The sequence below is a fragment of the Flagellimonas pacifica genome, assembly GCF_900215465.1.
Classification (GTDB): Bacteria; Bacteroidota; Bacteroidia; order Flavobacteriales; family Flavobacteriaceae; genus Flagellimonas; species Flagellimonas pacifica.
On the sequence record NZ_OBEH01000004.1, the window covers coordinates 173,015 to 230,685 of the forward strand.

Annotated in this window: 54 protein-coding genes and 1 riboswitch (2 of these 55 running past the window's edge); of the genes, 33 read left to right on the forward strand and 21 right to left on the reverse strand. The window is 39.2% G+C overall.

The window, feature by feature from the left end:
* The 4 genes from CRO15_RS13405 to metK form a co-directional block, all read right to left on the reverse strand.
* Positions 1-470, reverse strand: the start of a protein-coding gene (locus CRO15_RS13405) for an O-acetylhomoserine aminocarboxypropyltransferase/cysteine synthase family protein (RefSeq protein ID WP_097046357.1). The gene continues 808 nt to the left of window position 1, outside the view; 470 of the gene's 1,278 nt are visible here — the first part of the coding sequence; the start codon lies at positions 468-470; the stop codon falls past the left edge of the window.
* 120 nt (positions 471-590) lie between these two features.
* Positions 591-698, reverse strand: a riboswitch (SAM riboswitch).
* 218 nt (positions 699-916) lie between these two features.
* Positions 917-1,582, reverse strand: a complete 666-nt coding sequence (locus CRO15_RS13410) for a class I SAM-dependent methyltransferase (RefSeq protein ID WP_097046358.1) — start codon at positions 1,580-1,582, stop codon at positions 917-919.
* Between the two features lies 1 nt (position 1,583).
* Positions 1,584-3,515 (reverse strand): CocE/NonD family hydrolase, encoded by a 1,932-nt coding sequence (locus CRO15_RS13415; RefSeq protein WP_207763892.1) that lies wholly within the window; start codon positions 3,513-3,515, stop codon positions 1,584-1,586.
* Between the two features lie 73 nt (positions 3,516-3,588).
* Positions 3,589-4,842, reverse strand: a complete 1,254-nt coding sequence (gene metK, locus CRO15_RS13420) for a methionine adenosyltransferase (RefSeq protein ID WP_097046359.1) — start codon at positions 4,840-4,842, stop codon at positions 3,589-3,591.
* A gap of 221 nt (positions 4,843-5,063) precedes the next feature.
* On the opposite strand from metK, the gene CRO15_RS13425 reads away from it, so the two are divergent.
* The 3 genes from CRO15_RS13425 to CRO15_RS13435 all read left to right on the forward strand — a co-directional run bounded on the left by CRO15_RS13425 (position 5,064) and on the right by CRO15_RS13435 (position 10,228).
* The gene (locus CRO15_RS13425) at positions 5,064-8,354 is read left to right on the forward strand and encodes an amidohydrolase family protein (RefSeq protein ID WP_097046360.1); all 3,291 of its coding nucleotides are present in this window, start codon (positions 5,064-5,066) and stop codon (positions 8,352-8,354) included.
* A gap of 127 nt (positions 8,355-8,481) precedes the next feature.
* On the forward strand, positions 8,482-9,096 hold the full coding sequence (locus CRO15_RS13430; RefSeq protein ID WP_097046361.1) for a deoxynucleoside kinase: 615 nt from the start codon (positions 8,482-8,484) through the stop codon (positions 9,094-9,096).
* Positions 9,097-9,511: 415 nt separating this feature from the next.
* Positions 9,512-10,228 (forward strand): energy transducer TonB, encoded by a 717-nt coding sequence (locus CRO15_RS13435; RefSeq protein ID WP_097046362.1) that lies wholly within the window; start codon positions 9,512-9,514, stop codon positions 10,226-10,228.
* An 836-nt stretch (positions 10,229-11,064) separates the two neighbouring features.
* Here CRO15_RS13435 and CRO15_RS13445 read toward each other — a convergent pair.
* Positions 11,065-11,868 carry a collagen-like protein gene (locus CRO15_RS13445; protein ID WP_097046364.1) on the reverse strand — a complete coding sequence of 268 codons (804 nt, stop codon included), beginning with the start codon at positions 11,866-11,868 and terminating at the stop codon, positions 11,065-11,067.
* A 394-nt stretch (positions 11,869-12,262) separates the two neighbouring features.
* Between CRO15_RS13445 and CRO15_RS13450 the strand changes: the two genes are divergently transcribed.
* Positions 12,263-12,682 (forward strand): lipocalin-like domain-containing protein, encoded by a 420-nt coding sequence (locus CRO15_RS13450; RefSeq protein ID WP_097046365.1) that lies wholly within the window; start codon positions 12,263-12,265, stop codon positions 12,680-12,682.
* Positions 12,683-12,770: 88 nt separating this feature from the next.
* Here the strand turns inward: CRO15_RS13450 and CRO15_RS13455 are convergent, their stop codons facing one another.
* The 4 genes from CRO15_RS13455 to CRO15_RS13470 all read right to left on the reverse strand — a co-directional run bounded on the left by CRO15_RS13455 (position 12,771) and on the right by CRO15_RS13470 (position 19,515).
* Positions 12,771-15,167, reverse strand: coding sequence for a sodium-translocating pyrophosphatase (locus CRO15_RS13455; RefSeq protein WP_097046366.1), 2,397 nt, complete (start codon positions 15,165-15,167; stop codon positions 12,771-12,773).
* 112 nt (positions 15,168-15,279) lie between these two features.
* On the reverse strand, positions 15,280-15,804 hold the full coding sequence (locus CRO15_RS13460) for an inorganic diphosphatase (protein ID WP_097046367.1): 525 nt from the start codon (positions 15,802-15,804) through the stop codon (positions 15,280-15,282).
* 76 nt (positions 15,805-15,880) lie between these two features.
* Positions 15,881-18,376 carry a DUF5686 family protein gene (locus tag CRO15_RS13465; protein WP_097046368.1) on the reverse strand — a complete coding sequence of 832 codons (2,496 nt, stop codon included), beginning with the start codon at positions 18,374-18,376 and terminating at the stop codon, positions 15,881-15,883.
* A gap of 161 nt (positions 18,377-18,537) precedes the next feature.
* Positions 18,538-19,515, reverse strand: coding sequence for a pyruvate dehydrogenase complex E1 component subunit beta (locus tag CRO15_RS13470; protein ID WP_097046369.1), 978 nt, complete (start codon positions 19,513-19,515; stop codon positions 18,538-18,540).
* A gap of 173 nt (positions 19,516-19,688) precedes the next feature.
* Between CRO15_RS13470 and CRO15_RS13475 the strand changes: the two genes are divergently transcribed.
* The 8 genes from CRO15_RS13475 to CRO15_RS13510 all read left to right on the forward strand — a co-directional run bounded on the left by CRO15_RS13475 (position 19,689) and on the right by CRO15_RS13510 (position 26,998).
* Entirely contained in the window at positions 19,689-20,435 is a 747-nt protein-coding gene (locus tag CRO15_RS13475) for an electron transfer flavoprotein subunit beta/FixA family protein (RefSeq protein ID WP_097046370.1), read from the forward strand.
* Positions 20,436-20,506: 71 nt separating this feature from the next.
* Positions 20,507-21,475: an electron transfer flavoprotein subunit alpha/FixB family protein gene (locus tag CRO15_RS13480; RefSeq protein WP_097046371.1), complete on the forward strand. Its 969-nt coding sequence runs from the start codon at positions 20,507-20,509 to the stop codon at positions 21,473-21,475.
* Positions 21,476-21,566: 91 nt separating this feature from the next.
* A complete protein-coding gene (locus tag CRO15_RS13485) occupies positions 21,567-22,199 on the forward strand; it encodes a bifunctional nuclease family protein (protein ID WP_097046372.1) in 633 nt (210 codons plus the stop codon).
* Between the two features lie 9 nt (positions 22,200-22,208).
* A complete protein-coding gene (locus CRO15_RS13490) occupies positions 22,209-23,672 on the forward strand; it encodes a NupC/NupG family nucleoside CNT transporter (RefSeq protein WP_097046373.1) in 1,464 nt (487 codons plus the stop codon).
* Positions 23,673-23,755: 83 nt separating this feature from the next.
* Entirely contained in the window at positions 23,756-24,115 is a 360-nt protein-coding gene (locus CRO15_RS13495) for a four helix bundle protein (RefSeq protein ID WP_097046374.1), read from the forward strand.
* Between the two features lie 146 nt (positions 24,116-24,261).
* The gene (locus CRO15_RS13500; RefSeq protein WP_097046375.1) at positions 24,262-25,086 is read left to right on the forward strand and encodes a thymidylate synthase; all 825 of its coding nucleotides are present in this window, start codon (positions 24,262-24,264) and stop codon (positions 25,084-25,086) included.
* Positions 25,087-25,181: 95 nt separating this feature from the next.
* Positions 25,182-25,979, forward strand: a complete 798-nt coding sequence (locus CRO15_RS13505; RefSeq protein ID WP_097046376.1) for a helix-turn-helix domain-containing protein — start codon at positions 25,182-25,184, stop codon at positions 25,977-25,979.
* 71 nt (positions 25,980-26,050) lie between these two features.
* Positions 26,051-26,998: a nitrilase family protein gene (locus CRO15_RS13510; RefSeq protein ID WP_097046377.1), complete on the forward strand. Its 948-nt coding sequence runs from the start codon at positions 26,051-26,053 to the stop codon at positions 26,996-26,998.
* 57 nt (positions 26,999-27,055) lie between these two features.
* On the opposite strand, the gene CRO15_RS13515 is transcribed toward CRO15_RS13510, so the two are convergent.
* Positions 27,056-27,250 (reverse strand): hypothetical protein, encoded by a 195-nt coding sequence (locus tag CRO15_RS13515; protein WP_097046634.1) that lies wholly within the window; start codon positions 27,248-27,250, stop codon positions 27,056-27,058.
* Positions 27,251-27,394: 144 nt separating this feature from the next.
* Here CRO15_RS13515 and CRO15_RS13520 point away from each other — a divergent pair, with 144 nt between their 5' ends.
* The 7 genes from CRO15_RS13520 (at position 27,395) to CRO15_RS13550 (ending at position 33,069) form a co-directional block, all read left to right on the forward strand.
* On the forward strand, positions 27,395-27,958 hold the full coding sequence (locus tag CRO15_RS13520; protein ID WP_097046378.1) for a Crp/Fnr family transcriptional regulator: 564 nt from the start codon (positions 27,395-27,397) through the stop codon (positions 27,956-27,958).
* A gap of 65 nt (positions 27,959-28,023) precedes the next feature.
* The gene (locus CRO15_RS13525; RefSeq protein ID WP_097046379.1) at positions 28,024-28,557 is read left to right on the forward strand and encodes a hypothetical protein; all 534 of its coding nucleotides are present in this window, start codon (positions 28,024-28,026) and stop codon (positions 28,555-28,557) included.
* 2 nt (positions 28,558-28,559) lie between these two features.
* Positions 28,560-29,441, forward strand: a complete 882-nt coding sequence (locus CRO15_RS13530) for a sterol desaturase family protein (protein WP_097046380.1) — start codon at positions 28,560-28,562, stop codon at positions 29,439-29,441.
* A gap of 14 nt (positions 29,442-29,455) precedes the next feature.
* A complete protein-coding gene (locus CRO15_RS13535; RefSeq protein ID WP_097046381.1) occupies positions 29,456-30,178 on the forward strand; it encodes a VOC family protein in 723 nt (240 codons plus the stop codon).
* A gap of 126 nt (positions 30,179-30,304) precedes the next feature.
* Positions 30,305-31,168 carry a methyltransferase family protein gene (locus CRO15_RS13540; RefSeq protein WP_097046382.1) on the forward strand — a complete coding sequence of 288 codons (864 nt, stop codon included), beginning with the start codon at positions 30,305-30,307 and terminating at the stop codon, positions 31,166-31,168.
* On the forward strand, positions 31,165-31,653 hold the full coding sequence (locus CRO15_RS13545; RefSeq protein ID WP_097046383.1) for a DUF7000 family protein: 489 nt from the start codon (positions 31,165-31,167) through the stop codon (positions 31,651-31,653). The genes CRO15_RS13540 and CRO15_RS13545 overlap by 4 nt, the downstream gene beginning before the upstream one ends.
* A 78-nt stretch (positions 31,654-31,731) precedes the next feature.
* Positions 31,732-33,069, forward strand: coding sequence for an OmpA family protein (locus tag CRO15_RS13550; protein WP_097046384.1), 1,338 nt, complete (start codon positions 31,732-31,734; stop codon positions 33,067-33,069).
* 126 nt (positions 33,070-33,195) lie between these two features.
* Here the strand turns inward: CRO15_RS13550 and CRO15_RS13555 are convergent, their stop codons facing one another.
* Positions 33,196-35,433 (reverse strand): spondin domain-containing protein, encoded by a 2,238-nt coding sequence (locus CRO15_RS13555; RefSeq protein ID WP_097046385.1) that lies wholly within the window; start codon positions 35,431-35,433, stop codon positions 33,196-33,198.
* A 225-nt stretch (positions 35,434-35,658) separates the two neighbouring features.
* Here CRO15_RS13555 and CRO15_RS13560 point away from each other — a divergent pair, with 225 nt between their 5' ends.
* Genes CRO15_RS13560 through CRO15_RS13580 form a run of 5 tightly spaced genes read left to right on the forward strand, consistent with a single transcriptional unit; the run spans position 35,659 to position 40,349 of the window.
* The gene (locus CRO15_RS13560; protein WP_097046386.1) at positions 35,659-36,372 is read left to right on the forward strand and encodes a response regulator transcription factor; all 714 of its coding nucleotides are present in this window, start codon (positions 35,659-35,661) and stop codon (positions 36,370-36,372) included.
* Between the two features lie 14 nt (positions 36,373-36,386).
* Positions 36,387-37,880, forward strand: coding sequence for a sensor histidine kinase (locus tag CRO15_RS13565; protein ID WP_097046387.1), 1,494 nt, complete (start codon positions 36,387-36,389; stop codon positions 37,878-37,880).
* A gap of 38 nt (positions 37,881-37,918) precedes the next feature.
* Complete coding sequence (gene egtB, locus CRO15_RS13570; RefSeq protein WP_097046388.1) at positions 37,919-39,079, forward strand: ergothioneine biosynthesis protein EgtB; 1,161 nt, start codon at positions 37,919-37,921, stop codon at positions 39,077-39,079.
* 16 nt (positions 39,080-39,095) lie between these two features.
* Positions 39,096-40,064, forward strand: coding sequence for an L-histidine N(alpha)-methyltransferase (locus tag CRO15_RS13575; RefSeq protein WP_097046389.1), 969 nt, complete (start codon positions 39,096-39,098; stop codon positions 40,062-40,064).
* Between the two features lie 3 nt (positions 40,065-40,067).
* Positions 40,068-40,349: a DUF427 domain-containing protein gene (locus tag CRO15_RS13580; RefSeq protein WP_097046390.1), complete on the forward strand. Its 282-nt coding sequence runs from the start codon at positions 40,068-40,070 to the stop codon at positions 40,347-40,349.
* Between the two features lie 102 nt (positions 40,350-40,451).
* On the opposite strand, the gene CRO15_RS13585 is transcribed toward CRO15_RS13580, so the two are convergent.
* Together CRO15_RS13585 and CRO15_RS13590 are read right to left on the reverse strand one after the other, a co-directional pair.
* Complete coding sequence (locus CRO15_RS13585; RefSeq protein WP_097046391.1) at positions 40,452-40,748, reverse strand: isoamylase early set domain-containing protein; 297 nt, start codon at positions 40,746-40,748, stop codon at positions 40,452-40,454.
* A 163-nt stretch (positions 40,749-40,911) separates the two neighbouring features.
* Positions 40,912-41,991, reverse strand: a complete 1,080-nt coding sequence (locus tag CRO15_RS13590) for an aminotransferase class V-fold PLP-dependent enzyme (protein ID WP_097046392.1) — start codon at positions 41,989-41,991, stop codon at positions 40,912-40,914.
* A 54-nt stretch (positions 41,992-42,045) separates the two neighbouring features.
* On the opposite strand from CRO15_RS13590, the gene CRO15_RS13595 reads away from it, so the two are divergent.
* Both CRO15_RS13595 and CRO15_RS13600 read left to right on the forward strand, forming a co-directional pair.
* A complete protein-coding gene (locus tag CRO15_RS13595) occupies positions 42,046-42,435 on the forward strand; it encodes a 2TM domain-containing protein (RefSeq protein WP_097046393.1) in 390 nt (129 codons plus the stop codon).
* Positions 42,432-42,923: a dihydrofolate reductase gene (locus tag CRO15_RS13600; protein WP_097046394.1), complete on the forward strand. Its 492-nt coding sequence runs from the start codon at positions 42,432-42,434 to the stop codon at positions 42,921-42,923. The genes CRO15_RS13595 and CRO15_RS13600 overlap by 4 nt, the downstream gene beginning before the upstream one ends.
* A 3-nt stretch (positions 42,924-42,926) precedes the next feature.
* On the opposite strand, the gene murI is transcribed toward CRO15_RS13600, so the two are convergent.
* The 8 genes from murI to CRO15_RS13640 form a co-directional block, all read right to left on the reverse strand.
* Positions 42,927-43,706, reverse strand: coding sequence for a glutamate racemase (gene murI / locus CRO15_RS13605; protein ID WP_097046395.1), 780 nt, complete (start codon positions 43,704-43,706; stop codon positions 42,927-42,929).
* 89 nt (positions 43,707-43,795) lie between these two features.
* On the reverse strand, positions 43,796-44,305 hold the full coding sequence (locus tag CRO15_RS13610; RefSeq protein WP_097046396.1) for an OmpH/Skp family outer membrane protein: 510 nt from the start codon (positions 44,303-44,305) through the stop codon (positions 43,796-43,798).
* 45 nt (positions 44,306-44,350) lie between these two features.
* Positions 44,351-45,187 carry an OmpH/Skp family outer membrane protein gene (locus CRO15_RS13615; RefSeq protein WP_097046397.1) on the reverse strand — a complete coding sequence of 279 codons (837 nt, stop codon included), beginning with the start codon at positions 45,185-45,187 and terminating at the stop codon, positions 44,351-44,353.
* Positions 45,188-45,285: 98 nt separating this feature from the next.
* Positions 45,286-47,958, reverse strand: a complete 2,673-nt coding sequence (locus tag CRO15_RS13620; protein WP_097046398.1) for a BamA/OMP85 family outer membrane protein — start codon at positions 47,956-47,958, stop codon at positions 45,286-45,288.
* Entirely contained in the window at positions 47,930-48,670 is a 741-nt protein-coding gene (locus CRO15_RS13625) for an isoprenyl transferase (protein WP_097046399.1), read from the reverse strand. The genes CRO15_RS13620 and CRO15_RS13625 overlap by 29 nt, the downstream gene beginning before the upstream one ends.
* Positions 48,671-48,672: 2 nt before the next feature.
* On the reverse strand, positions 48,673-49,356 hold the full coding sequence (porG, locus tag CRO15_RS13630; RefSeq protein ID WP_097046400.1) for a type IX secretion system protein PorG: 684 nt from the start codon (positions 49,354-49,356) through the stop codon (positions 48,673-48,675).
* A gap of 110 nt (positions 49,357-49,466) precedes the next feature.
* Positions 49,467-50,348: an NAD kinase gene (locus CRO15_RS13635; protein ID WP_097046401.1), complete on the reverse strand. Its 882-nt coding sequence runs from the start codon at positions 50,346-50,348 to the stop codon at positions 49,467-49,469.
* 1 nt (position 50,349) lies between these two features.
* On the reverse strand, positions 50,350-51,006 hold the full coding sequence (locus CRO15_RS13640; protein ID WP_097046402.1) for a CBS domain-containing protein: 657 nt from the start codon (positions 51,004-51,006) through the stop codon (positions 50,350-50,352).
* A gap of 85 nt (positions 51,007-51,091) precedes the next feature.
* Here CRO15_RS13640 and CRO15_RS13645 point away from each other — a divergent pair, with 85 nt between their 5' ends.
* The 7 genes from CRO15_RS13645 to clpX all read left to right on the forward strand — a co-directional run.
* Positions 51,092-51,808 (forward strand): pyridoxine 5'-phosphate synthase, encoded by a 717-nt coding sequence (locus CRO15_RS13645; protein ID WP_097046403.1) that lies wholly within the window; start codon positions 51,092-51,094, stop codon positions 51,806-51,808.
* Positions 51,808-52,578 (forward strand): alpha/beta fold hydrolase, encoded by a 771-nt coding sequence (locus CRO15_RS13650; RefSeq protein WP_097046404.1) that lies wholly within the window; start codon positions 51,808-51,810, stop codon positions 52,576-52,578. The genes CRO15_RS13645 and CRO15_RS13650 overlap by 1 nt, the downstream gene beginning before the upstream one ends.
* Positions 52,579-52,710: 132 nt before the next feature.
* Positions 52,711-54,258 carry an SGNH/GDSL hydrolase family protein gene (locus tag CRO15_RS13655; protein ID WP_097046405.1) on the forward strand — a complete coding sequence of 516 codons (1,548 nt, stop codon included), beginning with the start codon at positions 52,711-52,713 and terminating at the stop codon, positions 54,256-54,258.
* Between the two features lie 84 nt (positions 54,259-54,342).
* The gene (locus tag CRO15_RS13660; RefSeq protein WP_097046406.1) at positions 54,343-54,693 is read left to right on the forward strand and encodes a phage holin family protein; all 351 of its coding nucleotides are present in this window, start codon (positions 54,343-54,345) and stop codon (positions 54,691-54,693) included.
* 95 nt (positions 54,694-54,788) lie between these two features.
* A complete protein-coding gene (tig, locus tag CRO15_RS13665; protein WP_097046407.1) occupies positions 54,789-56,111 on the forward strand; it encodes a trigger factor in 1,323 nt (440 codons plus the stop codon).
* 89 nt (positions 56,112-56,200) lie between these two features.
* The gene (gene clpP / locus CRO15_RS13670; RefSeq protein WP_097046408.1) at positions 56,201-56,881 is read left to right on the forward strand and encodes an ATP-dependent Clp endopeptidase proteolytic subunit ClpP; all 681 of its coding nucleotides are present in this window, start codon (positions 56,201-56,203) and stop codon (positions 56,879-56,881) included.
* A 93-nt stretch (positions 56,882-56,974) separates the two neighbouring features.
* Positions 56,975-57,671: the 5' portion of an ATP-dependent Clp protease ATP-binding subunit ClpX gene (gene clpX / locus CRO15_RS13675; RefSeq protein WP_097046409.1), read on the forward strand. 539 nt of this gene lie beyond the right edge of the window; only the first 697 of its 1,236 coding nucleotides appear in the window; it begins with the start codon at positions 56,975-56,977; the stop codon falls past the right edge of the window.

Consider the following 57,671-nt stretch of genomic DNA (forward strand, 5'->3'; position numbering starts at 1 on the left):
TTCCCTAAAGATTCCACAAAGAAAGCTCTTGTATTTTCCTGTACAGCATTGGCAAAATTTGATGGGTCAGAAGCATCAACAAAAGTTGTGGTAATACCTAATCTTGGTAAAGTAACATTCAACAAGTTATAGGTTCCACCGTACAAACTACTCGATGCCACTATGTGATCACCTGCTCTTAAAAGAGTCAATAATCCAGTTGAAATTGCCGCTGTTCCCGAAGCAAAAACAACTGCACCTACCCCACCCTCAATGGCTGCCAGTCTTTCTTGTAAAATTTGATTGGTAGGGTTGTTCAAGCGTGTGTAAATAAAGCCTAATTCGGCTAACGAAAATAGGTTTGCCGCATGGTCTGTATCATTAAACACATAGGAGGTTGACTGATAAATAGGCACGGCTCTGGTTCCACCTGTTTGTGTGGTATCGTGCCCAGCATGCAAAGCATTGGTTGAAAATTTTTGATCACTCATGATTTCTAGTTTTTTAAATTATTAATATCGATAAATTAAAAAGCCAAACCCTGCTCAACCAATGGGTCGATAGGAAAAATCAAAAAGTTATAAGAAAGTGAAACTGAAATAATTCAGTTGTTGTTATCTATTCCCAAATGGGATAGAATTTAGCACCTTCTTGACATTAGGAGTCAAGGGTTGCTAAGGCTTCATAGGGTCTACTCCCTCCACCTTTCTTGATAACTATTCAATACATGTTTGAACTTGTGGGGACAAATATAATAGTAGAATCTTTTAAAATCCTAATGTTTTTGGGAAATTTTGCGAATACCAGCTATTTTTCAAGGATAAGACGGATAGATTTCTCGCCTTGACTTCGACTGCGCTCAGTCTGACAGTTCGAAATGACAGATGATGTGAGATTGTTATTTCAAAATGAGTCCACCGTACCAGCTTTATCAAACTCAAAACATTTTAAACAAGGTAGTAACCAATTGCCCTCCATGATTCGGAGAGTTAATGGACAACAACCGCTTTGCTTCCTTTACTTTTAAGTGGAAGGGTGCTTCGCATAAATCCACCCCGCTTTGCTTTTTCAATCGAGTTCCCTGACCAGCAATGATATTGATATTGGAAACAAAATCACCTTGAGGTAAATGCTCGGTTAGCACTACATATTTAAAATCATAGAGTTTGTCCACGATATTTTTAATTTCCGAATTGGACAGGTGTTGCAATACTTGCCTTAAAATGGCACAATCCGCTATTGGCAAATCATCTTTTGCAATATCCAAACAATGGAATTCCAAATTAGGAATCCGGAATTTCTCTCGGTTGAAGTTTATCAGATCTTCAACAATATCTACTGCTATGTATTTTTTAGCATGAACAACCAGTTCTTTTCCAATATTGAAATCCCCACAACCTAAATCACAAACAGTCAATGGATTTTCAAAGGATTTTAAAAACGCCTGTAGAGCATCTACATAGGGCTCCACCAATTCGGGATGATGTGACCCATCACCCGAATAAAAATCGGAATCATTATCCCCCCATAGCTTGGCCTCATAAATTTGCTCCATTGCCGCTTTGGTAGCCCATGGTTTTTTAGTTTTCTTAGGTGAAGTCATTTCATTTTAAAACCGAAAACTCTATACTTGAGTCCGTAAAAACCGTATGGGTCTGGGTTTTAAAATCTTCTTCATCTGCCTTAAAGATGTTATCCACATAGGTCTGAGGATTCAAATCTATTAAAGGAAACCAAGTGCTTTGCACCTGAATCTGTAGCTTATGCCCTTTTTTGATTGTATGGAAAACGTCTTGCAATTTTATGGTCACATCCGTTTTTTTATTTGGTGTAAACGGCTCTGGGTCTGAAAAACTGTTCCTGAAACGTCCACGAAGTACTTCACTACGCACCATTAAATGATAATTGGACATTTTTAGATGATCCTGCATTTCTTCATTGGTTTCAGTATCCGCAGGGTGTACATCAATAACTTTCACAATCCAATCTGCTGCGGTACCCGTAGTCGCTACTTTTAGCTTTGCTAAAATATCCCCGGCAAGGGTAAGGTCCTCTTCCAACACATTGGTTTCAAAAACAAGTACATCTGATCTGCGTGCAGCGAAACGTTGATCATCTGTCATGTATTTTCTTGGCGTAAATACCGATTTAATGTCCTCAGAATACGGAACTGGTTTTTTGATATCGCTAATAAATTGAATACCTGAGACCTCTTTTTGTTCTGTGCTCAATTCTTGATCTTCTGATAGGAACATAGCCTGTTTTTCCACACCTTGCGGAGGCCATGCATCATATGTTTTCCATTCTTTTCTACCTGAATCAAAAACATAGGCTTCTGGAAGTCCACTTTTTTCACCCCCATCGCCTTTTAAAAAGTGATTGAAGAATTTTGTTTCAATGTTTTCTTGGAAAAACTCCGAAATGGAATCTCCAAAATAGTAATTCCCGACCAAGCTTCTTCCATTTCGTCTTGCCCAACGGCCATGGTCCCAAGGCCCAAATACCATTGTGTTATAACCTTCGGTATGTTTTTCAATATTTTTATAGGTTTCCAAAGGCCCATATAAGTCCTCTGCATCAAACCACCCACCAACAATCATAGTTGCAACATGCGATTTGGACTTGTCCAAGTGCTGAATCAATCCTCTACTTTGCCAAAGTTCATCATAATTGGGGTGCTCCTTTAATTCGTTCCAGAAAAAATCATCAGTTTTTCCATCTGGTCTCATTGTAGGCGTATCCACTGTTTCATATTCAAAAAAGGAATTCAGATTTTTCAAGGGTCCGGCATCCAAAAAGAACTGGTACTGATCATCAGTCTGAATATCTGGTAAGGTGTACCAGGCCGTATCTATAGGTTGATCATTGTTGGGTCTAGGTGTTCCAAAAAGTGAGGTTGCTCTAAAATAGCTCAATAAATAAGCTCCGTTATGATGAAAATCGTCAAAAAAGAAATCTCCAATACAGGCTTGCGGCGAAGATGCTTTTAATGCTGGATGAGCGTCAATTGTTGCGTAGGTGGCATAAAACCCGGGATATGAAATACCCCAAATACCTACGTTGCCATTGTTATTATCAACATTGTTTACCAACCACTCAATAGTATCATAAGTATCTGAACTTTCATCTACATCTTGATCAGAAGTCTTATTTGGGATGTAGGCTCGCATATTCTCATAATGCCCCTCGCTCAACCATCTACCTCGAACATCTTGATATACAACAATGTTTCCTTCCTTCATTAAATGAACGTTGGGCCCAATTTGTTTTCTAAAGTTTACCTCACCATAGGGTCTTGAGCTATAGGGCGTACGTTGCATTAAAATGGGATATTCCTTTGAGGTGTCTTTTGGGGAATAAATGGTGGTGTGCAGCTTAACACCATCTCTCATTTCAATATCCACTTCTTGCTTGTTGTAATTATCAGCTACATAGGTGTCCTCTTGCTGAACCTCTTTTTTGACAGTTTTTTTACAGGCTGAGATTGCCAATGTTAAAACAAACATTAGCATTATGGGACGAAGTATTCTTTTCATCTTAAGGAAATTTTGATTGACGCCTAAAACTACAAAGAAATCTTCTTAGTTAAGAAAGATGTAGGGATACGTTTTATAAATTGAACGCCTCTTTTACTGCATCGACGCTATCCAGTTTTTCCCAAGTGAAAAGTTCCACTTCCTTTTCAACCCTTCCATTGTAGGGAGATTCAAATACCTTGGTCAGTTTTTGAGGTTGTTTTCCCATATGACCGTACGCGGCAGTTTCTAGATAGATGGGGTTTCTCAACTTTAATCGTTCTTCAATGGCAAAAGGACGCATGTCGAACAATTCTGAAGTTTTCTCGGCTATTTCACCATCGGATAGGTTGACATTTGCTGTACCATAGGTATCCACAAAAATGGAAGTAGGTTCTACCACCCCAATGGCGTAACTCACCTGTACCAAAATTTCATCAGCCACTCCGGCTGCCACCAAGTTTTTAGCTACATGTCTGGCAGCATAGGCCGCGCTTCTATCCACCTTACTTGGGTCTTTTCCACTAAAGGCACCACCACCGTGAGCACCTTTTCCTCCGTAAGTATCCACAATAATTTTACGTCCGGTCAAACCAGTATCGCCATGTGGACCACCAATCACAAACTTTCCAGTTGGGTTGATATGGTATTTAATATCATCATTAAATAGTTCTTGTATGGATTTTGGTAACAATTTTTTGACTTCTGGAATCAAAATTGAAAGAATATCTTCCTTAATTTTTGCCAACATCTTTTCATCCGAATCAAACTCATCATGTTGGGTGGACACTACAATAGTATCTATTCGCTGTGGCACATTATCATCTGAATATTCGATGGTCACCTGTGCCTTGGCATCTGGTCTTAAATAGCTAATTTGGGTGCCATCATGTCTTAACTTCGCCAAGACCTGAAGGATTTTATGCGAAATATCCAATGCCAAAGGCATGTAATTCTCAGTTTCTTTGGTTGCATAGCCAAACATCATACCCTGATCACCAGCTCCCTGCTCTTCTTTGCTTCCCCTATCAACTCCTTGGTTAATATCTTGGGATTGCTCATGAATCAACGAAATTACACCACAAGAATCCCCACTAAACTGGTATTCACCTTTGGTGTACCCTATTTTATTGATCACATCACGGGCAATATTTTGCACATCCAGATACGTATCACTCTTAACTTCACCTGCCAAAACCACTTGACCGGTAGTTACTAAAGTTTCGCAAGCCACCTTACTTTCCTGGTCAAAGGCCAAAAAATTATCCAAAAGTGCATCACTGATTTGATCGGCTATTTTGTCTGGGTGTCCTTCACTTACAGATTCTGATGTAAACAGATATGGCATGTACTTATATTTTATACGAAGAGATTTGACGGTACAGCCCAAAAAAGTTTACACTCCTTTTTAGCATTTTTTAGCGAGGTTGCAATCAGTCAAATCTTTCCTCAATAATAGAGGGCAAAAATATGAAAATGTTTTGGTCTTAAAAACCAAATATTTTTAAAATACTAGTAACAAAAATATCTGGTTTATCCGTATTTTGCTGTCCGACTAATCCACAGATCATGAAAAACAAAGCTTTCCTTTCCATTTTTCTATTCTCATTTACGTTCTTAGCTGTAAGTCAAGACAAAAAAGACGAAAAAAAATGGGATGTATCCAATCCTTATATCGATTGGAAAATAAATGAAGTTGATTTATCCACCGATGAAGGCACATGGATGAACCTCGATGTTAGTCCTGATGGCAAACAACTGGCTTTTGACATGTTGGGAGATATTTATATTATGCCCATTTCTGGAGGGAAGGCTAAAGCGTTACGTTCTGGCCTTCCTTTTGAAGTTCAACCTCGTTTTAGCCCAGATGGACAACAAATATCATTTACTTCCGATGCCGGAGGTGGCGACAATATTTGGGTGATGGATACTAATGGCAGTAACGCGAAACAAATTACCAAAGAAAATTTCAGATTGTTGAACAATGCCGTTTGGACACCGGATGGCAATCATTTAATAGCAAGGAAACACTTTACATCCCAACGATCGTTAGGTGCTGGTGAAATGTGGCAATATCACATAACCGGAGGAAGTGGGTTAAAATTGACCAAAAGAAAAAACGACCAGCAAGATGTTAACGAGCCTTTCGTTTCAAGCGACGGCAAATATTTATATTACTGCGAGGATATGTATCCAGGTGGATTTTTTCAATATAACAAGAATCCAAATGCACAGATCTATGCCATTAAGCGCTACGACTTTGAAACCGGAAAGACCCTTACCATCACCGGAGGTCCCGGTAGTGCATCAAGACCAACTGTTTCTCCTGACAACAAAAAGCTTGCGTTTGTAAAACGTGTTCGTACCAAAACTGTTTTGTTCATTCATGATTTGGAAACTGGTGAGGAGTGGCCTATTTATGATGCCTTGAACAAAGACCAGATGGAAGCATGGGCCATTTTTGGTACTTATCCCAATTTAAGCTGGATGCCCAACGGCAATGAAATTGTTTTTTGGGCTGGAGGTAAGATTCAAAAAATCAATGTAAAAACCCTTCAGGTTGAGCCAATTCCCTTTCAGATAGATACAAAAATCAAAATTGCCGAAACGCATCGTGCCCAACATCAGGTTGATGCAGATGAATTTACCGCAAAAGTAATTCGTCATGTAAAGACTTCTCCAGATGGAAAAAGAATTGTTTTTAGTGCTTTAGGTCATCTGTGGACCAAAACTTTACCCAATGGCAAACCAAAACGATTAACCAATAGTGAAGATTTAGAATTTGAGCCTTCATTCTCCCCAGATGGAAAAGAAATTGTTTATGTGACTTGGGATGATGAAAAATTGGGCTCTATCCATAAAATAGCGGCTACAGGAGGCAAATCAACAAAACTGACATTGGTTAAAGGAATCTATCGTTTTCCTTCATTTTCCAATAATGGAAATTATATAGTTTATGGTAAGCAAAGTGGCAATAGTGATCAAGGACGAACATTTACCAAAGAGCCTGGTATTTATATAATGTCCGTCAATGGAAACAATATCAAAAAACTCACAGGGAATGGATTAACCCCAACCTTTAGCGCTGATGACCTTCGTGTCTTTTTTCAAACAGGTGGTAAATTCTTTGGATCACTGACCAAAGAGCTTAAAAGTATTGATTTGAACGGAAAGGATGAACGTACACATTTCAAATCCAAATATGCCAACCATATTGTACCATCGCCAGACAACAAATGGTTGTTGTTTTCCAACTTGCACAAAGCTTATGTGACGCCCATGACAATTACAGGTCAAACCATTGAATTTGACCCAAAAAGCAAAGCATTTCCAGTAACACAGGTGGCAAAAGACGCCGGATACAGTCTTCATTGGTCCAACGATAGCAAAAAAATGCACTGGACATTGGGGTGTGAATATTTTTCTAACGATGTAAATCAAAGATTTACCTTTCTTAAAAATTCACCCGACAGCATTCCTCCTGTAACGGAAAAAGGAATTCAGGTGGAATTGGTCTCTAAAACAGATAGACCTAAAGGTCGTATTGCTTTTACCAATGCTAGAATCATCACTATGGAAAATGATGAAGTTCTGGAAAATGCCACAATAGTTATCAACAACAATAAGATTGAAAGTATTGGTTCTTCCTCGGAAATCACGATTCCTTCAAATGCCAAAGTTTTTGATTTTAAAGGTAAAACCATTATGCCCGGCATTGTGGATGCCCATGCCCACATTGGAGCTTTCCGCGCGGGATTGAACACCAAAAAGCACTGGCAATTATACGCCAACCTTGCTTTCGGCGTCACCACAGCTCACGATCCATCAGCAAATAGTGAAACTGTTTTTGGCCTTTCGGAATTGGTAAAAAGTGGTGAAATGATTGGGCCTAGAATTTATTCAACAGGATTCATCCTTTATGGTGCCGATGGAGATTTTAAGGCTGTGGTCAATAGTTTGGATGATGCCCGCTCGGCCATCCGAAGAACCAAAGCTTTTGGGGCTACTTCAGTAAAAAGTTACAACCAACCAAGAAGGGAGCAACGCCAACAGATCATGCAGGCGGCAAAAGAATTGGGAGTCAATGTAGTTCCCGAAGGCGGGTCCACCTTTTTTGCCAATATGAGTATGATCATGGATGGCCATACAGGTATTGAGCACAACATTCCGGTTGCTCCAGTTTATAAGGATATTATTACATTATGGAGCAACAGTAATAGTGGGTACACCCCAACTCTTATTGTGAATTATGGAGGATTGAATGGTGAGTATTTTTATTATGAGCGAGATAATGTCTGGGAAAATGAAAAGCTAATAAAGTACACTCCAAGACATATTATTGATTCGCGTAGTCGTCATAGAACCAAGGCACCGCGGGAAGAATACGAAAACGGACATGTTTTGGTCTCTGAAACAGTTACAGCCCTTTCCAAAGCAGGGGTAAAGGCCAATCTTGGAGCCCACGGGCAGCTACAAGGTTTAGGGGCTCATTGGGAGCTTTGGATGTTGAAAGCAGGTGGTATGAGCAATATGGATGCGTTGAAAGCAGCAACCATTAACGGCGCAGAATATATTGGTATGGGCAATGAGATAGGTTCAATAAAAGAGGGCAAGCTAGCAGACCTGATTGTTCTTGACAAGAACCCATTGGAAGATATTGAAAACACCAATTCTATTCGGTACACCATGATCAATGGACGTCTGTACGATACTGAAACCATGAATGAAATTGGTAACGAGCCTAAAGGGCGAAACAAATTTTATTGGGAAAACAATAAGTACAACCAGGCATTTCCGTGGCATGAGCAGACCCAGAGTTTTACCATTCCGGGTTGTAGCTGCCATGCACTAAAGCACTGATAATGGTTTTTTATCGAAACGTTGATAAAACCGCCAAGGTTGGTTTTATCGTCCACAAGATTCGTTGTATATTGTATGCCTTTGCAACTAAACACTGCTATTTAATAACCATTCAACATTAATACCCATGCACATTGCCGTAGCCGGAAACATTGGAGCAGGAAAAACCACATTGACCACCCTATTGGCCAAACACTACAAATGGAATGCCCAGTTTGAAGATGTAGTGGACAATCCCTATTTAGATGATTTCTATACGCAGATGGAACGCTGGAGCTTTAATCTCCAGATTTACTTTTTGAACAGTCGTTATAGGCAGATTCTTAAGATTAGGGAAAGTGGTAAAAATGTGATCCAGGATCGCACCATCTATGAAGACGCACATATTTTTGCACCCAACTTGCATGCCATGGGGTTGATGACCAACAGGGATTTTGAAAACTATAAAAGCCTTTTTGAGTTAATGGAAACCCTAGTGCAACCACCTGACCTATTGATTTATCTGCGCAGTTCCATACCTAATTTGGTGAACCAAATCCATAAACGAGGTCGAGAATACGAAAACAGTATCTCCATTGATTACCTCAGCCGTTTGAATGAACGTTATGAAGCTTGGGTAAACACCTATGAAAAAGGCAAGCTTTTGGTAATAGATGTGGACAACATCAACTTTGTTGATGAGCCAGAAGATTTAGGCGAGGTCATCAATAAAATTGATGCCGAGATTCACGGGTTGTTTTAAGCTCTAATCAATAATTATCATGCTGAACTTGTTTCAGCATCCCATAACACTAATAAATCTTAATTTTCACTGCAGAGCTTCTGAAATAAACCCTGAACGCTAAAAAATTTACTTAGATTTTGGTTTTACTTTGACTTCGCTCAGTGACCAATGGGAAATGACATCTCATCAAATTGAATTTTCCCTCACCCAAAAGGCCCGTTCCCTCATTCTTGGTTTTATCTCCCTTAATTTCAGGCTAGTTTTGGATTAGGGTTAACGCCCATTATTTCTAACTCGAGGTTGTTTACAATGTCACTTCGAGCGCAGTCGAAAAGTAGTTAATTGTAAATTTTCTATCCTTCGACACTTCGACTTAGCTCAGTGCAGGCATTCTCAGGATGACAATTGTATCCGCTTCATAAAATTTGAAAATATGGAATTCAAGAAAAATCCAAAATTGGAACTTAAAAAGAACAGCGCCCTTTATTTTTTAATAGGGCTGACCGCCATTTTACTGTTTGCGTATGTGGCCCTTGAATGGAAAACATTTTACAAAACCCCAGAGCTTGTCCAAAACCTAGAGACTCCAGATGGTATTGATGAGATACTCCCTCCCGTACTCATCAATTTACCTCCACCACCTCCACCAAAAATCATTGCACCCCCAGTAATAGAAATCATAGCCGATGACGATGAAACTAAAGTTGAAACTTTCATCGACTCTGATGATTCCAATCAAGACACAGAAATAATGGATGTTGAAGATGTTGTTTTTGTAGCACCCCCTATTGAAGATGAAGTAATTTTCATTAAAGTTGAAGACCCTCCGGTTTTTCCCGGTTGTGAAAATGAAAACACCAAAGAAGGCAAAAGAGCCTGTTTTCAGGAAATGATGCAAAAGCATATTCGCAAAAACTTTCGTTATCCGGAAATGGCGCAAGAAATGAGGCTACAAGGTAGGGTGAGCATTATGTTTACCATTCAAAAAGATGGAAGTATTGATGAAGTGCGCATGCGCGGACCACATGAGACGCTGGAAAAGGAAGCCGCCCGTATTATCTCCAAATTACCTAAAATGACACCGGGAAAACAACGGGGCAATGCCGTTAAGGTTCCGTTTTCCATTCCGATAGTCTTTAAGCTACAATAGTTGTCAGTCTGAGCTTGTCGAAGACGCTTATAAAACCAAGAAGCCATTATTAGACAGCACTTTAACTACATTTCGACAAGCTCAGTGTGACATCTGCTCAGAGTTGAGGGCGAAGGACTATGGGATGAAGGTTGCCCTACGCTGGCCTTCTTCGCCAAAGTAGCTTGGCTACGACGGCTGAAAAGCTTTGGGCTATGAGATGAAGGGTTGAGGGTGAAGGGTGAAGGGTTGAGGGTTGGTTTTATTATTGTTTAGGTTTTCGCCAAGGCTCAAAATGACAAGAGCTGTCAGTTCGAGCGCAGTCGAGAATATTTACATCTGGACTGCTCACTTGGACTGTCCTTCGACAGGCTCAGGATGACATCTGAAAAGGAATTTTTGTAGCTGGCATCAAATGTCGTTCTGAATGCAATGAAGAATCCCTACAAACCCAACCAATTGGGTCCTGTATTGTTGGGATTTTTCGCCATGTTCTGGGCTTGCTTCGGCTTCATTTCGACTACGCTCAATGACCTCGCTCAGTGACCAATGCTAAGGGCAACATTGCCCTGTGCGACCCTGAAACAAGTTCAGGGTGACGGGGAAAGGAGTTTTTGAAAAGTGTATTCATTGCTCCTTCCCTTGGCAAGGGAAGGTGGTTTGACACAAAGTGTCAAAGCGGAAGGGATGGTCTTTCACCCTTTCCGTCCCACCACGGCGGGACACCTTTCCCTCCCTTCGACTGCGCTCAGGGTGACAGGGAAAGGAACTTTAATCTCCATAAAGCAAAAGAAAAGAGCCCTAAAGGGCTCTTTTCATGTTTTAATCCATAAAAAAATTAGCTATGAAAAAACCAATTACTCTTCTATACCAAAATATGTTGCCATGGCGTGGTAATCTCCAGTATCTACCCCAGCTGCTTTTAGCCGCGCCATAAGATCATTCTCACTGTTTTTAGCACCCAGACCGGGCAGCTCTACAGCTACTATTCTAAGGTTATCAAGATTAGAGACAGTTTGAGGATTTCCGTTATAATCAAAAAATTGAATACGTAAATGACCTAATAATTCTCCCCCTATATATAATCGGGCACTTGTAATTGTAATAACATATACCCCTGGAGTAGACCATATCCTATCAGCAGAATCAGTCAAATAATAAAAGAAGGCATGTTTGGTAAAGTCTTCCACCTCATTAACACCCTCCATTTCTTCAAAAAGGTTAACAGTAATCGCAGAAGTACTTCCAATATCTGAGAGATCCACATCATGGTACAGTACATTTGCGTTACCGTCCTGGTCGTCTTCTCCGGGTGCCCCATTAAGTGATTCCAGCCATTCAGCTTCTGTACCTTCAAAGCCTTCGGCCACTGCTATTTCATAAGCAGAATCACCATCATCTCCGTCTTCTCCATCTTCTCCATTAAGTGATTCCAGCCATTCAGCTTCTGTACCTTCAAAGCCTTCGGCCACTGCTATTTCATAAGCAGAATCGCCATCGTCTCCGGTATTTCCGGTATCTCCTTTATCTCCTTTATCTCCTTTAATAGATTCTCCTGGATCCCCTTTAAGTCCTTGTTCTCCCGCATCTCCTTTGGAACAGGATACAAAGGCAACTGCTATGGCCATACAGCCCAATACCAATAGTCTTTTTAATTTCATGATTGTATTATTTTAAAGTTAACTCCGCTAAAAGTAGCTTGTGAACAGCTCCTACTTTCCTGCCAATTGACCAATGCCCCTTTTGGGTTGATGGTTGTCCTACGCTGGCCTTCTTCGCCAAAGTAACTTGGCTACGACGGCTGAAAAGCTTTGGGCTATGAGATGAAGGGTTGAGGGTTAAGGGTTAAGGGTTAAGGGTTAAGGGTTAAGGGTTGAGGGTTGAGGGTTGAGGGTTGAGGGTTGAGGGTTGAGGGTTGAGGGTTGAGGGTTGAGGGTTGAGTAAGAAAAGGAATTTGTACGGTAGTTAAACCAATGTGAAAAAATCAAAGCCCACTGCGCAACCATTTCACATTTCTTACCATCTATAAAGCAACAAATTTTAAAAACTTAATCTATGAGAACACAAATTTTAAATCTATCCTTGATTCTTTTGTTCACCGTCTTTATAGGCTGTAGCAATGACGATGACAATCCCATTGAAAATGAAATCTTAAATGGCACTTGGCAGTTAAAGAATGTAAGTGGCGGGTTAGCTGGTGTAAATGTTGATTACGGGGCAGGTGAGGTCACCTGGACTTTTAAACCTTCTGACAACGTACTTGTTGTAACAAATCTTATTGACAGTACCGGTCCTGAAGATATTTATGCCGGACTTGACACCGGAACATATAACTATAAAGTTCAAGAGATTGGACAAACAAAATTGCTTTTTATTGAGGAGAATAAATGGGGGGCAATAATCTTATCAAACAAAAACTTAAAAATAGATGAGGGAGTTCCAGCGGATGGTCTGCTCAGAGCGTTTACACGATAATATTTGATGTCGGGATGAACAATCACAATTTAAAACAAAGAGCCACACCTTTAGGTGTGGCTCTTTTATATATTAAAAGTGAAGAATGTTACTTCTTTGCTTCTTTGTATGCGTTTACCAATTTTTCTACTTCTTCCTTAGTATTGGCAACAAATTCTTTTACTTCTTCTTTAACTTCTCCAGCCACCTCATGGGTTGAAGTTACAACAGCTTTATAAGCACCTTCGGCAGTGTTGCTGATCTCTACACGGATTTGCTTTTCAACCTGTATGGTTTCCTTCATGCCATCCTCAGTTATGGAAATTGTAGTTCCATCCGCCTTCAACATGCTGACCTCATCACCAGCATCCAAATTCACCAAACTTGGCGCGATAACCAAGGCCACAACGGACATCAACTTTAACAAGATGTTCAAAGATGGCCCTGAGGTATCTTTAAATGGATCACCAACAGTATCTCCAACAACAGCGGCTTTATGGGCATCGGAACCTTTTTTGCCATCACTTTCAATGGTTTTCTTGGCATTGTCCCAAGCACCACCGGCATTGGACTGGAAAATAGCCATTAACACACCACAAGTGGTTACACCTGCAAGAAGTCCACCCAACATTTCAGCGCCACCAATAAAACCAACTGCAACAGGTACGGCGATTGCCAAAAGACCTGGCAACACCATTTCTTTAATAGAGGCCTGTGTTGAAATAGCTACACATTTATCATATTCTGCCACACCATCGGCGGCATCAAAAGTTGCTCTTTGTTCATCCGTAGCTTTAGACATGTCGGAATCAACAGCACGCATCACTTCCAAAGCGGCTTTTAGCTGAGGAATATCTCTAAACTGACGACGAACTTCTTCAATCATTGCCATTGCAGCTCTACCTACCGCGTTCATTGAAAGGGCAGAGAATACAAATGGAAGCATTCCACCGATTAACAGACCAGCCATAATATCCGGTTGCGAAACGTCAATTGAAGTTACATTAGCCGTTTTCATAAAGGCTGCAAACAATGCCAAAGCTGTCAATGCAGCAGAAGCAATTGCAAAACCTTTACCAATAGCAGCGGTTGTATTACCAACAGCATCCAATTTATCGGTACGCTCACGAACTTCTGGGTCCAATTCTGCCATTTCAGCAATACCACCAGCGTTATCGGAAATTGGTCCGTAAGCATCAACTGCCAACTGGATTCCTGTATTTGCCAACATTCCCACTGCAGCAATTGCAATTCCGTAAAGACCAGCAAAGTGATGTGAAACCAAAATTGCAGCGGCAATCAAAAGAATTGGAATCATTGTAGACATCATACCAACGCCAAGACCTGCAATTATGTTTGTAGCGGCACCAGTTTCTGATTGACGTACAATAGAATTTACAGGTTTTGTCCCTGTTCCTGTATAATATTCTGTAACCTTACCAACAGCAAGACCAGCTACAAGACCAGCAATGGTTGCCCAAAAGACACCCATAGCGGAATATGTTGTACCAGCTTCGACCCAAGATTCTGGCAACATTGAATTAATTATGAAATAAGAAGCAACCAACATTAGTCCAGCTGAACCAAACTCACCAATATTCAAAGCTGTTTGTGGGTTACCACCATCTTTTACACGAACGAAGAAGGTTCCTATTATAGACATTACAATTCCAACAGCAGCTAATGCCAAAGGCAAATACACTGCTCCCAAACCATCATAAGCTCCTGCAAATTCTGGAAGTGTAGCAAATACAGCTCCCAACACCATGGTACCAATGATAGACCCTACATACGATTCAAAAAGGTCAGCTCCCATACCGGCAACATCACCAACATTGTCACCAACGTTATCTGCAATGGTAGCAGGATTCAACGGGTGATCTTCAGGAATACCAGCCTCAACTTTACCAACAAGGTCGGCACCAACATCAGCAGCTTTGGTATAAATACCACCTCCCACACGTGCAAAAAGCGCAATGGAAGAGGCTCCCAAAGAGAAACCAGAAAGTACATTCAATATTTCACCAAGTGCCCAGCCTTGTCCACTATAAATCATGAAAAGTCCACTTAATCCAAGAACTCCCAATCCTACAACACCAAGTCCCATTACCGCGCCACCTGCAAAGGCAACCTCTAGGGCTTTTCCCAATGAAGTTCTAGCAGCATTTGTTGTTCTAACATTGGCCTTTGTAGCCACTTTCATTCCAATGAAACCGGCAAGAGCAGAACAAATAGCTCCAACAATAAAAGAAACGGCCACCATTCCATTAGATCCTTCTTCACTACTTCCTTTGAAGTACAACAAAATCGCAACAGCGATAACAAAAATGCTAAGTATTTTATATTCTGCCTTCAAAAATGACATTGCCCCATCAGCAATATTCTTGGCAATACGTGCCATTTTATCATCTCCAACCTCTTGTTTTGAGACCCATACGTTTTTAATAAACACGTACAACAAGCCCAAAACACCAAATGCGGGCAGAAACTTTACAATTAAATCCATAGTTAGTTGTTATTTATGATTTTTTTTAATGGCAGCTAATGTAGTAAAATACACCCTAATAAAAAAAATGCGCTTTTGATATCAAAAGCGCATTTTTTTAAGTCTATTTTATCTAAATAGTAAAGGTTCGTTTCTTTTTGTGTTCACTTTCGTCATAACGTTTTACACATTGACTGTAGATTTCAATGGCTTCGTTAACATCTCCCCATCCGCCTGTATCTACTTTTTTTTCCTCTAAATCCTTGTATACCGCAAAAAAGTGCTCAATTTCCTTTTTTCTATGAGGGTTTATATCAGTAATATCCTCTTTATTGTTCCAAACTGGATCACTTACTGGCACGCAGATAATTTTTTCATCCGGTCCTTTTTCATCAGTCATGTGAAACACTCCTATAGGTTTCACTTCCATAACTACCATAGGATAAGTTGGTTCAGTTCCCAACACCAATACATCCAAAGGATCTTTGTCCAAAGCTAAGGTCTCCGGCACAAAGCCATAATCTCCAGGATACATCATGGAAGAAAACAATGTTCTATCGAACCGGATTTTGTTCAGTGTAAAATCGTATTCATATTTATTTCTACTTCCCTTAGGAATTTCAATCAGCACATCGAAGGTTACTTCTCTCTTTGACATTATAAGGTTTTAAATTTTCTGCAAAAATAGCACGGTTAAAAGGAATACGGTCAACAAATCTGGACCTTTCTGTTAATTAAAATTTAAATCCAAAAGACCCTGTTACACCAAATGGACGGGCGTCTGGATTATCTAGATAGTTTCCTCTAAAATTAAAGTCGATTCTGAGTATTTTAAAGATGTTCCCTATTCCTACAGAATACTCCCAATAAATTTGGTCTTCAGGGGCCATTAATGGAATATTGGCTGGTGCGCTCAAAGCAATATTCCCATCAGAAAGTTGTCCCCAAGCTCCTCTCAGTCCTATAATCTCCCTCAAATTCAATTTTCGCAGTACGGGAATCCTAGAAAACAACCTACCATTAAAGTTGTGCTCTAGATGTAGAGTTGCATAGGTATCTGTCACAAATTCGTAAAAATCAAGATTGGGGAAGACATTATACAAGGAAAACAAAGTTTGATTGCCAGGAACCACACTTAGCAAGCTTAATGGCACCTCCCCAAAAGTCTTTCCAAGCTCAACACTGCTTGTCAACCTTCCAAAACCACCAATCTGCCATGGTTGTCTGTATGAAAATTGAATACGTTCATAGTCGAAATCACTTTCTAAAAATCCACTAATGCCTTTAGTATAATTTAAAAGCAATGTGCTATAGTCATCATTGATATTTGAACGTTCCACGCCATAGCCAATTGTTCTTTTTCCCGGTGTATAAATAAGGGTTGTATTTATATCAAATTGCTTAACAACCGATGATATTCCGGTAGGCGAATCTAGGTCCACATAGTCCAAATTGAATGCATCCGGCAATGCCGAACTTAATGTCCTAAAAGAACTGCCCAGTCGAACCCGGAAGTTCTTTACCGGTTCCATTTCTAAATTAAAGGTAGATAAGTTTATACTGGTCAACCTATCATTGGCTCCCACCGTGACCAAGGAGGAGGAAGCAATACTCCTTCCCAGCACATCGTTAGTACTGGTTAAGCTCAGTCCCAGTTGCTCTATATCCCGTCGATTTCCACCTGAAAGTATAAGTCTGCTCTTTCTGTCCAATAAAAACTTGCCCGAAAAGCCATGTTTGACCTTTTTATCGGTAAACCCATAGGCCATATAACCTTCTAGGCGCCAAGTATCATTCTGCCCAAAATAAGTTCTTGCTCCAAGTCTAACCCTTGTTCCTTCAGCATCATTAAAACCAAGGACGCTATATATATTTCCGACATCAATGTTCCATTTGTCTATTTCAACATACCCAGAACCCATAATACTTACAATATCGTAATAGGTCCTGAACTTGGGTACCGTTTTTAGGGTGTCTAACAGTTTAAATATGCCCGATTCATCTTCATTGAGGGTTTCTAACCTCGCATTTTTCCAGAAAGTGGTGTCACGCGAAAATACTCTGGGGTCGTACGGGTCTGATTCTGCTTTGTAAAATTCCTCTGGTCTACTTGTATCAAATTGATAATTATCGTAAACGGTTGTGCGTTTACCATATACCCCTCTTGATTTTTCTTTTTTGGAAAAACTAAAATCACTGAGCATATAATCTCGCTTCAATAAGAAAACAGAATCATTGACCACATCAAAATCCTGTTCAATATAAATTTCCTTTACCCAGTTAATGTTGGCACTCTTGGTGACCTGCATGTTTATTTTTTTGATGGCGTACGTGGAATCGTTCACCCAAAAATCTCCTTTAAAGGTCAGCTCATTTTTTCGTCTGGGATAATATATAATATTATAGCACCATTTATTGTCTATGTATGTACTATCGGATAAGACATAATTATAGGTATCCACCCCAGTTTTGGATAGAGGGCTGGTAAAACTTTTATCAAAAAACTTTAGGTAGTTTTCATAAATATCGTAATCAGAATATAAGTCTTCCACAAACGCGGTAATGGCTTGATTTCCACTAAAACCCGAGTTTTTATTGCCCAGCACATCTTCTTTTTCTTCGTTCAGGATATTATCTCCATAAACTTTGGAAAAGCTTTCGTTCAAGAACATGGGCAAATAGGTCTTCCCGGTAATTCTTGAGGTGTCCAGGTCTTCAAACATGAACTCCAAACCTTTGAACAGTTTACTTTTGATCAAGGCACTGTCAATGGTATTTAGGTCAAATTCTATTTTCTCGTACTTATCATATTGATATTGTTTGAACTTGCTCACACCGTTCTCACGCTTCTTTGCCCAAATTTTCTTTAAAATATCTATGGCCGGGTTATTTTTTTTTGATTGTTTTCCGGTATAGACAATAACCTCCTTTAATTGTTCGGTAGATTCCACCAAAACAATCTCCATATTATAGTTTACCTTTTTCTGAAGTTCAATTTCCCTAGTCTCATAACCGATAAAAGAAACTAGGATAGTACTATAGGTTTCGTCAGATTCTATATAAAAACGACCATTATCGTTGGTAATGGTTCCTTCCGAAGAATTTTTAAATATGATATTGGCAAAAGCAACGGGCGAACCCAAATCATCCACCACAATACCGCCAACTTTGGTCTGGGAAAAAGCTAAAACACTAAATACGAGAGAAAAAACTAAAAGGAATCTTTTCATGTTTTGATATGTGTCACAATTGAAATTCCATGCTGGAATTTCAAAAGCAAAATGGTCATTTTTGGTTTAAAAGTATTTTCTTATCAAAAACTGTTCCTTTAAAAAAGCCTCACCAACTTTTTTTGTTGACGAGGCTAATATACCTTACAATTATATGCAAGTTACTTATATAACACTTTCTTAACAGCCTTGATCACGTCATTGGAATTTGGCAACCATTCTGCCAAAAGTACTGGTGAATAAGGTGCTGGCGTATCTGCTGTGTTCAGTTTAACTATTGGAGCATCTAAATAATCAAATGCTTTGTCCTGTACATGGTAAATGATTTCAGTAGCCACATTGCCAAAAGGCCATGCTTCCTCCAAAATAACCATACGATTGGTTTTCTTCACCGAGTTTAAGATAGCATCGTGGTCCATTGGGCGAACAGTACGTAGATCGATAATCTCACAACTAATCCCTTCCTTTTCCAACTCATCTGCCGCCTTATAGGCTTCTTTTATAATTTTCCCAAAGGAAATAATGGTAACATCGGTACCTTCTCTTTTAATTTCCGCAACTCCTAATGGAATGGTATACTCACCTTCCGGCACTTCACCCTTATCGCCATACATCTGCTCAGATTCCATAAAAATTACTGGATCATCATCTCGGATGGCAGATTTCAATAATCCCTTGGCATCAGCAGGATTAGATGGCACAACCACTTTTAATCCCGGACAATTGGCATACCAGCTTTCAAAAGCTTGTGAGTGTGTAGCGGCTAACTGACCTGCCGAAGCAGTTGGTCCTCTAAACACAATGGGACAAGCAAACTGTCCTCCAGACATCTGCCTGATTTTTGCTGCATTATTTATAATCTGGTCAATTCCAACCAATGAAAAGTTAAAGGTCATGAACTCAATAATGGGTCTGTTCCCGATCATGGCTGAACCAACTCCTATCCCAGCAAATCCCAATTCAGAAATTGGTGTATCCAAAACTCTCTCCGGTCCAAACTCATCCAACATTCCCTTAGAGGCTTTATAGGCCCCATTGTACTCGGCAACCTCTTCACCCATTAAATATATAGAGTCGTCTTTGCGCATCTCTTCGGTCATGGCCTCCTTGATGGCTTCCCTAAACTGTAGTGTTTTCATTAAATAGTACTAAAAGTTTGATTTAGCTCGCATTAAAAATGCACGCAAAAATAGCAAAATATACAGGAATATTACGCTCATGGATTCCAAAAAATAGAACAAAATTTATTATGCATGCATAATAAATTTCAGATTTTTATGGCTATCTTTGAACCGTTAAACCTAAAGAGCATATGAAGATTTTAGTTTGCATTAGCAACGTACCGGATACTACTTCCAAAATCAATTTTACGGAAGGAGACACCAAGTTTGATACAAACGGAGTACAATTTGTGATTAATCCCAATGATGAATTTGGATTAACACGTGCCATGTGGTTCAAAGAAAAGCAAGGAGCCGCAGTACACGTAGCCACTGTAGGGGGTGCACAAACCGAACCTACGATCAGAAAAGCCCTTGCTATTGGAGCTGATGAGGCCATTCGAATTAACGCTGAGCCCACAGATGGATTTTTTGTTGCTAGACAATTGGCCGAAATAGTAAAAAATGGCAAATATGATTTGGTTATTGCCGGTAGGGAATCCATAGATTATAATGGTGGAATGGTCCCAGGCATATTGGCAACTTTGCTGGACATGAACTTTGTGAATACCTGTATTGGCCTTGAAGTAGACGGAAACAACGCAACAGCTTCACGTGAAATTGATGGTGGAAAGGAAAAAATCAGCACTACATTACCTTTGGTAATAGGAGGTCAAAAAGGATTGGTCCAAGAAAGTGATCTTCGCATTCCCAATATGCGGGGAATAATGATGGCACGTAAAAAAGCATTGAATGTTGTTGAGCCCGTTGATGCACCAAAACCAACCCAAGACCAAAAGTTTGAAAAACCCGCAGCCAAAGGACCCGTAAAGCTGGTGGATGCTGACAATGTAGGAGAATTGGTCAACCTATTGCACAATGAAGCTAAAGTCATCTAAATAATCACAACTTCCAAGCGCCAAATACTAATTTGGAATTTGGAAGTTGAATCTTGAAATTTCAAAAAATTATGTCAGTATTAGTATATACCGAATCAGATAAAGGAAAATTTAAAAAGAACGCCTTTGAAGTAGCTTCTTATGCACACAACGTTGCACAAGAGCTAGGGGAAAGTGTCACCGCCGTTACCATAAATGCGGAAGACGATGCTTCTTTGGGAAATTATGGAGCTTCCAAGGTTTTAAAAGTTTCCAACGACCAATTGAACACCTTCAACGCAAAAGCTTATGCCAATATACTCGCACAGGCTGCTCAGGCTGAAGGAGCTAAGGTCATCATAGTAAGCTCCAGTGCCGATGCTAAATTTTTAGCACCTATCTTGACTGCTACTTTAAGTGGAGGTTATGTTCCTAATGTAGTAGCTGCACCTGAGAGCACAGTTCCATTTGTGGTAAAAAGAACAGCTTTCAGCAACAAAGGTTTTGCCCATACCGAAATCAGCTCTGAAGTAAAAATAATAGGCGTGTCCAATAACGCATACGGAGTTCACGAAAATGGAGGTACAGCTTCTGTTGATGAGTTCAATCCAACACTTGGCGATGCAGATTTTGCCACAAAATCTGTTGAAGTGGATAAAGTGGCCGGAAAAGCCACCATAGCCGATGCCGACATCGTAGTTTCTGGTGGTAGGGGACTAAAAGGACCTGAAAACTGGGGCATGATCGAAGAATTGGCAGAAGTTTTGGGAGCTGCAACTGCTTGCTCCAAACCCGTGTCCGATTTAGGATGGCGCCCACATGGCGAACACGTGGGGCAAACCGGTAAGCCAGTAGCCAGCAATCTTTATATAGCGGTAGGTATTTCTGGTGCTATTCAGCATTTAGCTGGGGTAAGCGCCTCAAAAACCAAAGTGGTGATCAATAACGACCCCGAAGCTCCCTTCTTTAAGGCGGCAGATTACGGAATAGTTGGTGATGCCTTTGAAGTAGTGCCCAAACTCATCGAAAAATTAAAGGAATTTAAAGCCCAGAACGCTTAATTTTTGTTAATTTGCCTTTTGCAAGGGGCTGTTCAGATAAACGGTAATGCCACTTATTTGAACAGCCTTTTTTTGTTTTTAGGAAGATAATATGAGCTTAGTACGATTAAAAATAAAGGGAATATCATACAGCCAGACACAAAATGGTGCCTACGCCCTTATTTTGAACGAAGTTGAAGGAGATAGAAAACTTCCAATAGTTATTGGTGCCTTTGAAGCACAATCCATTGCTATTGCCCTTGAAAAAGAAATAAAGCCTCCAAGACCACTTACGCACGATCTGTTCAAGAATTTTGCCGATAGGTTTGATATTGTGGTCAAACAAGTGATCATCCATAAATTAGTGGATGGAGTTTTTTACTCCAGTATCATTTGTGAACGAGACAAAACAGAGGAAATTGTTGATGCTAGAACAAGTGATGCCATTGCCTTGGCCCTACGTTTTGATGCTCCAATTTTCACCTATAAGACCATCTTGGACAAAGCAGGAATATTTCTCAAATTTTCATCAAAGGAAAATGAGGAAAATGAAGATGATGATAGTATTGTGGTCGATGAAATCCTTCAAGAAGGGGAAACCGTGGAAATTGAATCCGGTGCTTCATCACAAGGGTACAGGGAAATGACTTTGGAAGAACTCCATAAAGAATTGGACAAAGCAGTGACCAACGAAGACTACGAAAAAGCTGCCAAACTACGGGACGAGATTTCCAAGCGCAAATAAACCAACTACATGCCAAGCAAAACCAGAAGTTTTCTCATACTTTTATTGTTTACCAGTATAGCCACTTTTGGTCAAAATACCCTTCCAGCAGATTCGCTGAATGTCATTGCTGAGACCACTATCATTGATGATATCACCCAAAACCAGATACCAGAGATTATACCCAATCAAGGTTTTACCATAAATAGTCTTTGGAGAGGAGCCTTGGGGATGGCGGTATTGATCTTTATATCCTTTCTTTTCAGTTCCAACCGAAAAGCCATCAACTGGAAAACTGTTGGAATTGGACTTTCACTGCAATTGCTTATTGCTATTGGAGTTTTGAAAGTTCCATTTGTAAAATTGCTTTTTGAAAAAATTGGACAAGTATTTGTAAGCATTCTTGATTTTACGCGAGCAGGAAGCAAGTTTCTGTTTGAAGGCCTGGTGGTGGATATGGATACTTTCGGATTTATTTTTGCCTTCCAGGTATTGCCCACCATTATTTTCTTTTCGGCATTGACATCCGTACTGTTCTATTTAGGCATTATCCAAAAAGTAGTAAGAGCGCTAGCTTGGTTGCTCACAAAATCTTTGGGCATTTCAGGTGCAGAAAGCCTTTCCATAGCCGGAAACATCTTTTTGGGTCAGACCGAAGCCCCCTTATTGATCAAGGCCTATTTGGAAAAAATGAACCGGTCGGAAATCCTTTTGGTGATGATTGGGGGAATGGCAACCGTAGCCGGTGCGGTTTTGGCAGCCTATATCGGATTTTTAGGTGGAGATGATCCTGCTTTGCGCTTGGTCTTTGCCAAACATTTATTGGCAGCCTCTGTAATGGCGGCTCCGGGTGCCATTGTGGTTTCCAAAATTTTATATCCACAGACCGAAAAAGTAAATACCGATGTAAAAGTATCCACAGAAAAAATTGGCGCCAATATTTTGGATGCCATTGCCAACGGAACCACTGAAGGACTTAAGCTCGCTATGAACGTGGGTGCCATGCTCTTGGTTTTTGTGGCCTTTATTGCCATGATCAATGGTATTTTAGGCTGGGTAGGCGACCTTACCACGTTTAACACATGGATTGCTGCCAATTCACCATACGACAGTTTCTCGCTTGAAGCTATTTTGGGAACCGTTTTTGCACCTTTAATGTGGTTGATCGGTGTAAACGGAGACGATATAATGCTCATGGGGCAGCTGTTGGGCATAAAACTCGCTGCTAGTGAATTTATTGGCTACATTCAGCTTGCTGAACTAAAAAATATGGCCAGCAACCTACATTTTACTTATAATAAATCCGTGATTATGGCTACGTATATGCTCTGCGGATTTGCCAACTTTGCTTCCATCGGTATCCAAATAGGGGGAATTGGCTCCTTGGCACCAGGTCAACGCAAAACCCTCTCCGAATTTGGTATGAAGGCCGTTTTGGGTGGATCACTTGCTTCACTTCTTTCAGCTACAATTGCGGGGATGATTCTTGGATGATTGGGTGGAAGGTAAAGGTAAAAGGTTAATGGGGCGCCAATAAACTTATAAAATCAACCTCAAGATTTTAAAAGGTTTATACCATGCGAAATTTTCGAGAGTTGGAAATCTGGAAAGATGCCAGAAAATTGGTAAAGGATATCTACTTAACCACCAAACTACTTCCAGATACAGAAAAATATGGCCTAGTGTCACAAATTAACAGATGCTCAGTATCAATTGCAGCCAATATTGCTGAAGGTTGTGCTAAATACTCCAACAAAGATTTTGTGCGATTTTTACAAATAAGCCTTGGTTCTGCTTATGAATTAGAAAATCACCTCATCCTCTGCGAAGATTTGGAATTCATCATACCAGAACAAGCATCTCCGATTATTAAAAAAGTACAACGCCTCCAAAAACGAATCGCTTCGTTGATAAAATACAACAAACAAAGCCTTTAACCCTTTACCATCCACCTTTTGCTCTTCACCCTTTACTTTCGCCCCTTCTACCCCTCCCCAAAAAAAACAATCGTTAATAAAATCTAATAAATCACAACCCTTCACCTTTTACCTTTTACCCTATACCCATTATCTTTAACCCTGTTATGAAACAATACCACGACTTACTAAAACACGTATTGGAACACGGAAACCAAAAGGGCGACCGTACCGGAACAGGAACAATGAGCGTTTTTGGCTACCAGATGCGGTTTGATCTATCCGAAGGATTCCCAATGGTGACCACCAAAAAATTGCATTTAAAATCCATTGTGCATGAGCTGTTATGGTTTTTAAAAGGTGATACCAATGTGGGTTACCTGCAGGAGAACGGCGTCCGTATTTGGAACGAATGGGCGGATGAAAACGGAGATTTAGGCCCGGTGTACGGACACCAATGGCGCAATTGGAACAGTGAGGAAATAGACCAGATAAAAGAAGTAATCGAAACCCTAAAAAGCAATCCCAATAGCCGAAGGATGTTGGTCTCTGCCTGGAACCCCAGCGTGTTGCCGGACACTTCTGTGTCTTTTGGTGAGAATGTAGCCAACGGAAAAGCGGCCCTACCCCCCTGCCATGCATTTTTCCAGTTTTATGTGGCCGATGGCAAACTCTCCTGCCAGCTCTACCAACGTAGTGCAGATATTTTTTTGGGCGTGCCCTTTAACATTGCCTCCTACGCCCTGTTTACCCTAATGATGGCCCAAGTATGCGGCTACCAGCCCGGCGATTTTATACACACCTTTGGTGATGCCCATATTTACAACAACCATATGGAGCAGGTAGAGCTACAACTAAGCCGTGACCCACGCCCTTTACCCACTATGAGGCTGAACCCAACAGTTAAGAACATTTTTGATTTTACCTTTGACGATTTTGAATTATTGAACTATGACCCCCACCCACATATTAAAGGGGTTGTGGCGGTGTAAAACAAAGCTTGGTATTTGAAGTTTCTAATTCCTCTAATATGGAAAAGCAGACTAACACTTGATTAGATAATTTCAATGTAACGATTCGTTATCTTATGCAATATGCACCTTCTGCAAGTCTTTCAAAATATATCAAACACTATCTTTTGTTCAACGTCCCATCTAATGACCAGAGAAAATATAGACATTTCTCAAACGGTCACCAAGGCTTGGTTTTCATTTTAAAAAATGGCGAACTAACTTTACTAAATTCAAGGACAAAATTGCCCGAAACATTTGTTTTAGGCCAGTTATCGAAAAGTCAAGAATTTCAAATCAAAGGAACTGTTTCTGTTTTAATTGTATTATTCCAACCATCCGGTTTTTATGAATTAACTAGTATTCCAGGAAGTAAGTACATCAATAGTTTTGAAGATTCCCGTTTAATTTTTGGAAATGAAATCCTGAAGCTCAAGGAACGTCTCCAATTATGCTCTGATTCGAGCATAATGATTAATTATTTGGATTCTTATTTTACAGAAAAAGCAAAGGGTCGGCAACATAGTATGACTCCTAGCCTTGAAAATGCAGTTGGTATTATTAATAATGAAAAAGGCAGGTTGTCTGTAAATGAGCTTTGTGCTAAAACCGGAATCACAGAGAGAAAGATACAGAGGTTGTTTTTTGAGCAAATAGGTATCTCGCCAAAGAAATTCATTGGCAATATTAGATTGCATTCCTTTTTAAGGCAATTAAGAAATGAAGGTGATTTTTCTTCATTGACAAAATTAAGTCTTGATGCAGGTTACTATGACCAAGCCCATTTAATAAGGGAATTCCAAAAAATAGTCGGCATTGCTCCCACAGAATATCTGAAGACATCACGTCTTGCCGTCAATCTCTTTGAGGTATAGCATATCCTTGTCGGTTTTGTACAATTTTTATCCCTTAAGAATCGATAGTTTTACCTTTTATCACTTGTATCATGGATGAGTTAAATATTGCAGTCGCCCAATTTCAACCCAAGGATGGAGACAAGGCGTACAACCTAAAAGTAATTGAGAATCTAACAAGAAAAGCAAAAAGTAGAGGAGCGGATGTCATTAGTTTTCATGAGATGTCGATTACAGCTTACACTTTCACAAAAGATTTAAATTATGATCAAATTGTCGATTTAGCTGAATTAATTCCTGCTGGGGAAAGCGTGCAAAAACTCATTAAAATTTCAGAGGAAACCGATATAGCCATTTTAGCTGGTTTGGTAGAAAAAGAAAATAACGAGGTATACAACACTTATGTTTGCGTGAATCAAGGAAAGGTAGTCGCTAAATTTAGAAAATTGCACCCCTTTATCAATAAGTACATGTCAGCTGGAAATAAGTATGAAGTATTTGATATAAAAGGCTGGAAATGTGGAATATTAATTTGTTATGACAACAATGTCATAGAAAATGTAAGAGCAACAACCCTATTGGGAGCGGAATTGATTTTTGCACCTCATGTGACCGGTTGTACCCCATCAGCAATGCCAGGAAGAGATTATGTGGATAACAAATTTTGGCAAAATAGAGAAATAGATCCAGTTTCACTGAGATTAGAGTTCGACGGTCCCAAAGGAAGAGGATGGTTGATGCGTTGGTTACCTGCAAGGGCATATGATAACGGTGTGTATTACGCCTTTACCAACCCGATTGGATATGATGGCGAACATTTGAAAAATGGAAATTCAATGATTTTGGATCCTTTTGGAGAGGTTCTCACAGAAATAAAATCATTTGAAGACGAAATCTCAATAGCCAAAATCATCAAGAGTAAAATTCCACTTGCTGGCGGGTTCCGATACATGAATGCTCGAAGACCAGATTTATATAGAAATATAATTGGTAAAGAACATACTTCAAAATTTAAACCCACCTGGATCAGTGAAAAATAATTTTCAGTCTTAACAACCATGGATATTCAGTTTTAACAGGCGTCTAAAAAGATACCCTTAACCCTTCAAAACACCAATAATATCTCTAATTGCAGTGACCACATGTTGTATTTCCCTTTGGGCAAAGGCACCCTCCTCAACGTAAAACAACATTTCCACCCCCAAATCCAGAACATTGGCCATTTTGTCTGGGGTGCCATAACCTTCTTTAATAAGTTCCGCTAAACTTTCAAGTTGCTTTTTGTCCAACATATTTTCCTTTTTCAATTCACTTTTCAACCTTTCACCATTCAAATTCAAAGATAAATCCCTTCTAGATGATAAGGGTCATAACAAATTATGACTTTGTAAATTCAACTTTCCTACCTTTAACCCTTTACCATTCGGTTGATCAACATGCAAAACCTGTTACAGACCATTTCTACCCGTGCCTATGTAAGCGTTCCGCTCAAAGAGACGCTACAATCCTGTTTTAAGCTGGTGGAAACCCAAAAGGGCGATAAAATACTGCTGGAGAACAATCGGGCCGGCCATCTCTATTTTATCGAAAAAGGAGTCCTCCACAATTACTACTTCCATAACGGTAAACAAATCACTTCGTGGTTCTATACCGAAAACCAATTTGTTACCGCTTGGTACAGTTTCTATGCCCAAAAGCCCAGTTTTGAAGAAATAGAATGCTTGGAGGATTGTGCGCTGTACCGTATCAGCTATTCCGACTACCAAAAACTTATTGCCGACTTTCCGGCCTTTGGCAACTTTGCCCGTTTACTGGCCGAAGAGATGCTGGCCTTTTTGGACGAATTTTCCAAGGGTTGGTCCTTTCTTTCCGCAAAGGAAAAGTACCAATTGCTCAAACATAGTTTACCACAGTTGGAGCTTCGCGTAAAATTAGGATTGATAGCCTCCTTTTTGGGCGTTACCCAAGAAACCTTGAGCCGTATCCGTGCCCAAAAGTGATTTTTTGATCTATGTCAAAAGAACCATCAAAAAGCCCCCTTACTTTTGACCTAAACAAATGAGATATGAAAAATTCGACCTTAGTTTTTAGGAGTTTGGGCATTATTATCTTCCTGACAGGACTGGCCCATTTGTTCTCTTTCGGCGTGAGTGCAGGTGGCGACTTCCCCACTTCGGTAACAGAAACGGATCAGGAGACCATACAACATCCCGAAGCTACCAAACCTGCTGAAAATTTGGATTCCAACACCCAATCTGGCAAAGAGACCGATTACATTATCGACAAATGGAAGGTGGTCTACAACACGGACGAATATAAAGGCGCCATCGTCTACGCCATTAAAAAAGAAGGAACGGTGTTCAATGCCTATACCTATCAATATGAAGATGAAAATGGCTATACCGAAAAGGCCGAAGGCACCAAAATCCTGACCATAACTTCGTTTAATGCCTCCAAGGGAAAAGGCATTTACAGTGTAGCATTTGAAGGTGAGAAATACAAAATAGACTGTAAAATAGCCCTAGTGGACGAAAATACCTTTACACTGAGCTACGACTACTACGGTTATACCGATGTTGAAACCTGGAAAAGACAATAGCCATGATTGAATTTTTAGCTAAAAAACTGGATTGGTTGGATGTACAATATTGGTTCTACATCTTCAACGACCTGAGCCTGTTCTACATTATTGTGCCCTTCTTTGCGCTGGAACTGATACGCTACGCCTATTTAAAAAGATTGGACAAGGATTTGGTGCTGGATAGCATTGCCAACGTGGTCACCTTTGGTGCTTTCTTTTTGATCGAGATCATTTTGGGCATCTTGGCCATTACTAAGGTGTATTATTGGGTCTACAATAACATCAGTCTGCCGCATTTGGAACTCAACTGGGCGACTCTAATCTGTTGTGTGCTGTTGGCCGATTTTGCTTATTATTGGGAACACCGTACCATGCACCGTATTGGGATTGGTTGGGCCACGCACACCGTTCACCACAGTTCGCCACATTTTAACATGTCGGTCGCCTATCGATTTGGGCCTTTGGATGCCATTATGCCCATTGTGTTTTCACTTCCGATCGTGATGCTTGGCTTTGACCCCATCTTGGTGTTGCTGTCCGAAGTTTTTGTACAGGTCTTTCAGACCTTGTTACATACCGAAATTATTGGTAAGCTCACCAAACCCGTTGAGTTTATTTTCAATACGCCATCGCACCATCGTGTGCACCATGGCTCTAACCGACAATATTGGGATAAGAACTATGCCGGAATCTTGATTATTTGGGACCGAATGCTGGGCACCTTTGAACCTGAAAAAGAAAAAGTGGTCTACGGAATTTCCCAACCTATCAATAGTGTGAACCCTATTGTGGTCTTTTTTCATGGCATTACCCGGTTTGTGAAAAAATTGAGACAGATCAAAGGGTTTTCCAATAAACTGTTGGCGTTTGTCAAACCTCCAGATTGGATGCCTAAACCATAGTTAAATTCAAAAGTATGAAACCTAATAACTTTATATTTGCGGACCTTTCTACCTACAAACCCAAACAGACCATGGCATTTTACGAAGCCGTTTTTGGATGGAAGTATTACGAGTCTGATGGTTATTTTACTGCCTTTAAAGGAGATAAGGAAATCTGTGGACTTTACGAAACCCCAGAAAAGTTCAAGCAAATGCGGATGCCCCACTTCTGGATGTCCTACGTTCAAGTGAACAATGCACAACAAACCGTGGAAAAGGCTCGAAAGCTAGGTGGCATAGTCGAAGTGGTGGACGAAAGTGTTTTCGGTAAGGTTGCACTTATTCGGGATCCGCAGGGAGCCGGGTTTACCATTTATGAAGGAAATCAACTTACCTATACCAGAACCCAAGAAGAACCAAGCACTTTGATCTGGAACGAACTGCATGTTTCCGAAGCATCCAAAGTAATTCCATTTTATGAAGGCATTTTTAATTGGAGTTTTGAAGCCCAAGGGCAGGGCAACTACAAAATCCAAAACCATGAGGGCGAACATATTGCCGACCTGTTGGAAATCCATAATGATTTTAAAGGCAAATACGAATATTGGGCCTGCACTTTTGGTGTGGAAAATTTGGCCTCTATACGAGATAGAATTGTCGCCCTTGGCGGTACATTGGTTTCGGACGAAAATCAACGGACATTAATGACCGATGCTTCTCAGGAGGCTTTTTTTTATGTAAAAGAAGTTTCCGGTTGACATGAAAGTTTTAAGGGGCATAACAAATTATTACCCCGATAAATTCCTATTGTATTTCAAATTTTGATTGTCCTTTTTTTCAATAATATTTGCATCTTTAAGAATTACAAACTGTAATTACTTCATTTGAAAGGAACCGCATACTTAGTACAAGCTACCATAATACTGCTTTGGTGGTTGGGATTGTCCATAAGTCCCAATTTATTTGCAGCGTTCCAATTTCCCGAGATCAGTAGCCTGGCATTCAATTCCTTTTTTGCTCCTGATATTATAATTATCACAGTGCTATCAATTGTAAGGGCATATCGTCCCATAAGGGATTTGGAGCTCATTATTCTTGGAGGTTTTGCTTACGGGAGTTTTTATTGCCTCAATGCATCCATACTTTCAGGAGGAGGTTATTTGGCAACAACGATCATGTTGCTTGGTTTGGGCTACAATCTATTCTTGGTCTATTACGATTATACATTCAAAGAATCAAAATCCAGTAAAATATGGGTAAACGCGTTAAAAACGTTTGTCCAAATTGTTTGTGTATGGATAATAACTCTTGTATTCTTTCCTTGGGTGATCATGCAAGCTTTCGAAATAGATATTGTTTTCAACAATACAAATGCAATTCCCAGTATTATTTTATTTCTTTTTTCAAGTTTTTTAGGTCTTTTTAGTGCCTATACGTTTGTAAAAAAAGGAGAGGGTACACCACTTCCTATAGATCAGACCAAAAAATTGGTCATCAACGGGCCATACAAATACGTAAGAAATCCCATGGCCATTGCAGGAATGGGTCAAGGAATTGCGGTAAGCTTGTATTTTAACTCAATTCATATTTTAGTTTACGCTTTGATCGGCGGATTGATTTGGCACCTTGTTGTAAAACCTATTGAGGAAAAAAATATGATCAATCGTTTTGGCGAAGATTACCTAATGTATCAAAAAAAAGTTCGGTGTTGGATTCCAACCCTAAAAACTCAACAATCAAATAAATGAAAGAATCTCTTAATCAACATTTTCCCCAGTACAAAGAACAGGTGACCTTAGGCCATGTTCCCAAAGCGTATAAAGCGCTTATGGCTTATTTGATGGGTTTAAGGAACCATTTTATAAATCAATATTCTGGTGAATTTATCGTTGGTAGTTTTTATCAGGGGTATATGGATATGAGCTATTTTCCCATTACCCCAAAGTCCTTGAAAAGCCAAAAACTAAAAATAGGGTTGATGTTCAATCATGAAAAACTTCGATTTGAGATTTGGCTGGTGGGCCAGAACAAACAGGTTCAAAAAAACCATTGGGAATTGTTCCAAAGTAATAATTGGAACAGATATCCCCTCTCCTCCACTCCAAAAGAATCCATAATTGAACATATTTTGGTAGAAAATCCCAATTTTAATGATTTGGACACTTTGAACCAAACCCTGGAAAAAGGTACCTTAAAATTTATACATGATGTTTCGGAAGTATTTACTGAATAATGGAGCATGAAAACCCGTAACAAAGTCTTTCATTATTCAACTCATAAACGGTTCTAGGTCCTAAACTATACATACAAAATGACAAAAAATCTTACTCCTATTATTTTACTGTTTATTGGCACTTTACTTTCTTCAGAAAAAATGGTAGCCGATACCTCCATCAAGGTACTCACAGAAGATATTAATCCCGGACATAATTTTAACATCAAGATCAGTACTGATAAGACATTTGGCGAAAAAGCATGGGTAGGCATCTTTAAACCTGGTTCAAACGGCAAAAGTGCTTCAGGTTATGAATCCTACGAGTATTTGCGTAACCATGATATAAACAACATTGTCTTAAGAGCCCCAATTGCCCCTGGCTTATACGAGTTAAGGCTCTTTGCTGCAGACCCTGGTGAGTTTATGACCTCAACCTCTTTTCAAGTGGTGAAAATCCAACCGAACCAGTATACCCTAAAAATACTTTCAGAGGAAATCAAACCTTCCCATGATTTCATGGCAAGTGTGAGCACAACTTTTACTCGTGATAAAAAAGCTTGGTTGGGTATTTACAAATCGGGTTCAAACTTGAAGGACTATTCGGGATACCTAACTTATGTATATGTAGGCGGCAAAAACGAAAAAAAAGCGACTCTGACCGCACCTATTGAACCTGGTGATTACCAACTCCGTTTCTACAGTGCCGATCCCGGAGCTTTGATTCATTATATTCCTTTTCATGTGGGCAATTTAGATTTGCCCGGTTTGGCCTTCAAAACTGATAAGGATGCTTATGGTCCTGAAGAAGAAATTATTGTAGAATATACCGGACACCAAGATTTAACCAACAATGCTTGGATCGGCGTGTTTAATACTGATGCCAAATCCAAAGATTATAGTCACTATTTGGACTATCGCTATTTAAGACCCAATAAAACTGGAGGTACATTACAGTTCAGAGCGCCTTCTACCAAGGGAAATTATGAGCTTCGTTTGTATTATGATGAAACTGGCCCTCAGTTATTGTCCCCAACTGTATTTAAAGTAACCTCATCATTAGATGATGCTTCGTTAAAAAAAACCTTGCTGGATGAAGGTAAAGTGACCTTATATGGTATTTATTTTGACACGGACAAAAGTGTAATCAAGCCTGAATCCCATCCTTTGATTGCAGAAATTGCCAAAATGCTCAATTCCGACACTTCTATCAAAATTATGATTGAAGGGCATACTGATGCACAAGGTGATGATATGTACAACATGAAACTATCGGACCGAAGGGCCAAAGCGGTTTTTCAAGTGTTGATTACAAAACATCAAGTCTCGAAAAATCAACTTCAGTTTAAAGGTTTTGGTGAGACTAGATTCATTGGCGATAATAAAACAGAACAAGGTAGGGCAAAAAATAGACGTGTGGAGCTGAAAAAACTATAGTTTTTCTCTGTTGAAATTCCATTTTCAATACGTATCACAATTAGATGATAAAAAACACCCAAGCTTTCGCTTGGGTGCTCTTGTTGCAAACCAGTATTCAAAACCTAATTTTCTTTTTCACTAGAGCTAGTTTGCTGTAATTGTAATTTTAATCATATCAGCAATGGCAGGTACGTTAGCCGGTATGTCAGATTCCAGTTTCACATATCCATTTTCATCCGTTCCCGTATTTGGACCTGCCTGTCTTGGTGCTTGGTTAGCACCCGCTCCGGGATATTCGTCCACTTCGGTTCCAGAATCATAAATACTGAACATGGAAGTAATATCTCCTGAAAGGGCAGTATCTCCATCAAACAGCGCAATATTATTGGCACCAATTACCCAATCGTTGGATTGCACAAGCATAGTGGCCAAAGAGATTACATCCCCTACCGAGCCAGTAAATTCAAAACTGTACGATCCTCCCGGGAAAATAGGACCTGGTCCGCCAGCGCCAACTGGTGTGTTGAACACATTGGTATAACCTGAAGGGTTACCATCCTCCGCAAGAGCCTCAAAAGCTGATGAAGAAACTTCACCTGTTGTGAATACTTGTCCGTTTATTTCATATGCACCCGGAGCAAATGGGGATACCAATCCACTAGCAGCAGTTAGCTCCATATCAGAAGTACTTACATCACCATCTTCTGCAATACCTTCCAACCCTTCAGAAGCAGCTTCGCCCTCAACAAACAACGGTGTTTGAGCAGCACTGTTGATTACCCAGGCACCTGGAGCAAATGGCGTTGGAATGGAACAAGTATTGGAAATGTTATAGATGGTCAGTGTAAATTGAGTTCCACCATCATGTTCTAGTTTAACCTTAATGGTTTCTGAAACTGCAGGATAGGTATAACCATCACTAATGTTTTCAATCAACTCCACAGTACCGTTTTCATCCGTTCCAGTATTTGGTCCAGCTTGTCTTGGTGCTTGGTTTGGACCAACACCAGGTTCTTCGTTTACCTCGGTACCAGCATCCCATAATTCAATTTTATCGGTAATATTTCCTGTTACCGCATATCCGCTGGCATCATATAAAGCAATTCCGTTTTCATCAGGAGCAAAGAACAAATCGTTGCTTTGTACAAACATGGTTGCAAAGCTCAAATAGTGGCCTACTCCAGCATTAAATGTGATAGATTCCGATTCTCCCGGTTTAATTAATCCGGTAGTGCCATTGGCAAAATAATCTTTGTGTTCAAACACATTTTCAATGGTCACCTTGAACTTGGTGGTTACAGGTTCGTTACGAGTAACAGTTATAGAATTGGAAAGAGCGTAATTTCCTGTGAAATCAGCTACGTTTTTGCCTTTTTCCAGTCCTTCCAAATCCTCTTCATAGGTCAAATGCCAAATAAGACAGACTCCAGCACCGGCTTCATCAAAGTTTACTCCCTCTACGGCTTCAAGGGATGGTGGTATACCCAATATGTTGTTTTTATCATCAGTGATTACATAAGTTTGCTTAGTTCCATTTAAATCAGTGTCATCTAATGTAATTCCGCTGACCATATCGGCTTCGCCATCAACAGTAAAAGTAAAAGGCCCTCCTGCAAGTACACCTGCATTAAGTGCACTACGTGTTACCTTAATAGAGTTGGAAAGTGCATATTTTCCGCTAAAATCGGCTACATTCTTGTTGGCTTCCAGTCCTTCCAAACCATCTTCATAAGTCAAATGCCAAATAAAGCAAACTCCAGCGCCAGCGCCATCAAAGTTTACTCCTTCTACCGCTTCCAAGGTTGGAGGCAATCCTAAAATATTGCTTTCATCATCCGTGATCACATAAGTTTGATTGGTTCCATTTAGGTCAGCATCATCCAAAGTGATTCCGCTTACCATATCTGGAGCTCCATCTACAGTAAAATAGAAAGGTCCACCCGAAAGTGTTCCTGCATTCAGTCCATTACGGGTAACCGTAATTGAATTGGAAAGATCATACTCTCCAGAAAGGTCACTTGTATTCATATCCACTTCCAATCCGGTAAGACCATCTTCATAAACGGCATGCCAGATAAGGCAAATTCCTGCACCAGCTTGGTCAAAATTTACACCCTCAACTGCTTCAAGCGTTGGGGGAAGTCCTAAAATTTTCCCGGAATCATCCGTGATTACATAAGTTTTGTTTGTTCCATTCACATTGGAATTGTCCAAAGTGATTCCACTTACCATATCAGGGGTTCCATCAACAGTAAAGGCAAAGGGGCCTCCAGAGAGTGTACCGGCCTCCAATGCTAAAGGTGCATCATCCGTGTCCCCATCACATGAGGTGAATATTACTCCGATGCACAATAGCATCAATAACGATTTTAAGTTGTTCATTTTCTTGTTTTTTAAATTGTGCTACAAATGAAAAGGGAAGTTGTTGCAGAAGTATCACATAAAAATCAAAAAACATTACTTGTTGATTTTCAGGTATTTAAAATAAAAAAGACATCTTTTTGTAAAGAATTGGCATAAAAACTGACTTTTTAAGCATTAAATCATCAAAAAATTATAGAAAACGGTGAACTTTCCGTGATACTTTACTTTTTAATTCGCTAAACCATGAAGAAAGTGTTGATTGTTGAGGACGATATTGAAATCATCCGCCTTTTGGAAATACACCTTAAAGATTTAGGTTGTCAAGTACTGACGGCCATAAGAGGTGATATTGGACTGCGAAAGGCCATCAACGAAAATCCAGACCTTATTATATTGGATGTAATGTTGCCAGAAATGGACGGTATTGAAATTTGCCAAAAAATAAGGGCTCAGGATATTAAATCTCCAATAATGATGCTCACCGCCCGTTCTGAGGAAATAGACAAGGTATTGGGTCTTGAAGTTGGGGCCGATGATTATTTGACCAAACCTTTTAGTGTTAGGGAATTTATAGCCCGGGTAAAAGCCATTTTTAGAAGACAAAAAATGGATATTGTGGAATCTACTTCAGAGAAAAATCCAAAGCTTATGGAGTTTGATATCCTTTCCATTGATATTGATATGCGCAAAGTGTTATTGGATGGGAGAAAAATAGAGCTTTCCCCAAAAGAGTTTGAGCTGTTGGTACTCCTTTCTTCCAACCCTGGGAAAAGTTATGACCGTACCAAATTGCTAAATATGATATGGGGATATGATTTTAAAGGGTATGAACATACCGTAAACTCACACATTAACCGCTTGCGTTCCAAAATTGAACCGGATATGAGCAATCCAAAATTTATTTTGACTACCTGGGGCGTAGGCTACAAATTCAATGAAGAGCTTATAGGAGTCTGACCAAATTACTATCAATGAAAAACAATATACTTTCCGCAAGATTTGTTCTAAAGCTAACCCTGTCCTTCTTGGCCATTTTGCTATTGGCAGGTATTGGGTACACTATTACTTCCATTTATCTGTCCAACAAGTATTTTTATGAGACTACACAGCGGTTGCATGCCAATCTTGCACAGGACCTCATTGATGAGAAATTTAAAAACACACATCCTTTTGATTCTACCGGCACGGCAAACAAAGCTCTTTTTGGTGATATCATGCATGATATGATGGCAGTTAACCGGGCCATTGAGGTGTATTTATTAGATAATGAAGGATATGTACAATATTCTGTAGTTCTTGACCACGATGCGCCAGAGACCAAACAAAAAAGGGTGAATCTTCAACCTATTAAAAGATTTATTACTGAAAATGGCAGTAGTTATACCTTAGGGGATGATCCTAAAGATTTATCCAAACAAACAATTTTTTCTGCCGCCCATTTTAACAAGGATGGACATGAAGGTTATGTATACATTGTTCTAGCTGGAGAGGACTTCATCGCCACACGTAGCGATTTGTTCAATAGTTATTTTATCCGTTTGGGGCTTGGTGGTTCTGTACTGACCTTGGTTTTTGCCACACTTTTGGGCATCCTTGCCATTTGGTACCTTACCCGTAGCCTACGGAAAATCATCTATGCTGCAAAACGCTTTCAGCAAGGAGATTTGGAATATCGCATTGAAAATGCAGAAAAAACCGATTTGGCCAACGTAGCCAGCACATATAATAGCATGGCAGATACTATTTTGTCCGATATAGAAAAGATAAAATCAGTTGAGCAACTCCGACAAGAACTCATTGCCAATATTTCCCATGACCTGCGAACACCGCTGTCTGTCATTCAAGGATATATTGAAACATTACATATGAAAAACGAAGAGCTTTCTGCTGAGGAACGATCAGAATACCTAAAAACGGTAATTCGGAGCAGTGAAAGGCTTTCAAAATTGGTTGCACAACTTTTTGAATATTCGAAATTGGAGGCCAACCAGATTCAACCCGAAAAAGAACCTTTTCTGATCAGTGAATTGGCCAACGACATTCACCAAAACTATTCTCTGTTGGCCAAACAAAAGAATATTGAATTAAAACTATCTATGGAAGATGGCATTCCATTGGTATTTGCAGATATTTCTTTGGTGGAGCGGGCCATTCAAAACTTAATGGACAATGCCCTGAAGTTCACCCCGGAGGGTGGGAAAGTCACCGTTAAGATTGAAACGGAAGATGACCATGTGGAGGTTACCATCAAAGATTCAGGTCCTGGAATCAAAAAAGATAATCAGGCACTTATTTTTGAACGTTACCGACAAACCAAAGTGGGAGAACAAAAAGAAGGCGCAGGTTTGGGGCTGGCCATTGTAAAGAAAATCATGGAGATTCACGACAGTAGCATCAAGGTTTTTAGCAAACCCAACGAAGGAACTTCTTTCAGTTTCAGCCTACCTGTACATGCCATAAACTAAGGCATTATTCATTATCTTTAAAGAGATAAAACCCATTTATGATTCTTACCGATTCCCTTTTGGATTTTTTCCTTGAAACCCGAAAGCATTCTGAAGATATATGTATTCCCTTGGAAATTGAGGACTACGTGGTTCAACCTATAGTTGATGTGAGTCCTCCAAAGTGGCATTTGGGGCATACCACTTGGTTTTTTGAAGAATTCATTCTAAAACCACATGCTAAAAATTATGTTCTTTTTGATGAAGATTTCTCTTTTGTCTTTAATAGTTATTATGAAACTGTAGGTAAAAGGGTGGTTCGTTCGGATAGAGGAAATTTATCCCGACCCTCGGTTAAAAAAGTATATGCCTATCGAAAATATGTAACAGACAACATTAAACAGTTCTTTAATAATACACAAGGTGAGGAACTTAATTCGCTTTTGGAAATTGGAATCCACCACGAAAAACAACATCAGGAGCTGCTGTTGACAGACATTAAATATATTTTAGGGAACAACCCTTTGCTCCCTGTTTATTCTGATTCCTTTGAGGATCATCCCGCAGAATCCCACTCTCAAGACTGGATAACGATTGAAGAAGGAATCTATGAGATTGGGCATAAAACCAACGATTTTTGCTATGACAATGAGTTGGGGAGGCACAAAGTATTTCTTCACACTTATGAAATTTCAAACAAATTGGTCACTAATGGTGAATACATTGAGTTTATCAAAACAGGTGGTTACCAACGTTTTGATATTTGGCATGCTGAAGGATGGGATTGGGTAAACCAAAATCATGTTACTTCACCGCTCTATTGGCACAACATTGATGGGGAATGGCACCATTATACATCTAGAGGCCTTCAAAAAGTAAAAAAAGAGGAACCTTTAACCCATGTCTCTTATTTTGAGGCTTTTGCCTATGCTCAATGGAAAGGGTATCGATTACCTACAGAATTTGAATGGGAAGTTGCCCAAGCTTTCTTTCCTTGGGGCAAACGCTGGGAATGGACGGAAAGTGCCTATCTCCCTTACCCTAATTATCAAAAAGCTGATGGTGCTTTAGGCGAATACAATGGAAAGTTTATGGTCAATCAAAAAGTATTGCGGGGAGGCTCTGTGGCAACTCCGGTGAAACACACCAGACATACTTACAGAAATTTTTTCCACCCACAACTTAGATGGCAGTTTACTGGTTTAAGGTTGGCCAAATAATTACGACACATCCCTTATGCAAAATAAAAACACGCCAACTTTTACCTCTACTTTTGAGCAAGAGGTGTACGAAGGTTTGACCGCATTTCCCAAGCATTTGTCCTCTAAATATTTTTATGATGAAGTAGGTGACAAATTATTTCAGGACATCATGGCCATGCCCGAATACTACCTGACCGATCTTGAATTTAATATTCTTGATAAAAACAAGGCAGAAATTGCCGAGCTCTTTGGTGGAAACAATACCGAATTCAGCCTATTTGAGCTAGGTGCAGGGGACGGAAAAAAGACGAAAATTCTACTACGCTATTTTGTGGAAAACCAAATCAGTTTTGATTACAGGCCCATTGATATTAGTCAGAATGCTTTGGACAAGTTAGAAGAATCCATCAAAGAAGAAATTCCTGATGTTAAGGTCAATACGTTACAAGGCACTTATTTTGATACCTTACGGGATATTGACAAAGTAAATGGCAAAAGGAAGGTTATCTTATTCTTAGGTTCCAACATGGGTAATTTGTTGCACCCCCAGGCCGTGGAGTTTTTAAAAAACATGAGGGATTCCGTAAATGCTGGCGATCTCATTTTTATGGGATTGGACCAAAAAAAGAATCCGCAGACTGTTTTGGATGCCTATAATGACAAAACGGGAATAACGGAGGCCTTCAACAAGAACATACTGGCCCGTATCAATAAGGAAATGGGGGCAAACTTTGATTTAGACAAGTTTTTACACTGGGAAGTCTATGATCCAGAAACCGGCACCGCAAAGAGTTATTTGGTCTCCAAAGAAGTCCAAAATATAAGGATTGAAAGTTTGGAACTAAAAATACGTCTTAAAGCATGGGAAACCATTCATACCGAAATTTCCCAGAAGTATGATGACGAAATTGTGGAATGGCTGGCCGAAAAGGCGGGATTAAAAATCGTGACACAATTTTCAGATTCTAAACAACAGTATAAAAACTATGTTTTTAAAAAGTAGCATATGAAGGCAATTTGGAACAACACTGTGATAGCCGAAAGTGATGATACGTTGGTTATAGAAAACAACCATTATTTTCCTGCGGATAGTATTAAAAAAGAATATTTTAAACCTAGTGATACCCATACCACTTGCCCATGGAAAGGAGTAGCCTCCTATTACTCATTGGAAGTAGACGGAAAAGAAAATGCAGATGCCGCCTGGTATTATCCGGAAACCAGTGAGCTGGCCAAAGGTTTTAAGGGAAGGGTAGCTTTTTGGAAAGGAGTCACCATTGAAGCTTAGCCCCCTTATAACATTTGTCAGGTCGAGCGGAGTCGAGACCTCTTTAATTCGTTAAGACTTCTCGACTGCGCTCGAAGTGACATTTTATGTCATTTTTAGCAATTATAGCTCAAGAACAGCGTTCTCCGTTCCAGCATAATCGTTCCATTGAAAACGATCAGCTTCCGCATCGTTGATGTAAGTATCATCAACTAAATATCTAAACTCATAGGTGTTTTCTTTTGGAAGTTCAAATGTTCCCTTGAAGGTTCCGTTCTTTAATTTTCTTAAAGTGCTCCCTTTGGGGTTCCAATTGTTGAAATCTCCAACTACTGCTACTTTTTTTGCTTCTTCTGCAGGAACCGTGAATGTAACTTTACAAACCGGTTTGCTTTTTAGGTACTGTTTTTTTATTGCCATGGTTTTCTGTTTTTCTCTATAAAATAAAACGCAAAGCAATAGATAAAACAGCTTATTCACAATAAGTTAAAGTCGATTTATCAAATTAATAAAATGCTGCTAACAATAGGATTACTTTTACAAAAGTAGTAGCCGATTTTTCAATAAATACAATTTTTATCCCTTAGGACTTGAGTATATCCGTAATGATATCAATCTCATTTTCTGTGTTGTAGAAGTGAAAGCTTAGTCGAATTCCGTTTCCTCGGAGCACACCAACCACATTTTCTTGTGCAAGCTTGTTAAATAATTGTTCATCACCTTTAATATTGAAAATGGTGCTGTGGTCGGGTCTTCTCATTATTTTTTCTTCCAATAGCCCCAACGAACCAAATTCTTCTTTGGCCTTTATCGATAATTTTTCGAGTTGGGCCGTTATATGATTCAACCCAATGGTGTCCAGAAAATTCAAGGAGAATTGAAGACTACCAAAGTTGAGAGAATCCAAATGCCCAGGTTCCAAGTATTTACAAAACGGTATATCCTCTTTTTTCGAAATGTCGCGATCCACAGAACCATTCCCAATAAACTTAAGGTCAAACCTTTCCATAACCTCATCTTTTACCAGTAAAAAACCATTGCCATAACCCGCCAAAAGCCATTTGTATGCACTTGCACCCAAAACATCTATTCCCGAGTCTTGAAAATTGAACTTTTGCGTACCACAAAATTGAGTGCCATCTGCAATGATCAAAAGGTTTGGAAATTCGTTTTTTAGTTTTTTAATAAAATCCAGGTCTATTTTTATTCCATTCACCCATTGTACCAAACTCAAAGCCAAAACATCTATTTTTCCTGTTTTTACCTTGGCATGAATAGTTTCTTCCAAACACTCATCAATCCCTATATATTCTCTTTGGAAATCTCGAGTTTCAAAAGGCCAGTTCAAAGAGGGATAATCGTTCTCCAGAAGTAAGACATTCATCTTTTTGGACAATCCTTCTAATAGCATATTAAGTCCTAAAGTAAAATTGGGTACTAAAGCAATATTTTGAGGATTGCAGCTAAAAAAGTTTGCTACCGAACTTCTAACATCTCCCATGCGCTCAAAACTTTTTTGTTTCATTGCACTCCCGCCTATCAAATAGTCCAGATCATGTTCTTGCCTCCATTCCATCAAATCTTCAGACAATAAACCTGTAGCAGCTGTATTGGCATAGATACATTGATTCAATACAGGGAATTTCTTTCTTAAGTTTTGCATTCGTTATATTTTGGGTGCAATTCAATTATATTTGTTGATAAAGATAGCCATTCAATGTTATCAAAAAAGAAACAGGAAACCCAGGTTGATATAGCACAGCATGAGCTATTGGAAAATGCCCAAAAGCGCGTACGACAAAAGAAAAGGTTGTTTTCGCACTTCGTTATTTTTCTTATTGGGAGCGTGTTTTTGATCCTTATCAATAAGATCTTGAAATATGGTGAAGCGTACGATTGGTTTATTTGGGCCATTCTTTTATGGGCATTTTTGTTTGTTTTACATGCTTTTAATGTTTTTGTGACAAGTAGGTTTATGGGCAAGGAATGGGAGCGACAACAGCGTGAAAAGTTAGTTGCACTTCAAAAAGCCCGTATTGCTGAAATTCAAAAAGAAATAGAAACGGATTTTCCACTTTCCAACATCAATAAAAAAAAAGATCAGTGAGGCAACTCATCATTATAGCGGCTGCAGCCGAAAACAATGCACTTGGCATAAACAACGACCTACCTTGGCACTTGCCGGATGATTTTAAGCGTTTTAAAGTCTTGACCTCTGGCCATAAGATCATTATGGGGCGGAAGACTTTGGAAAGCTTTCCAAAGGCCTTGCCTAACCGGGAGCATATTGTGGTCACCCGGGACCAAAATTATGCACCAAAATTTCCCTGTACAGTTGTACATTCTTTAGAAGATGCTATAGCTCTTATTTCAAATGATGAGTGTGCTTTTATTATTGGTGGTGGCGAGATTTATAAGCAAGCTATGGATTTTGCAACAGATATTGAATTGACCCGAATCCATGATTCTTTTGAAGCGGATACTTTTTTTCCAAAGATCGATACTACTGCATGGGAGATTGTCAGTGAGGAATATCATCCAAAGGATGATAAGCATCAATATGATTTCACTTATCTCACTTATCAAAGGAAATAACTTTTAAAAATCCAGATATTCTACTTCACTGTCGGGACTACCCACCAGTCCTTTAAGTACATCCACATTTGAATTGGAATAGAAGACATACTCTGAATGGTTATCTGCTGATTCCAGTAAATTATTTTTGGCCAAAACTGCTTTTGTTTGCCTGGCAACTGCCTCTCCCGAATCAATTATAGTGATATTTTGGGGAAGCAATTCTTTGAGCATGGGCAATAAGTAAGGGTAATGAGTGCATCCCAATACAAGGCAGTCTATTCCTTGTTGCAACATGGGGTCAATATATTTGACCAAGAGTGTTTTTGTTTCCTCAGCAGCTAGTTTGCCTGCCTCAATCAATTCCACCAATCCGGTACCTTCTTGCTCAATCACTTCTATTCCCTCCGCAAACATTCTTGAGGTATTATGGAACAATCTACTTGAAAGTGTTCCTTTTGTAGCCAAAACACCCACTTTTTTACTTTTGGTACGAAGGGCGGCGGGTTTTATTGCTGGTTCAATACCAATGAAGGGCACATTATAATTTGCTCTAAGATAATCAATGGCATTAGTAGTTGCTGTATTACAGGCCACTACAATTAGCTTGCAATCCTTGTTTAATAACAATTCGGTGTTCTTGATGCTTAATTGCAGAATATCTTCTTTGGATTTTATTCCATAGGGGGCATTCTTACTGTCAGCAAGATACACCGAACCTTCAAAGGGAAGTTGTCTACGGATTTCTCTCCAAATGGATGTTCCTCCTACTCCCGAATCAAAAATTCCAATGGGTTTGGACATGCTCAAAAATAGATACTATTCACAAAACAGCATAAAAAAACCACTTTTCAATCAAGAAAAGTGGTTTTCAATATTTTATAGTGTTAGGTTTAGAAACCTAGTTCTTGCTTTACTGCAGGAAGTAAATCCTTTCCATTTGCAACTATCAAGCTAAGACCTGGGCTTGCATCCATTACATATTCAAAGCCCTGAGCAGCAGCAACTTTTTCAATGGCAGCTTTTGCTTTGTCAGAGATAGGTGCAAACAATTCTTGTTGCTTTTTTTGCATTTCCTGAACTGCAGCTTGTTCAGCTTCTTGAATGTTCTTTTCAAATCCCTGAAGCTCAACAGCTCTCTTTTCGTTTTCCTCTTTTGATTTAGAGGTAGCTTCATTAGAGTATTGCGTGTATTTATTTTTAAGTTCGGTCATAGAACTTTCTATATCCGCTCTATAAGTTTCTTGTAATTTTTTAAGTTCTGCTTGGGCAGCTTTCATCTCCGGCATTTCAGACAACAATTGCTGTACATTAATGTGGGCAACCTTGCTCTGCGCATTTACAAAACTTGTAGCGGCAACAAATAAAACTAGTGCTACAGCAATTTTCTTTACATTTTTCATGATTCTAAGTTACTATTTTGAATGTTAATTTTAGTGTTTCAATATTTATTGTTGTATTGAATCCTTTTCCTGTTCTTGCGCTTTTTTTCGATCATCCAATTTGGCTTTCCGCTTGGCTTCGCGCTCTTCCAATAATTTCTTTCTTCTTGCTTCGTAAGCTTTCTTTCGCTCTTCTCGAAGCCTTAACTGCTCTGCCCTTCTATCTTCAACAGCCTTTGTTTTTGCATCGCTTGCCGCTGCCGCTTTTTCTTTGCGTTCTCTTAGCGCGTCGCTAATTTCCTCTTCACTTTGGGCTTCTTCCTCTTTAAACTTATCTAAACGACTCTTCTGTTTTTCTTTTTTGTTCGATTTACTCACCTTTCTGGTCCGAGCTATCTCCCTTAGAACCAAGTCACTTATGTCATGTCTTTTTTCGGAATACAACATTACAACATCTGCGGATTTATCAAAAATAAAATCGTATCTTTTATTTCCTCCTATTTTCTGTACCTCGTTAAAAACTTGGTCTTGTATAGGTTGAATCAACAGTTGTTTTTGCAGCACCAAATCTCCTTGAGGACCAAAACGGTCTTGCTGGTAATCCAACATTTCCCTTTCCAATATTTCAATTTCCTCTTCCCGTTCTGCGATCAATTCATCTGTTAACAATACTTTCTCTGCCATTAAATCTTTCTTCATTTGCTCAACAACACTTTGTTTAAGCTCAATTTCTTGTTTCCATTTTAGTGCTTTGACGTTTAACTGCTCGGTTGCATCTCTGTATTCCTCTACATTTTCAAGGATATACTCCATGTCAACGTATCCTATGCGCACGCCTCTTTGTGAGAATCCATAAAAGGAAAACATCAAAACAACTAATGACAAAAGAACTTTGGTATTCATTTTTGATTCCGCTTTTTACATAGAAAATATCGTGCCAAAATAGTTAATTAATTTATAATGAATCACTTAGAAATTAAAAAGACACTATTTTCTATTGGTTAAAACTGCTGCCCGATGATGAAGTGCGTTTGCCAGCCGCTTGGACCCACAGAGGATGGATTTGCATCAGAATCAAATCCATAACCAAAGTCAATACCCAAGAGACCAAATGCCGGCATAAAAATACGTAGCCCCACTCCGGCAGATCTTTTTAATTCAAACGGATTATACTCATTAAAATTGTTAAAGGCGTTTCCTGCTTCCAAAAAGGAAAGTGCATAAATGGAAGCTGATGGTTTTAATGTAAGCGGATATCTTAGCTCTAAAGAGAATTTATTGTAGATGGTCCCTCCATCTCTTTCTTGCTGCCCGGTTATCGCATTTCTGCTGAAAGGGGTCAATGAACTGTTCTCGTATCCCCTAAGCTGAACTACATCCCTACCATCTAAAGTAAAGTTTCCAAGACCGTCACCTCCCACAAAGAATCGCTCAAAAGGCACAGCTCCAATGTCATTGTTATAGCTTCCCAAAAATCCGAATTCAGCGTTGGTACGCAATACAAGTTTATCAACCAACCTGGTATACCAATCTCCTTTAAACTTTATCTTGTAAAATTCCAATAGCTTAAAGCGCTCCTCTTCCAGCTTTTCTACCTCATCGCTCAAGCGTACAAACTCTGCTTGTTCTTCAACCGTTCCAGTGTTGGGGCCTCCAATTTCTATTAACCGTTCTGTTTTTTCATTAATTTGATTGCGAACTTCTTTAAAATCCTTATTTCCAAAAAGAGAATAGGGTGGTGTAAACTTTCCGGTAAGTTCAAAATTTGAACCCGTCATTGGGAAAATTCTACTTGGTCCTTGCGAACTTCTTGATATACCGAAAGTGTAGCTTAAGGAATTGGAACTTCCATTTCCAAAATTAAAAAGCCCGTTATTAAAGTCATTGAAGTCGTATAATTGATAACTCAATGAGTGGGAAATAGTGAAGAAATCATCTGGCCATTGTACACGTTTGGCCAGACCTGCAGAAACTCCTGTTATTGAGAATCCACGATCCTTGTTGACATCTATTCTCCCTCTATTACTAAAGCTGGTTGCGAACTGTTGCGTTCTAGAAAGTGAAAGGTTAAAACGCACGGGTTTTTTACCTCCCAACCACGGCTCTGCAAAGTTTAAACTATATACACGGAAGGTTCTACTGGCCTGTAAACGAAGTGCAAAGGTCTGCCCATCTCCCATAGGTACCGGTTTATACGCCTCTCCATTAAAAATATTTTTTAAGGAGAAATTGCTAAAGGATAGCCCAAGGGTACCTATAAAGCCTCCACCTCCAAAACCACCTTGTAGTTCTATTTGGCTGGAACCTGCTTCAACCAGGCTATATTGTATGTCTACTGTACCTGCATTAGGGTCTGGGTTTTGAATATCCGGAACAATTTGCTCCGCATCAAAAAATCCTAACTGCCCCAATTCCCGAATACTTCTAACAATATTGTCTTTACTATACTTTTGACCTGGTCTTGTCCGTAATTCCCTAAAGATTACATGGTCATTGGTTTTATCGTTACCTGTTACCGTAACGTGATCCAAAAAGGTTTCTTTACCTTCAATAATACGTATCTCAAAGTTGATCGTATCATTAACTGCCGATACTTCTACAGGGTTAATACTTGAAAACAAGTATCCATTGTTCTGATAAAGATTAGTTAAATCTTCTCCATCTGGCTTAGAATCATCGGCTATTCGTTTTTTAAGCAATACACCATTGTAAGTTTGCCCTTTTCTAAGTCCAAGGACTTGACTCAACTGCCTATCTGTATATACGGAGTTACCCACAAAATTTATATCGCCAAAGTAGTACTTGTTACCTTCTTCTACTTTAATCTTTAAGTCGATACTGCTCTCATCAACTTTAACAAAGGTATCAGACAGTACACGGGCATCCCTATACCCTCTTTCTGCATAGGTATCTACCAGATTGGAAAGGTCCTCCTTATAGTTTTCTTCAATATATTTTGATTTTTTCCAAAAGCGATAAAACTTCTTCTTCTTAGTCTTCTTTAATGATTTTTGAAGTCTTTTATCTGATAACTGTTCATTACCATCAAACACAATGTTCCGAATCTTGACCTTGTCACCTTTTTTGACATTGATAACCATACTCTGCGTATTAGTCCCAGTAGTATCGGCTGCGGTCGCAATACTGACCTTGGCATTAAGATAACCTTGCTTTTTATACTTGTTCTGAAGGTAATTTTTAGTATTTGCTATAAGGCTTTCTGTTATTTTCTTTCCTTTTTTAAGGTCTGTATCATCAAGTATATCCTCCACCTTTCTTTTCTTTACCCCAAAAACAGTTACATTGGAAAGTGTTGGGCGTTCCAAAATATTAAGTTCCAAAAATATTTTGTTCCCTTCTATATTGGTATAGAATATCTCAACATTGCTAAAAAGCTCTAATCCCCATAATTTTTTTATTACCGCACTTATTTCATCTCCAGGAACGGTGATAGGTTGCCCTACACGCAGCCCTGTAAAGGTTTTTACGGTTTGTTCATTATAACTTTGAAGACCTGTTACTGTTAACCCACCTAAAATATAGTCCTTTCCATCCTCAAAAGAAGTGTCCTGAGCTAAGCTTTGACCGGAGGTAAGTAGTAGAAGGAGTAGTGTTAGGTATAGTTGAATGGATTTTTTTAGATCCTTAATTGAGTTGTTCGCTAGTTTTTCCAAATCGTCGTTCTCTATTTTGGTAACTTAATATTGCTTCCACCAAATGATGCTCACTAAAATCAGGCCAAAATACATCAATAAAATATAATTCGGCGTATGCAATCTGCCAAAGCAAAAAATTGCTTATCCTCTGTTCCCCACTGGTTCGAATAAGCAAGTCCACATCTGGCAAAAAATGCGTGTAAAGATGAGTATTAATAACGGCTTCGTCAATATTTTCAGGTGAAATTATATTATTTTTAACTTTGAGACTTATCTCCTTTACTGCTGTTTTTATTTCTTCCCTAGAACCATAACTTAGCGCCAAGGTAAGTGTCATTCCCGTGTTTTCAGCTGTTTTCGAAATGACCTCAGCCAATTCTTTTTGTGCTTTTGAAGGCAGGGAATCTATGTTTCCAATGGTACTTAGCCTTATATTGTTCTTGTTGAGTGTTTTTAGTTCTTTGCGAAGAGAGGACACCAAAAGTTTCATCAATGTTTCCACTTCTATTTTTGGTCGATTCCAATTTTCAGTGGAAAAAGCATAGAGTGTGAGATACTCTATTTGCATCTTTGCGCAATTTTCAACCGTTTTCCTTACGGCCTCCACACCATTTTCATGGCCAAAAATCCTAAGTCTACCCCGTTGTTTTGCCCATCTACCGTTACCATCCATGATAACAGCTACATGCTTTGGAAGTTTATCCTTGTTTACGTCCTCTAATGTGTGCATTTTTATTCAAAACAATCCTGGCAGGGTTTACGCCCAAAGGTATACGTTAAGGTAATACCAGAAAAGACGTACCAGTCATCGCTTAAAATATTTCCAAACCTAAATTGCTCAAAGTTAGAACCAGCTGGATTACTTCCATCCAGATTATCGGTAAATGTATACCTAGCTCCAATCTCAGCACCTAGAATCAAAAATTGATTTAGACGATACTTTGCCCCAACCGTCATTGGAATTGCAAAACTACCTTCTTTTTGGTTAATATCTTGCACTTGAAGGGCATCAAAATAATTAAAATCATACCTAAAGTAGGTAAAACCCGTATAAAGATAGGGAGTGAAGGCGGGTCCAAGCTTGTGAAGATTATATTCAACAAAGTTAAATTCAATGCCTACAGAGGCTTCCAGAACGGAATTATCAATTGCATATCCCCTTTGTTTTCTAGAAGACATACTGGATTTTGAGTCATCTGCGGTAAAAGTTCCGTATAAAACACTTGCCCTCCATGCGTACCTTTTGCTCTTGTTCCATTTAAAAACACCTCCAAATGCAGGGCCAGAGGGCAATATAAAATTTGTCCTACCCACATCACCAATATTATTGGCTCCACCGGCAAAAAGTCCAATTTCGTAGGTCTGGGCATTGACCTTAAGCATACAGCACAAAAAAATAGCCAAAACTATTCGCATACTATCCAAAAATTATACATGTTAGAGGTAAAGGAAGGTCAATACAATCTGCTGTTAAAACGTTCTCCTTTGTTAAACAGTTTTTAGCTTCTTTTATTGTTTTTGATAGGTTAATTGCGTTTATCTTGTCCCCAAAGAAGTTTATTACGTAGTGTTTTCAAGAAACTTTCTGAATTGTAGACTATCATCTTAACGGTAAAGTTTGATTTTTGAATTCTAATTTCTTTTCCATTGGGGATACTGGCAATCCTTGAATCTAAAGCCACTAAATGGTTTTCCTCTCTTCCGGATGCTGTCAACCTTATTTTAGTGTCATCAGAAATGACCAAGGGGCGTGCATTCAGGTTATGTGGAGCAATTGGAGTCAAAACCAAGGATTTAGCTGAGGGTTCTATCACCGGACCACCACAACTTAGAGAATATCCCGTAGAGCCTGTTGGTGTGGAAACAATCAGTCCATCTGCCCAATAAGAAGTTAAATATTCATCGTTTAAATAGGTTTCAACGTTGATCATGGAAGTAGTATCCTTTCGGCTGACCGTAATTTCATTCAGCGCAAAATTTAAACTTCCAAATTCGTCCAAATCGCTGTTCAGTGAAACTTCTACTAGGCTTCTTTCTTCTATACTATAATGACCCGCAATAAATTCTGTCACAATTTTACGCACATCTTCTTTTTTAAATGTGGATAAAAATCCGAGCCTACCAGTATTTACGCCAACTATAGGAATCCCCAAGTCTTTGACATAGGTCACAGCCCTGAGCATGGTACCGTCACCACCAAAACTCACGAACATATCAAAAGAAGTGTTTAAACCAGAAGATTGGGAGAATGTACCATGATTGTAACCCGAAATATAATCTGCAACAAGTTCATTAAATCCCTCCTCTATATAAAAAGAAGTGTTATTCTTCTGAAGTTCATCCAAAAGTCCAATTAGGTATTCTTTGTCCGTGCTATTAAAAGCTTGACCGTAAATTGCTACTTTCATCCTAGACGTTAAGGTATTTCTCCAAGTAATCCGACCGCTGTTTTAAATCCTCCAGAAACTGGTCATCACTATTACCAAAAACAATGTTGTAATTGTATCTTCTAAAAGTTTGGGCCACTTCATTAAGATTTTCGGACCCCACTTTTAGCGTTATTTCAACCATATCATTCTGCGAATCTGTAATAAAAGCTCCCAATAAACGAGCATTGTTACCTTCCACAATTTGAGCTATTTCGCTAAAAGAGTAATCCTTTATTCCAATGGAAATTACTAGAATACCTCCTGGCTCTTTAAAGAATGGCGTATCAATGAAAGTGGAAACAACATCCTCCAAATCATAATATCCAACAATAATCCGATTTTCATCCAATACAGGAAGTACATTGGCCTCGTTTCTAGAAAACATTTCCAAAACATCCAACCAAGCCGTTTCTTTGGTCACAAAAAAAGTTTCCAATTCAAATCTAAAATCCTCAATCTTTTTTTTGGGCTCAAAACAAGCCAGATCATTCTCAGAAAGTACACCAATATAACCTCCATCTTCTGTTACCGCTACATGGGAAAAAGTGGTTTCCTCAAAAAAATGAATCACCTCCTCCAATGTTTCCGAAACCTCAAAAACTGGAACTGTAGATATAATTTGATTCTGGATTTGCATAACAATTTTATTAAGCGCAAAATACTAATTTTTAATCGCAAAAGGCGTGCCTAATTCTTATTTTTGCCTTTCAAAAAAGGAAGTCATGACAAAATTGAGTGTCAACATTAACAAATTGGCAACGCTTAGAAATTCCAGAGGTGGAAATATGCCAAACTTGATAAAATCAGCTAATGATATTGAGTCCTTTGGAGCTCAGGGAATAACTATTCACCCAAGGCCGGATGAGCGACATATTCGTTATCAAGATGCTTATGACTTAAAAGAAGTGGTTACTACCGAGTATAATATTGAAGGAAATCCCATTCCTAAATTTGTGGATATGGTTCTTGCCATTAAACCCACTCAAGTAACCTTAGTACCAGATGCGGAAGATGCCGTCACTTCCAATGCCGGATGGGACACTATAAAACACAAAGATTTTTTAGCTGATGTCATCAAAACCTTCAAGGAAAATGGAATTCGCACTTCTATTTTTGTTGACCCTGATGTTGAAATGGTAAAAGGAGCAGCAGAAACAGGTACAGACAGAATAGAATTGTATACGGAGAGCTTTGCCCAAGAATTTTCCAAAGGAAAGGAAAAGGAAAGCATACAGCCATTTATGGACGCTGCTGTTATGGCAAATGAACTGGGATTAGGTATCAATGCTGGCCATGACCTTAATTTGGATAATATTCAGTTTTTCAAGTCGCATATTCCAAATCTCTTGGAAGTTTCCATTGGACATGCCCTTATCTGTGAATCCATTTATCTTGGACTTGAAAATGTAGTTAACATGTACTTGCATAGATTGAAATAATGGAACTACTTCATTCAAAAATTATAGGAGAAGGAAAGCCTCTATTGATTTTACATGGCTTTTTAGGCATGTCGGATAATTGGAAAACACTAGGCTCACAATACTCTAAAAATGATTTTCAAGTCCACCTCATAGATCAACGCAATCATGGCAAGAGCTTTCATTCGGATGATTTTGATTATGAATATTTAAGTTCGGATGTTCTTCATTATATAAACCATTATCAGATTGATGGCGCACATTTGATCGGACACTCCATGGGAGGCAAAACTGCAATGCAATTGGCCACCACCAATCCCAATCGAGTACAAAAATTAATCGTGGCCGACATATCGCCAAAATATTATCCCCCACACCATCAGCCCATTATTGATGCATTGAAAAAATTGGATTTTGACACTATTTCCAGCAGAAAAGAAGCCGATGAAGCTTTATCAGTATATCTTCCTGATTTTGGAATACGACAATTTTTATTGAAAAACCTTCATTGGGTATCGCCCGGAAAACTAGGGCTGCGATTCAATTTTAACATTCTTAAAGATAAAATGGACGAAATTGGAGAAAACATTGACGCAACCGCTACCTTTGATGGCCCCACCCTATTTCTTCGCGGTGATCGTTCCGAGTACATCATGCCAAATGATTATTCAGAAATACACAAACACTTTCCAAATGCCCTAATTGAGAGCATTGATAATGCAGGTCATTGGCTGCATGCGGAGAATCCAAAACAATTTCTAGAAAAAACTCTCAACTTCCTAAATTCATAAAAATCCACCCTTTTTATTATGCATGCATAATTTTTTTGGTCATTTTATTGCCTGTATAACAAATTTGACATAGTTTTGGTAATATCGGTTTTACCATAATTTAACATAAACTAACTCTAACGGATTATAGATATGAAAAAGTTTTATGCCCTACTCCCCTTCTTAGGGTTATTCCTAATTGCATGTCAAGATGACGATACCCCAATAGAACCAGACCCAATGCCAGACCCAATTGAGTATACCTCTGGGTCAGCAGATTTTACTAAATATGTGGCCGTAGGAAACTCCCTTACCGCTGGGTTTTCAGACAATGCACTGTTCAGAGCAGGACAAGAAGCTTCTTTTCCCAATATGCTTGCAACAAACTTTGCATTGGCAGGTGGTGGGGCTTTTGAAATTCCATTTATGGCGGATAACTTGGGAGGTGCAACCATTAATGGTGTTAGGGATGCAAATATGGATGGTGCAGATGATATTGGAAATAGATTAATTTTAGTTTTTACAGCAGATGGGCCCGCTCCAACACCAAAAGCAGGAGAAGGTTCAACGGAGATTACCAACAAATTATCTGGCCCCTTCAATAACATGGGAATTCCAGGCGCCAAAAGCTATGAATTATTGGCTCCAGGATATGGTAGTTTGGCCGGTTTAGCCGTGGGAGCTGCAAACCCATACTATGTTCGTATCTCATCAGCGGAAGATGCCACTGTCATTGGGGATGCTGCTGCACAAGGCGCAACTTTTTTCTCCTCTTGGATTGGTGCCAACGATATTCTATTATATGCCACCAATGGAGGTTCCGGAACGGATCGAACCGGAAACCCCAACCCTGCAAGCTACTCTAGAAATGATATTACTGACCCTACGGTTTTTGCAGGGTCTTTAAATGGTATTCTTGGGGCAATGACAGCAGGCGGAGCCAAAGGTGTAATTGCCAACATACCAAACGTAACAGACATTCCATACTTTACAACTGTCCCACACAATCCCGTTCCGTTAGATGAAGCTACCGCAACATTATTAAACGGTTCTTATGCTGCTTATAACGCGGGTGTGGCCGGAGCCTTAAATTTTCTTGTTGGCATGTCAGCCATATCACAAGAAGATGCGGATTTAGAAATAGCCAAAAGAACTATTTCATTTGCTGCAGGCGATACCAACGCCGCGGTACTTCTTGATGAAGACTTGACAGATTTAACTGGCATCAACTCTGCTCTTGTGAATATGAGACAAGCTACGGCTGAAGATTTAATGGTACTTACATCAAGATCATTTATTGGCACATTGGCAAATCCTCTTGACCCAACTTCCATTAACGGAGTGGCTGTTCCTTTAGAAGATAAATGGGTACTTACCCCAGAAGAGCAAACAGCAATTAACAACGCCCTTACCGCATACAATGCAACTATAGAAGCTCTGGCAACCCAGTTTGATCTTGCATTTGTTGATGCAAATGCATTGTTAGGTGTGCTAAAAACGCAAGGTTTCCCAATGGCAGATGGAAGTACGGTTACCTCCACGTTTGGAACTGGAGGCGGTTTCTCATTAGATGGAGTGCATCCAGCCCCTAGAGGATATGCTATTCTGGCCAATGCTTTCATCAAAGCTATAAATGAAAAATATGGATCTAATTTACCCGATGTAAACCCATTAAATTATACTGGTCTTTATATCGAATAATCAATATTCTAACTCAATTTTTTATATATTGATGGCACCGTTTTTAACGGTGCCTTTTTTGTTCAACCCGATAAAACCTATTCTATGAAACTCGTTATAAGACTATTATTAAACGCTTTGGCCGTAGTCATACTTTCTTATGCCTTACCCGGGGTTGGTGTGGACTCCATGACCACTGCAATTATTGTAGCTGTTGTATTGAGTATTCTCAACTTTTTAGTAAAACCCATTCTTATAATTCTGACCTTACCCATTACCATTGTTACACTTGGGCTCTTCCTATTGATCATTAACGCCATCATCATACTCATAGCCGCACATTTCATCTCAGGATTTCAGGTTTCAAGTATCTGGTGGGCCCTTATTTTTAGCCTTTTACTTTCATTTTTGCAATCCATTTTACATTCCATGTTAAAAGAGGATAAATCGAAATGATACTATTTGGCATTCAATGTTTTAAAAAGTTGCTGCCAAAAAGAAAATACATTACTTTTGCCACCCATTTTTTGAATAGCAAATTAAGGTAGGAGATGAATATTACAAAAGAGCAGATTGACGAGCTAAATGCAGTTGTAAAAGTTGCCATAAGCAAGGATGATTATCAAGATAAAGTTGAAAAAATCTTGAACGATTACAGAAAACAGGCCAATATACCAGGTTTTCGGAAAGGTCAAGTTCCTATGGGACTTATCAAAAAACAATATGGCAAGGCTGTTTTGGTTGATGAAGTGAACAAATTACTACAAGACAATCTTAACAAATACCTTACTGAAGAAAAGTTAGATGTTTTGGGCAATCCTTTACCCAAGCAGCAAGATAATTTTGATTGGGATAATGAAAATCTTGATTTTGAATTTGAATTGGGCCTTGCCCCTAGCTTTGATGTTCAGGTAAAAACAAAAAAAGCAGTAACGCAATACAAAATTGTTGCCGATAAAAAGATGATCGAGGAACAAGTAGAGCGTATCCAAAAACAATATGGGAAATTAGTTTCCAAAGATGAAGTTGGCAAAACCGACGAACTTACAGGTACATTCAAAAATGAATCTGAAGAAATAGAACACAAGACAACCATTGAGCTAGATAAAATTAAAAGCAAGAAAGCTATTGATGCACTTACTGGAAAAAAAGTTGGAGATTCCTTGGAATTAAAAACCAAAGGTCTTTTCAAAGAAGACTACTTTTTGTCCAGCGCCCTTGGAATTGACAAAGAAAAAGCTGAAAAGTTAAATATCGAAGTTTCTTTTGCCATCGAGGAAATCAATGAACGTCAACCAGCTATACTTGACCAAGAACTATTTGACAAATTGTTTGGCAAGGATGCTATAAAATCCGAAAAAGAACTACGCGATCGAATCACGGAAGATTCTGAAAAGCAGTTTGAACAGCAATCTGACCAAAAGTTATTGAACGATATCACGGAAAAACTTATTGACGACACCAAGTTTGACCTTCCTTCAGAGTTTTTACAAAAATGGATTCAGGTAAGTGGCGAAAACCCACTATCTGATGATGAGGCCAAAGAAGAATTTGAAAAATCTGAAAAAGGACTACGTTATCAACTAATTGAAGGTAAGATCATCCAAGAAAACGACCTACAGGTTCAAATGGATGAATTAAAAGAGTTTGCCAAAGGATTCATCAAGTCGCAAATGGCCCAATATGGTCATTTAGACCCACAAGAAGAAGAGTTGGAGAACATAGCCATGCGGGTTATGGGCAATCAAGATGAGGTGAAAAGACTCTCTGAGCAATTGATGAGCCAAAAACTATTGGCTTTCTACAAAGAACACGCTAACCTCAAAGTAAAAGAGGTTACTTATGATAACTTTGTTAAGGAAGCCTATAGCTAGATTGAGCTAAAAGAAATTTAAGTATCTTTACGGTGCCGGAAAGTTGAGTTTTCGGCACCTTTTTTTTAAGCAAAATCGAAGAAAATCCTATGGATTACGGAACAGAATTCAAAAAATACGCTACCAAGCACCATGGAATAAATAGCATGTACTACGATCAAATTATGAGTAGTATGTACCCAACGAACATGACTCCCAATATTATTGAGGAAAGGCAATTGAACGCTATAGCCATGGACGTTTTCTCTAGATTGATGATGGATCGCATTATATTTTTGGGAACCGGAATCAATGACCAGGTAGCCAATATAGTACAGGCGCAGTTGCTCTTTTTGGAAAGTGCAGATGCCGTAAAAGACATTCAAATCTATATTAATTCTCCCGGAGGTAGTGTTTATGCCGGATTGGGGATATACGATACCATGCAATTCATCAAACCTGATGTTGCCACTATTTGTACAGGAATAGCTGCCTCTATGGCTGCCGTTCTTTTGTGTGCAGGGCATGAGGGCAAACGAAGTGGATTAACACATTCACGTGTCATGATCCACCAACCATTGTCCGGAGCCCAAGGTCAGGCAAGTGATATCGAAATTGCTGCAAAAGAAGTACTTAAAATAAAAGACGAATTATATCAAATCATATCAAACCACTCAGGGCAACCCTTTGACAAGGTTTATGAAGACAGTGATCGAGATTACTGGATGAAGGCAGAAGAGGCTAAAAAATATGGTATGATCGATGAGATTTTGGTAAGGGAAAAGTCCTAATCTCGTACAAACAAGCGGAAAACTGTGTTTTGGAATAAACCAAACCAAGTTTTTTTGCGTTATTAGTGGTTGAACTTTATGTGTAGTTAGAATATGGCAAAGGAAAACTTGGAATGTTCATTTTGTGGAAGAAAAAAACCTGAGACCAATCTTTTGATTGCTGGTTTGGATGCCCATATATGTGATAGATGTATTGAACAAGCCCACAGTATAGTTGCGGAAGAATCCAAACAATCCAAAAATCAGGATCTTTCCTCAGAATTGGTTTTGAAAAAACCTATGGAAATCAGAGATTTCTTGGACACCTTTGTTATAGGTCAGGAACGTACAAAAAAAGTAATGTCCGTTGCAGTGTATAATCATTACAAAAGACTTTTACAGCCAAAAGGGAAAGAAGAAGATGTAGAAATACAAAAGAGTAATATAGTAATGGTAGGGCAAACAGGAACAGGAAAGACCCTAATTGCAAAAACCATTGCCCGCATGCTTAATGTTCCTTTGGCCATTGTAGATGCCACGGTGCTTACCGAAGCTGGGTACGTAGGAGAAGATGTGGAAAGCATCTTAACCAGATTACTGCAAGCTGCTGATTATAATCTTGAAAAAGCAGAACGAGGTATTGTTTTTATTGATGAAATAGATAAAATTGCCCGTAAAAGTGACAATCCATCCATAACTAGGGACGTTTCAGGAGAAGGTGTACAGCAAGGGCTTTTAAAATTACTCGAAGGAACCGTTGTAAATGTTCCGCCAAAAGGAGGTCGAAAACACCCAGACCAGAAATTTATAG

Coding starts and splice junctions, on each gene's coding strand:
- CRO15_RS13410 (WP_097046358.1), bottom strand. CDS start 1,582: ATGACTTCACCTAAGAAAACTAAAAAACCATGGGCTACCAAAGCGGCA.
- CRO15_RS13415 (WP_207763892.1), bottom strand. CDS start 3,515: ATGAAAAGAATACTTCGTCCCATAATGCTAATGTTTGTTTTAACATTG.
- metK (WP_097046359.1), bottom strand. CDS start 4,842: ATGCCATATCTGTTTACATCAGAATCTGTAAGTGAAGGACACCCAGAC.
- CRO15_RS13425 (WP_097046360.1), top strand. CDS start 5,064: ATGAAAAACAAAGCTTTCCTTTCCATTTTTCTATTCTCATTTACGTTC.
- CRO15_RS13430 (WP_097046361.1), top strand. CDS start 8,482: ATGCACATTGCCGTAGCCGGAAACATTGGAGCAGGAAAAACCACATTG.
- CRO15_RS13435 (WP_097046362.1), top strand. CDS start 9,512: ATGGAATTCAAGAAAAATCCAAAATTGGAACTTAAAAAGAACAGCGCC.
- CRO15_RS13445 (WP_097046364.1), bottom strand. CDS start 11,868: ATGAAATTAAAAAGACTATTGGTATTGGGCTGTATGGCCATAGCAGTT.
- CRO15_RS13450 (WP_097046365.1), top strand. CDS start 12,263: ATGAGAACACAAATTTTAAATCTATCCTTGATTCTTTTGTTCACCGTC.
- CRO15_RS13455 (WP_097046366.1), bottom strand. CDS start 15,167: ATGGATTTAATTGTAAAGTTTCTGCCCGCATTTGGTGTTTTGGGCTTG.
- CRO15_RS13460 (WP_097046367.1), bottom strand. CDS start 15,804: ATGTCAAAGAGAGAAGTAACCTTCGATGTGCTGATTGAAATTCCTAAG.
- CRO15_RS13465 (WP_097046368.1), bottom strand. CDS start 18,376: ATGAAAAGATTCCTTTTAGTTTTTTCTCTCGTATTTAGTGTTTTAGCT.
- CRO15_RS13470 (WP_097046369.1), bottom strand. CDS start 19,515: ATGAAAACACTACAGTTTAGGGAAGCCATCAAGGAGGCCATGACCGAA.
- CRO15_RS13475 (WP_097046370.1), top strand. CDS start 19,689: ATGAAGATTTTAGTTTGCATTAGCAACGTACCGGATACTACTTCCAAA.
- CRO15_RS13480 (WP_097046371.1), top strand. CDS start 20,507: ATGTCAGTATTAGTATATACCGAATCAGATAAAGGAAAATTTAAAAAG.
- CRO15_RS13485 (WP_097046372.1), top strand. CDS start 21,567: ATGAGCTTAGTACGATTAAAAATAAAGGGAATATCATACAGCCAGACA.
- CRO15_RS13490 (WP_097046373.1), top strand. CDS start 22,209: ATGCCAAGCAAAACCAGAAGTTTTCTCATACTTTTATTGTTTACCAGT.
- CRO15_RS13495 (WP_097046374.1), top strand. CDS start 23,756: ATGCGAAATTTTCGAGAGTTGGAAATCTGGAAAGATGCCAGAAAATTG.
- CRO15_RS13500 (WP_097046375.1), top strand. CDS start 24,262: ATGAAACAATACCACGACTTACTAAAACACGTATTGGAACACGGAAAC.
- CRO15_RS13505 (WP_097046376.1), top strand. CDS start 25,182: ATGCAATATGCACCTTCTGCAAGTCTTTCAAAATATATCAAACACTAT.
- CRO15_RS13510 (WP_097046377.1), top strand. CDS start 26,051: ATGGATGAGTTAAATATTGCAGTCGCCCAATTTCAACCCAAGGATGGA.
- CRO15_RS13515 (WP_097046634.1), bottom strand. CDS start 27,250: ATGTTGGACAAAAAGCAACTTGAAAGTTTAGCGGAACTTATTAAAGAA.
- CRO15_RS13520 (WP_097046378.1), top strand. CDS start 27,395: ATGCAAAACCTGTTACAGACCATTTCTACCCGTGCCTATGTAAGCGTT.
- CRO15_RS13525 (WP_097046379.1), top strand. CDS start 28,024: ATGAAAAATTCGACCTTAGTTTTTAGGAGTTTGGGCATTATTATCTTC.
- CRO15_RS13530 (WP_097046380.1), top strand. CDS start 28,560: ATGATTGAATTTTTAGCTAAAAAACTGGATTGGTTGGATGTACAATAT.
- CRO15_RS13535 (WP_097046381.1), top strand. CDS start 29,456: ATGAAACCTAATAACTTTATATTTGCGGACCTTTCTACCTACAAACCC.
- CRO15_RS13545 (WP_097046383.1), top strand. CDS start 31,165: ATGAAAGAATCTCTTAATCAACATTTTCCCCAGTACAAAGAACAGGTG.
- CRO15_RS13550 (WP_097046384.1), top strand. CDS start 31,732: ATGACAAAAAATCTTACTCCTATTATTTTACTGTTTATTGGCACTTTA.
- CRO15_RS13555 (WP_097046385.1), bottom strand. CDS start 35,433: ATGAACAACTTAAAATCGTTATTGATGCTATTGTGCATCGGAGTAATA.
- CRO15_RS13560 (WP_097046386.1), top strand. CDS start 35,659: ATGAAGAAAGTGTTGATTGTTGAGGACGATATTGAAATCATCCGCCTT.
- CRO15_RS13565 (WP_097046387.1), top strand. CDS start 36,387: ATGAAAAACAATATACTTTCCGCAAGATTTGTTCTAAAGCTAACCCTG.
- egtB (WP_097046388.1), top strand. CDS start 37,919: ATGATTCTTACCGATTCCCTTTTGGATTTTTTCCTTGAAACCCGAAAG.
- CRO15_RS13575 (WP_097046389.1), top strand. CDS start 39,096: ATGCAAAATAAAAACACGCCAACTTTTACCTCTACTTTTGAGCAAGAG.
- CRO15_RS13580 (WP_097046390.1), top strand. CDS start 40,068: ATGAAGGCAATTTGGAACAACACTGTGATAGCCGAAAGTGATGATACG.
- CRO15_RS13585 (WP_097046391.1), bottom strand. CDS start 40,748: ATGGCAATAAAAAAACAGTACCTAAAAAGCAAACCGGTTTGTAAAGTT.
- CRO15_RS13590 (WP_097046392.1), bottom strand. CDS start 41,991: ATGCAAAACTTAAGAAAGAAATTCCCTGTATTGAATCAATGTATCTAT.
- CRO15_RS13595 (WP_097046393.1), top strand. CDS start 42,046: ATGTTATCAAAAAAGAAACAGGAAACCCAGGTTGATATAGCACAGCAT.
- murI (WP_097046395.1), bottom strand. CDS start 43,706: ATGTCCAAACCCATTGGAATTTTTGATTCGGGAGTAGGAGGAACATCC.
- CRO15_RS13610 (WP_097046396.1), bottom strand. CDS start 44,305: ATGAAAAATGTAAAGAAAATTGCTGTAGCACTAGTTTTATTTGTTGCC.
- CRO15_RS13615 (WP_097046397.1), bottom strand. CDS start 45,187: ATGAATACCAAAGTTCTTTTGTCATTAGTTGTTTTGATGTTTTCCTTT.
- CRO15_RS13625 (WP_097046399.1), bottom strand. CDS start 48,670: ATGCACACATTAGAGGACGTAAACAAGGATAAACTTCCAAAGCATGTA.
- porG (WP_097046400.1), bottom strand. CDS start 49,356: ATGCGAATAGTTTTGGCTATTTTTTTGTGCTGTATGCTTAAGGTCAAT.
- CRO15_RS13635 (WP_097046401.1), bottom strand. CDS start 50,348: ATGAAAGTAGCAATTTACGGTCAAGCTTTTAATAGCACGGACAAAGAA.
- CRO15_RS13640 (WP_097046402.1), bottom strand. CDS start 51,006: ATGCAAATCCAGAATCAAATTATATCTACAGTTCCAGTTTTTGAGGTT.
- CRO15_RS13645 (WP_097046403.1), top strand. CDS start 51,092: ATGACAAAATTGAGTGTCAACATTAACAAATTGGCAACGCTTAGAAAT.
- CRO15_RS13650 (WP_097046404.1), top strand. CDS start 51,808: ATGGAACTACTTCATTCAAAAATTATAGGAGAAGGAAAGCCTCTATTG.
- CRO15_RS13655 (WP_097046405.1), top strand. CDS start 52,711: ATGAAAAAGTTTTATGCCCTACTCCCCTTCTTAGGGTTATTCCTAATT.
- CRO15_RS13660 (WP_097046406.1), top strand. CDS start 54,343: ATGAAACTCGTTATAAGACTATTATTAAACGCTTTGGCCGTAGTCATA.
- tig (WP_097046407.1), top strand. CDS start 54,789: ATGAATATTACAAAAGAGCAGATTGACGAGCTAAATGCAGTTGTAAAA.
- clpP (WP_097046408.1), top strand. CDS start 56,201: ATGGATTACGGAACAGAATTCAAAAAATACGCTACCAAGCACCATGGA.